This is a genomic window from Paenibacillus cellulosilyticus, from assembly GCF_003182255.1.
In the GTDB taxonomy this organism is placed as follows: domain Bacteria; phylum Bacillota; class Bacilli; order Paenibacillales; family Paenibacillaceae; genus Paenibacillus_T; species Paenibacillus_T cellulosilyticus.
The window spans coordinates 199,996-240,439 of record NZ_QGTQ01000006.1; the positions used below are offsets into that span (position 1 = coordinate 199,996).

Below are 40,444 nucleotides of genomic sequence, written 5' to 3' on the forward strand. Positions count from 1 at the left end.
CTGGTTTAGTCACATAGGAGATCGCAAGCTTCGAAGATACCGTCAGCTTCCAGCTCCACATTTGACCGTTCGCATTCACTGCATAGCCCGTATCCCAGATCGAGGATACTTGCTTCACATTCGACACTCCTGCCAGCTTCCAAGGCTTACTGAGCACAACATTTCGATTATCATCGAGCTTCGCATACCAAGCGTACACACTGCCGTCTTTTACAATCGCATAGTTAACCATGCCTTGGGTAGAAATAGCTGTTACATTCGTGAGACCGGCTATTGTCACGGGATTCACCGCAGAGGTATCTTCACCACCAAGACGAGCCCAAGCAACGACGGTTCCATTATTCAACATCGCACTAGCTATGCCGCCACTAGAAGAAACAGCTGCAACACCATTGATGCCCTGCACTTGTCTAGGCAGGATGGACTGTCGGTACACGAACGGATCGCGCCCCCACTCCCAGACGGTTCCGTCCGCCTTGACGCCTAGCTGATAACCCTCTTGACCATCTACCGATAAGGTCGTAATTCCGGTCAGCGAAGGCAGCCGGAGCGGATAAGGGAAGCTGGTGATCGTTGCTTTCTTCTCGATCCCCAGCTCGCCAAACAGATTGCGTCCCCATGTCCAGACCGTGCCGTCGCTCCGAAGCCCAACCGAGTAATAAGTGCCTGCTTTTACTTGTTTGTAGGTTTGATTCAACGCAGGTGATGAAACACCGCTTCCTGTTGCAGCAGCCGAGGCTGAGCCTTCCGAATAAACTACCGTAAACAGCATCGCGCACGCGATCATGACCAGCAGCATTGATCTGCGCCCTGTCCGTTCTACTAGATGAAAGAACATCTTCTACTCATTCCCCTCTCATTCTGCTGCCCATGTAGACGAGTCGCAATTGTAAAATGTTGCATTGCAATGCACAAAGAGACTGCCCGTTCACCTACGATGAACGAAGCAGCCTCCTCTATTCACTAACCCTTTTCAATTGTGACGCTTAACGCGTTCTCTCTAGTTGTTTCTAGTTGTTTATATTTTTTCTAGTTGTTCAATTGCTCTCGCCATCTGTATTTCGGCTCCCAGCCAAGCAGCTTCTTCGCTTTCTCATTGTTCAGAAGCGTTTCGAATCCTTCAAGTGGAGCACGGAAATCCTGAACATCCGGATACCGCGCAGCCATCAGCTCACGACTCTTCACGTCCATGCTTGTCTCATCTGACGCCAGATTGATTGCTACAGAGCCCAATCCATCCGTCTCGATCGCCAAGCGGCACGCCTCAGCCGCGTCACGCGTGTCGATGTAGCTCCACAGAATGCGGTCGCGCTCCTCCGGCTTATGGATGAACGAAGGGAATCGCTCATACCATTCCGGTGGAATGACGTTGCCTAGACGCAGCGATACGACTTGCATCCCCGTACGACGATGGAACATATCCGCTGTTGCTTCATTCACGACCTTCGACAAGCCATAGCTGTCTTCTGGCAGCTGTGGATGCGACTCATCCATCGGCACATACGTTGGTCCAAGTGGATTAACCGCGAAGCAGATGCCATACGAAGATTCGCTGGAAGCGATAACGGCTTTGCGAATGCCAAGACCTGCTGCTGCTTCGAGCACGTTGTACGTCGACATGACGTTATTGCGGAATGTTACTTCCGGCGGCACCATACCCGCTCGTGGAATAGCAGCCATATGAACAACCGCATCCGCACCTGCCAGTGCGCCGTAGGTTTGACCTAGATCCTCTAGATTAACGATAAGTGTTGGACAAAGTTCTTCGTCAGGCATACGCGTATCCACATTCAACACATCATATCCTTGTTCAACGAAATGCCGAACGATCCAGCGGCCAAGCATTCCGCTTCCGCCTGTGACGACTACCTTCTTCGCCATGCTGCTCTCTCCTTTGTTGTCTCACGCTGCCTTATATAACTTCGGTAATATTAAGCGAGAATCTGTTCAATCTGTACCAGCACATCTTCAGAGAGTTCGATGCCGGATGCTTTCGCATTCTCTGTCACTTGCTCTGGACGGCTTGCACCGATAAGTGCACTTGCAACATTCTTCTGGCGAAGAATCCACGCAAGTGCGAGATTGCCAACAGAAATTCCAAGCTCAGTTGCTACACCTTCCAGTTGACGAACCTTCGCGATCCGTTCCTCGGTAATGCCTTTACGCACCCATTCCAGTCTTGCAGCACGGCTGTCTGCTGGAATATCTGCTGCTGTGCTGTACTTGCCAGTCAGAAGCCCTTGCGCAAGCGGCGAGAAAACAACTTGTCCGATACCCGCACGTTCGCCGAGCGGAATAACTTCCTTCTCGATGTAGCGTTCGAACATATTGTAGATTGGCTGGTTGACGACGATGCGATCCATCAGCTTACGGTCTGCAATGCCAACAGCTTCTGCCATCTGTGATGCCTGCCATTCGCTTACGCCAACGTAGAGCACTTTGCCTTGGCGGACCAGATCATCGAGTGCACGGAGCGTTTCTTCCAATGGCGTATCGTTATCATAACGATGGCAGTAGTAAATATCAATGTAGTCAAGGCCGAGACGCTGCAAGCTCGCATTCGCCTGCTCTGTTATATGTTTGCGGGATAAGCCGCGGTCATTCGGGCCGTCGCCCATTTGACCGAATACTTTGGTCGCGAGTACGTACGATTCACGCGGATACTGGCGAAGCACTTCACCTACTACCTGTTCAGCAGCGCCCCGTTCATAAACATTCGCTGTATCAAAAAAGTTAATGCCGAGATCGTACGCTGTCTTGATCGCATTGACTGCATTCTCACGTTCTACATAACCGCCATATGTAAGCCAGCTGCCCAAGCTGATTTCACTAACCTTCAGTCCAGTGCCGCCTAATCTCCGATAGTTCATTCTCGTATTCCTCCCATAGAACGATAATGTGGATCGTCAAGCATTCTTATTCTAGAATAGAATGCTTGCGATTGTAAGAACTGAAATATTGTTCATTAGGGGACGTGAAGGGTAGCAGCTATACTCAAGTATAGCTTGTCCAACTGAGCGAAAATTTGCGATTGTGGACCATAGAAAAAGCTGCCGAGTTCACTCGGCAGCTTGTCTTTATAATTAAAATATGACTGAAACGTCTAACGCGATACGTCGACGAGACGCTTCTTATCCAGCATTACTTTAATATCTTTGACCATCTGAATCGATGCTTCGATCTCAACCTTACGTGTCGATACGCTCTCTACGCTGCAGCCAATCGGAATGCCTTTCTCCAGACCAAACTCGTACAATTCCTCGAAGATCTTCGAGGTCAATTGAATCGACTTGTCCAATACATCCGACGAATATTTCAACTCATTCTCAAGCCAACGAGGAATACTAATGCCGAGCCACTTCATGAAGTCCAACGTCTTCGTGGAGCCGCATGGCGCAAGATTGAACAAAATCGGCACCATCTCGATTTCGTTCTCGTTGCAGTAATGATAGTAGTCCGATAAGAAGTTTTTCGACGCCTCAACATTATAGGTCGCTTGCGATATAAAAAAGTCACAGCCCTGCTTGACCTTATTCACAACACGCAGATGCTCGTCATTTTTGACCATATGGCGCTCTGGTATAATAACGCCGCCGAACGACAATTTATCGTTGTTCATCTTGCTGATTCGGTAAGCATCCGCCAGCTCAAGCTTCACCGCTTGTTGGCTGGACGATGCGCCTACATAGACTGTATAACGCTGCTGCTCGATGTCCTTTTGCACCCACTGAGATAGTTCACTCTCTGAATATTTGCCGACACAGCGGTAAATAATTTTAGGTACTTCCAGTGTGTGCAGATACTGCTTGCTGTATAGCTCTGGATCAAGCATCGTCGTATAAGGGAACGGACGCTCTTGATCGATACGATCCGATTCCTCCTGCACGTCGTACAGAATCAACGCGTCTATATCAAGACCTTTCAGTCGTTCGATTTGCTTCTGTGCAATCTCCGTTATTTTCTCTTCTGTATTGTCTTCCTTCGGCGGTGTCATGCCGTACGTCAAAATGCCGGACTGCTTGTTCAGTATCAAATCCTTCAGCATCTCTTCACATCCTTAGCCTGTATTCGCACGTATATCAATCTATGATCCTATTATTAATTTAGTATATTATACACGATACGAATAGGATGAGCCCGTTTTTTCTAAAAGCAGGTTCAGATTGGCCTAAATTCGGATCTTTTTCATCATATTTCCACTGTTGTCTTCAACCTTAATAGAAAACGACCACCTATGACAGGCGGCCGTTAGATAGGAACGATTATTCCCAATTGACGTTGTGATAAACCTGCTGAACATCTTCGAGGTCTTCCAACGCATTGATAAGCTTCTCGAACGCTGCAACGGATTCCTCTGGCAGATCGACATCGTTTTGTGCCATCATCGTGATTTCGGCTACGACGAATTCTGTAATACCTGCTGCCTTGAGCGCTTCCTGAACAGCATTGAATTGATCCGGTTCAGCGTACACCATGATCGTTTCTTCTTCTTCAACGATATCGCGCACGTCCACGTCAGCTTCCAGCATGATCTCCATCACTTCATCAAGCGATTTGCCTTCAACGCCGATAACTGCCGTCTGATCAAACATATAAGCAACCGAACCGCTTACGCCCATATTGCCGCCGCTCTTGTTGAATGCCGAACGGACTGCAGGAGCAGTGCGGTTCACATTGTTCGTCAATGCGTCAACGATAATCATCGAACCAGACGGTCCGAAACCTTCATAACGAAGCTCTTCGTACATCTCATCCGAGCTGCCTTTAGCTTTCTCAATGGCACGGTCGATAATCGCACGTGGCACGTTGTACGTCTTCGCACGTTCTAGAACGACCTTCAGAGCACCGTTCGATTCCGGGTTTGGTTCACCCTTCTTCGCTGCTACATAAATTTCAAGACCGAATTTCGCATAAATGCGGCTTGTATTTGCGTCTGATTTTGCTTTCTTCTCTTTGATGTTATTCCACTTACGACCCATGCTGCTCCCACTTTCTTCATTGTTCTTTACTCTATTATAACGAAAGATGCTTATGCTGGACAAGCCATACCTACGTATGCGTTAGGCAAATCGTATCCGGAACGCCTATTCAGCCACCGACAATTCGGCTTCCGTGCTGTATTAGGTGATGTTTGACTACTCTTATTCGGCGATTTAGACCGCTTGCGGCGCATTAAGTGTAGTTGTGCTACGCTTAATCCCGCTTTCTAGGAGTTACAAGATTGGCTGCCCCGCCATCTGCTCGGCAATTCGCTGCGCCGTTTGCTCGCCATTCGCTACACAATCCGGTATGCCGACCCCATAATACGAGCAGCCAGCTAACAGAATACCAGGGTACAGCTGCTCCATATCTTGCTCAAGCGCAGCTACGAGCTGGGGATGGCGGATGTGGTAGTTCGGCATCGTATTATCCCACTTCGTAACCGTCCAGTGCAGAGGTTCGGCATCGATACCTGTAGAGCGCAATACGTCTTGACGAGCCACCTGCAGCAGCTCTTCCTCCGGTTGATTCACCATCTCAGCGTAAACCGAACCCGTGCTCTTATAGAACAATCGCATCAGCAGCTGGCTGGATGCAGACGTATGTGCCCATTTGCGACTTGTCCACGTGCAAGCATCGCAGTTTAGTTCGCGGTTATCTGCTGTGATGAATCCCGTTCCATCCTTCGGCAGTTGATCGTCCGATATGTCAAACGCAATATAAATGCTGATGAGCGAGCTGTTGCGAAGCTGATCGAAGCTCTTATCCAGCTCTGGATGATGCAGAAGGGATTGAGCGGCTTCACTAAGTGTGCTGAGCACAACATAGTCTGCCTCGATTGTCTCGCCGCTGCCATTTATCGTTAGTCGATATCGCCCCTTACCGGCAGCAGGATCAGACAGCTTATCAATATGCGTGACCTTCGTGCCCTTGCGGAACTCAACTGCTTCTCCAAGCTGTTCTTCCATCCGATCGATCAGCGACGATAGGCCGCTTCTAAACGAATAAAACTTCTTTCCACCACTTTGGAACTTGGCACGGTGTGCATCCAAGCCTTGGATGATGCTGCCATACTCATTCTTATAATCGAGCAAATAAGGCAGGGTTGATGCCAACGTCAACTCGTACAAATCACCGGAATAAACGCCAGACAGTACGGGTGCGATCTGTTTCTCGACCAATTCTTCGCCCAGGAACGCCTCAAGGAAATGTCCGATCGAATCCTGTTTCGTAAAATGTTCGTTAGGTGTGTAAAGGTCCTTCAGCGCTTCAACCTTACCTTCAGCCGAAACGAGCATACTCGTCGCCAGAGACTCGATCGACATCGGAATGCCGAATATGGCGTCCTGCGGTATGAGCTTTAGCTCTCCATCGGCAAATATGTACGATTTGCCGGTTTCGTTGTAGACGATATCGTCTTGGAGTCCGAGCTCTTCGAGGAGCGGAACCATATTCGTCTTACGAGCGACAACCGAGTCCGCCCCGCTCTCCATGATGTAATCTTCACGGTGTACCGTTCTTATTTTGCCACCCAGCTTCTCACTTGCTTCGACAAGTACGATCCGGGCAGCGGTTCCATCCTGCTTCAATTGTTTGTGCAAATAATAGGCTGTGGAAAGTCCTGTAATGCCCCCGCCAACGATGACGATTGTTTTCACTGCAACCACCTCGAATGCTAGTTCAATTAAAACTATCATAGCAGTATTCGCAGCCATTCGACAAATGAACCAATTGTTACAATTAACGAAGTGCCACCAAACTTGCATAGTGCCGTTTGGCGTAAGCACGCACTAGCTATTCATCGCCAACAAGATTACGCCAGTTGTTATGAGAATGGATGTACCGATCCTCTGCTTACCCTGTGGTTCTTTAAGGAGGAATATGCCCATTAAAGTGCCAAATACCGTGCCGATCTCTCGCATTGGAGCGAGCTGCGCTACAGGTGCAAGCGACAATGCGTACAAGAACAACATATAGCCGCCAGGTGCCAGAATGCCGCCTAGCAGAATCGTCTTCCGGTTGATCTTAAGCTCGGACTTCACGGCACGCGAGCGGATGGCCGCCAAGCCCAACAGCAGCGCATTCCCCACATTCGTTGCTTGATTAAGCATTACAGCCGGCACATAATCCAACGCGATTTTGTCGACCACGATGTAACTCGCTATGCATAACCCGACCGATAAAGCCAACAGCGGTGCCCTATAGGATTGCGGACTGGCCGAACCATCCCGCTTCCATCGTAAATTACTCGTAAATCCAATACTGACAACGATAAGTGAGACGCCTAGCCATCCTAGCGAGGACAAGTGTTCGCCAAGTAATGTCGTTCCGAGAATCGGCACAACAAGCGGGCTCGTGCCTCGCATGATCGGATACACCTGCGAGAAATCTCCTACTGTATAAGTACGAGCAAGCAGCAGGACATAGACACCATGAAGAAGCATGGAGAATAGCAGCATGAATCCGCCTAAGCCCGTCATCCTGCTTATATCCCACTCCACAATCGTAAGTGGTGTAAAGACTAGAATGGCTACTAGCTGGGTCAACCACAAGAAAACGACTTTATTCAAACTGCGCTTCGTGTAAAGGTTCCAGATCGAATGCAGCAGACCTGATAAAAGAACAAGTAGGATGGCGATCCCGTACATACGCTGGTTCCACCTTTCGCTGCTTTCCATGTCAGTATCAATCAAACTTTTATCGCTTGCATCAGTAAGTCGGAATGTATATCTCCGTAAGATTTGCTCGAACGTGTCGACGTCGCTTGAACAACGGTAATGAGATCATACTTTGGAATAATATGAAGCTCCTGTCCACCGTAGCCTCTGCCCCGGCAGCAACAGCCATAGAAACCCATAGTCAGGGTTCGATGGCATAAGCACCTGAAACAATTCTTTTTCCATCAAATATACCGTCAGCAAGCATCAATAAACCGAGCTTGGCTAAATCTCGTGCCGACAGATCCGAATGCTCTTCTCCTTTCATAACGGTGTACGAAACACCGCAGCTGCTCTTAGGCCATCACCGCTCTGAATCTGCAAGGGCTCATATAAGTTTCGCTTCGTGAGCTCATAAGCTGGCGCACCCGTTATATGGCTTCCATTCGAAGCTCATCCGATCGCCTTCCTTAAATAGCTGCCAATGATCGAGTGCTCGTGCCGGATAAGCTCACTAGGCGTACCAGTCGCAATGACTTCCCCACCCTCTCGACCACCTCCTGGTCCAAGCTCGATAAGGTAATCACAGTTCGACAACACCGATGGATCATGTTCCGTAACAATGACAGTACTGCCTGCGTCGACGAGCTGCTGCATCAATGAGATCAGGTGCTCGGTATCCGCGAAGCTTAGTCCCGTCGTAGGTTCATCTAGGATGTAGACCATGTCTCTGCCGCTTGGCTTGCACAGCTCCTTCGCCAGCTTAATCCGCTGCGCTTCTCCACCCGATATGGTTGTTGTTTTTTGCCCCAATGTCATATACCCCAGCCCAACACGTTCCAACGTTGTTAGAATGGTATGGATCGTTCGATCATAAGCCTCAGACTGTTGCCGACCAAAGAAAATCGCCGCCTCGGACACACTCATCTCGAGAATATCTATCATATTGCGGCCATCCAGTCGAATGCTTAACGCTTCTTCCGCGTAACCGGTGCCGCTGCACAGCTCGCACTCCACCTCTACGAAGTTACCAGCCCCACCATGATAATGGGTAACGCCTTCGCCTTTGCAAGCTTTGCAGCTACCTTCGCTATTAACGGTAAACAGCCCTGCTGCGTAGCCGTGCGCCATCGCTTCTTCCGTTCGAGCAAGCAGTGCCCGAATACGATCGGCGATTCCGGTGTATGTGGCTGGACAGGATGTTTTGCTCCTTCCGATCGGTCTCTGACCGACAACGATGCAGCGTTTGATAGGTTCGGTCCCACTTATCATCGCTTCATTAGCCTCTATGGCAAGATCATTATCATCATCTTCGTAAACAAACTTCCCGCGCAGCAGCTGCTTCAGCTTCGGCACGAGTGTATGGTGGATAAGGCTTGACTTGCCACTGCCAGAAACACCTGCAACACCGACCATTACGCCTAACGGAATGGATACCGTTATACCTTTTAAATTATGAAGCGTCGCATTCGTAATGGTGAGCATTTTGTACTCGTCGATAGGTTTATATTGCTGCTTGACCATTAACGACCTTTCACCTGATAGATAAGGTGCTATGCGGGATTCGCCACAGGACATGAACTGCCTCAGAGTTCCTTGGAAAATCCGATTGCCGCCGTTCACGCCTGCACCGGGACCAATATCGACAATATAATCAGCTGCTCGCATGAACTGCTCGTCGTGCTCCACAGCTACAACCGTATTGCCGCGTTTAACGAGACTACGAATGACACGGATCAGAAGTGCCTTCTCCGTCTCATGTAAACCAATCGTCGGCTCATCAAAGATGTAGATGATCGAGTCCATCTCCGCAATAATATAAGAAGCTAAGAAGAGACGCTGAATCTCGCCTCCCGATAAGGTAGGAACTTGACGTGACAACGACAAGTGATGCAAGCCCACTTCAGACATACAGCTCAGCTTCAGGGTCATTTCATCCAATAGCGCACGACTCGAAGGCAACTCATCCTTGAACGCTCTAAGCACTTGAAGCAATTCACCGATTTCCAGCTGCTCTAATTCGCTAATCGTTTTCCCTGCAACCGTCGTATGGATTGCATGTTCACTTAATCCGTGCCCGCTGCACTTCGAACATGCTATTCTTTCGGCCCTGACACCCCATAACACAACTTTATCTGCTCCGTTATGCCGATTGTTCTCGCTTGAACTGTGCTTGTATATATCATGGAAGACGACAATCGCGCCGATGAACCCGCTCCTTCTGCAGCCATATTTGAATAAGGTCAACACTTCCTCCGACAGCGTTCCGATCGTCTCGTTTACATCCACATCATACAGCTCGCAAAACTTCTTAAAGCTGCTCCTATAGAAGCGATGCTTCATGATGAATCCGTCGAACACATCCTTAATTGGCTTGTTCATCGGCACAATGGCTTCTTCATCCAAGTGATGATATTGTCCGGTGCCAAGACACTTCACGCACATCCCCTTGGGAGAGTTCCGTAGAAAATACTCCATAGATAACGGTTCTCCATCTTCGTAATCGGGATGTCTACTACCATAAGAGGCGAATAGTACCGCGAGGAGATTACCGATCTTCGTTCGCGTTCCGACCGTACTTCGCGGGTTCGATTGCCGAATAATACGCTGCTCGACAGCTGCCGTTGGAGACATGCCGGTTATCGAGTCAAAATGCGCGGTGGAGTCAACGATGAACTGTGTTCCCGAGAACATCAAATAACGCCTTTTGCCTTCTTCATACAACGTATCAAATGCAAGAGACGACTTACCGCTGCCGGACACGCCAGTAATAACCGTCAGCATACCGCGGGGAATGCGAACATTGATATTGTTCAAATTATGTATTCTAGCGCCTTGTATCTCGATAAAAGTCGCCATTGTTTCGTCTATCCTCCGTCCCAACTGTATGGTTCTACCAATATATCGTACATACGTTCTCATGTAAACCATAAATTAGCAACCGCGATAATGACGGATAGAAAACGCTTGTCATCCCATTTGCAGCTGTGTTATTGTAGTTGGAAATATTTTCTGGGAGGTAAGGAATATGAGCCGCCAACCATCAGCTCCAATCTTATTCACGATTCCTGAGCAATTCGAAAGCAATCGATTAGTTATTCGTGCTCCGCAATGGGGTGACGGTGCGGCAGTGAATGAAGCGGTTATCGAGAGTATCGATGAGCTGCGGTTGTGGATGCCTTTTGCCCAGAGTATCCCTACCGTTGACGAAACCGAGATCAACATCAGACAATCACGATTAAGATTTATTTCTTGATCGTTCAGATCTAAGGCTTCTGATCTTCCATAAAGAAACCGGCAAGCTGGTCGGCAGCAGCGGTCTGCATCGGATCGATTGGCGAGCACGCAAGTTCGAGATCGGCTACTGGCTTCATACCGCATACACCAATCAAGGCTATATGACAGAAGCCGTCCACGCGATCACCGACTTCGCGAATCGCGAGCTGGAGGCGAATCGGGTTGAAATCCGCTGCGACCGGAACAATGTGCGAAGTGCTGCCGTAGCGCAGCGAGCAGGCTTTACACTCGAAGCTATTCTGCGGAAAGAAACGGTCGGAATCGATGGTCAGCTAAGAGATACGATGGTTTTTGCGAAGATTCGTGGGGTCGAGTTTTAATCTCATTATAAAAGGTCCTACACATGTAAACGCTTCTCTATACCAAACGTTAACGTTCAAAATATGTTATAATTGCGCTACTACATCACGACATTATTGCATCGTTAAAGGAGAAGGTTCACTTGGATTTTCAGCAATGGATTGCACCTGAACAATATAACATAAGCTCGGAGATCGATCGGCACAAATCGGACAAAATCGCGCTGCGCTGGACGGATGGTCAGAGCAGCGTTGGAGAGATCTCGTACGACGAGCTGCTGAAGCGAGTGAATCAATTGGCTGGCGGCCTCGACCGTCTTGGTCTGGTCAAAGGCGACCGTGTACTCGTCATGGTCCCTCGTCAAGTCGAAGCTTATGTCATCTATATCGCATGCTTGAAGCTAGGACTTGTCATTATCCCCTCTTCCGAAATGCTGCGAGCAAAGGATCTGTCGTTCCGCTTGAACCACTCGGAAGCACGCGCCGTCATTGCATGGGCAGAAGGTACGCGTGAGGTCGACAGCATCACCGAGGAGCTTCCTTACCTCCGCTACCGGATCGACGCAAGCGGTCAGACGGTTGATGGCTGGCAATCGATGCAAGCGCTGACGGAAGGTCAACCTGTTGATCGTGAAGCGGTGCGGACGCATCGCGACGATATGGCAATTCTCGCATACACGTCCGGCACGACGGGCAACCCGAAGGGTGTTGTACATAGTCATGGCTGGGGTTACGCCCATCTCCGCATCACATCGTCTTGGCTCGACATACGCGAGACGGATCTCGTATGGGCGACTGCAGCTCCCGGCTGGCAGAAGTGGATCTGGACGCCATTCCTGTCCGTACTCGGCAGCGGCGCTACGGGGTTCATTTATCAAGGGGCGTTTCATGCAGAGAAGTACTTGGAGCTCATTCAATCGAATAAAATTGTCGTTATGTGCTGCACACCAACGGAATACCGAATCATGGCAAAATCGGACGCGCTCGGCAATTACGACCTTTCCTCTCTCAGAAGCACCGTCTCAGCTGGCGAACCGCTGAACCAAGCGGTCATCAATAAGTTCCAAGAGCTATTCGGATTTATTATTCGGGACGGCTATGGGCAAACCGAAAGCACGCTGCTTATCGGCAACTTGAAGGACGAGCCGGTGAAGCTTGGCGCGATGGGCAAGTCGATTGCTGATGGACTGGTTGAAATTATCGACGATGAAGGTCGCCCACTCCCGGCTGGAGAGGTTGGCAGCATTGCCGTTCACGGCGCGATGCCAGCTCTATTCCATGAATATTATCGGGATCCACAGCGCAAGCCGTACAATATGGTCGGTTCCTACTTCATTACAGGTGATCGTGCGAGCCGCGATGAGGATGGTTACTTCTGGTTCGAAGGGCGCGGAGACGACATTATCATCAGCTCCGGTTATACGATCGGACCATTCGAGGTCGAGGAAGCGCTGCTGCGCCACCCTGCCGTGAAGGAATGTGCCGCTGTCGCAAGCCCGGATGAAATTCGTGGGCACGTCGTAAAGGCATTCATCGTACTGAAGGACGAATCAGCCGCCTCCCCTGCTCTCGTGAAAGAGCTGCAAGATCACGTGAAGTCATGGACGGCTCCTTACAAATACCCTCGTAAGATCGAATTCATTAGCGATTTGCCGAAGACGAATTCGGGCAAAATTCGCCGGATCGAGCTGCGCGAACGAGAAGCGCGTAATCAATAGTAGTCTGAGTGCGTTACACGTATACAAACAAACCGCCGTTCGGCTGAGCATTTACTCAACGGACGGCGGTTCTATTTTTCAACAAAACAGTATTCAAGCCGGTTACAGATTAATTGTTCCAATGTAATATTGCTTCCGATCCTCCTCCAGCGTGAATAAGGCAAGAATCGATTGTCCATCTGGCGTCCAATGTATGTTAGAGATACGCACATAGTCGTTCGTCAGAAGCCTCGTCTCGCTTCCGTCATGGTTTGCAAGAGCAATTCGTGTTCCTTCCACCTTGTCGTCCGAGCTTTCCCCCATTGCGCCAAGGAGATATGCCAACTGTTTACCGTCTGGTGAATAACGCATAGATGAAGGTCCGAAACGTCCACCCTGCTCCCCACCTGTGTAATAATATTGTCTAACTGGCTCATCTGTTTGGGTCGGTGGATCAGATAAATGTTTATTCGTATACATGTCGAAGCCAGTTGGCCATGGTACGACTGATAAAGGCTCGCCGCTTGAGCCATAGATGGTGAACGATCCTTGATCACTAACAAGCAGTTGGTGCTCGACCGAATTGAGACTGCTCCATAAGTAATCAAAATCCGATGTATCCACGATCTGATACTCTTTGTCTGTATCCAGGTTTACGATTTTCATGCCCACACCATCATCGAAACCATTATAAGCGAGCACCGATTCACCAGGCACCAGCCATTCGATGTTACCCCAAAAACCGGATGCATATGGCAGAATCGTTACCTTATGCTTACCCAGATCGTACTTCGCCAACTCGTACCGAGGACCGGCCCCATCCCCAAGGTTATCGCCTGTATCATGTAGAAAAATAAAGCCAGAGGAATCGGGCAGCCATAATGGATCGTCATCATTTATTCCAGTTGTCCATTGCTTACGAACTCCGCTCGATCGCTCCGCACCCCATATCCCTTCATCTTTCTCTTCATTGTTCGGATCAGCCAGCCACTTGCCATCCGGACTTTCCTGCGTGTCATCAACTCGAACAGCTTGCTGATGACTGTCCAGCTTATAGGTATGATAGATGGATTGGTTAGCGCTATTGGTAATTGTACGCCATTCAACCACTCCACTATCATCTTGACCCAGACTATAGTAACTAATCTTCTCATCACCATTCGTATCCTGAAAAATGGCTTTCTCACCAGTTTTCAAATTAATACGAACCAGCTTCGTCTGTTCCGCCCCATCACTGCTGATCTCTGCAATAACCTCATTTGCATTAATTGCAGCGATATTCTCGCAATAGTAGCCGTCAAGATCCAGTTTCGATACGTCACTAAATCCAAGTCCTGCAATTTTTTCTTCTGCTGAGACTGCCTGTTCAGTCCCTGTACTCGTTGTATTCGTTGGATCAGCTTGATCTAGCTGGGATGATACTTGTTCCTGCTCTTGCCTAACCGTGACAGCCTCTTTACTCGAGTCTGCCGAGTCCTTACTACAAGCCGTTATAATACTTAATGTTACGAGTAAGAGAATGGCGCTTATTTTCTTGTGAACCATGATAGGGTCACCTCAACAATCAGCATTTTGTTCCATTCTATTAACGCAGATCAGAACAAAAGAGTTGCACCATTTCACAACTGAGAGATTGCATACGTGAGCAGCTCTTCTTTCACAACTTTCGGAAGCTCGAAGCCGTTGAAATGAAACGCATTCGGATTAACTATACGATCCAGAGGATTAGAAGGTTCTCTTAACAAAATAGTCTCGATTTCTTTCAGTAAATGTCGTTCATCAGCGATATGAAAGTGCAAGCGACCCTCCGTAAGCTGAGCGTGTGATTCATAGTCGCTTTCGAAATTGACGATTTCCCAACCAGGCCATCTCGACTGAATCCTCGTGTTGTTTCGTACTCTTACATATGAATCCCAATAAGCTAACCTTTTCTCCGTTCTATCAATATGAAGTCCTCCAGCTGGAAACCGCTTCGACCACTCCGCCGTATGAAGGGTGCGATATCCATATACTTTATCTATTCGACTGATCAGTCCCTCACCATTCAAGAGGCACGGTTCAACCTCTCCGCTCACAGGGAAAATAAGCATCTCTTCTGCTGAGAACTTCACACTCACGATCAGATCCGTCCAGCTCTTCTCTTCCGGTGGAGCAATTGAACAATCAACGCTATCTTCTTTCCTTGGAGCTACTACATTTTCTCTAGGGTAACCAACATAATCCGCCATAGTAGCAATACCCTCGAATGCCCATTTAATGACCCATCCCTTCCACATTGCGCTCATCAGGCGAAGGAACAAATTCCTCAGTGGAATGTCATATACAATATCTTCACCACCGTAGAGCAGCATCGTTTTCTGGTCCAAATCAACGACGACTCCACCTTCAGCCCACACATCATCTAACCAATCCGATTCATTGACTCTCGTCTGCATTCGAATATAAGGGATTGCATATTGCTCACCCCAGAACAAATCATGAGGGAGCGTGTTCGCGCACCAGTGACTGTAATACAACTCATAACGATTGTTTTGCAAAATGATCAAGTTCGCCCGTTGTCCCATTTTATAGCCTCCAAGTGAAGCATCGAAACCAACAAAAACCCACCTCGCAATATGCTTGGTGGATTATATAGGTAAACTTTATCACATATCCCATATGTCGTATATTACCTTATCCCGCTGTAAGCAGATACAGCAGCAGCGCCTTCTGCACATGCATTCTATTCTCTGCCTGCTGATAAATAACGGATCGTTCCGATTCAACTAGCTCCGCCTCGATTTCATAGCCAGGATGGATCGGCATATCGTGCATCATATAAGGTGTGTGCATTTGTAGGTTGTCCCTATTCAACCGATATGGCATCATGAGCTCCACTCTACGTTTCTTCTCCTCCTCATAATGACCGTCTTGGAAAAACTCCATATCTACCCACGTATCCGTATAAACAAAATCAGACCTCGATATCGCATCCGACAAGCTGGCCACGTTCCCGACATAGCCGCTGGCGCACGCTTCTTGCATTAGTTCTTCATCCCACGAAGGCGTGTTGATGATCGGCGTAACCAGCAGCAGCTGAATACCTAGCGTAACACAGCCAGCGATCAATGAATTGGCTACATTGTTATGAATACCGACATATGTAATTGTGATACCAGAGAATGTTCCCGCCACCTCATAAACGGTCATCAAATCCGCCAACGCCTGACAAGGATGATAGCGATCACAGCACCCATTGATGACGGGCACCTCAGCATACTTCGCTAACTCCAGCAAATCATCGTGCTTCTTCAGTCGCGCCATTATGATGTCGCAATTTCTCGATACATAACGAGCCTCGTATTGGATTGGCGATATGCTGAAATTGCTTTGGTTCCAATCAAGCGTGACAGCGTAACCTCCTAACTGATTCATACCTGACTGGAAGGATAAATTGGTACGAGTCGATGATTTTTGAAAAAGCAAAAGAAGCCCCTTGCGATAACAGGCGTTCTCATATAGATGTGAATTTCTCTTTATCTCGATCCCTTTCAGGATGATCGATTTCAACGTTTCTCGATTTAACTCTTTGAGTGTCAACAAATGGTTCACAAGCTCACCTCAACCAATTCGCATTTTTATACACTAATATGTATATTAATACAATCTTATGAGTTTATATACTTTGTGTCAACCACCTCAGAATTCTTGGGCGCCTGAAGATGAGATCGAAGCAAAGATTGCGGCTTGGGGCCAACCCCATGGCTAGAGAACATTGCCCTCTTAACGGCTCAGCGGATAGATGAGCTCTATCCCCTCCTCTCCCAACAATCCTTCATGGATCGCATGGTTATGGTCCGCACCTACGATGCACAAGATCCGTTTGCCTTCATGCTGCTTAATCGCATTCTTCATACGTTGAACCATTATAAGATGCCTGCATTCCCACCTGATCAGATGGGACTGTGGGTTAATCTGCTGTAACCATTCATACTTCTGTTGCGTAACCGCATCAAACTCAACTGTGTTAAAGGGAATCTCGCTGTTAGCACACGTTGCAAGCTGCTTCCGGAACCAACGTTCCCACTCCTCCGCCAGTTCCTGTCCTAGAATTTCATCTCCACATTGAAAGGGATCAAACTCTAACCACACATCCAGCTCCACCCAATCGATCGGAACGAACACGATCCCTCTTCGCTCACACAGCGGGAAAATTAATTCATAATACTCACTTGGCGGCTCACCCCAATACCCCTGATTCGACCGATTCTGCCGATACTTCTCCCAGCTTGCAGGAAGCACCTCCCCACAAATCACATCCGGATTATACGCCTCGATTAATGTCTGAATGACACGAAGCGACAGCCGATAATGTTCTCTTAACTCGTGATTATGAACGACACCAAGAATGCCTACAGTGGTCATTACAGCATATTCACCTCACAAAATTAGATATATATTTAATTAAATACCTACCTAATTTATATTAATGGAAAATAATTGAATGGTCAATCGCTGGCCTTCAATGAAAGCCTCCCTCTAATCCAAGCGATTTTTGAACGAAGGTCTACTACAGAGTCTTGACTCCACCATAAATTTTGAATATTATCTAATTAGTTATTTATCAAATCGTAAGGAGTGAGTATTATGTCGGAACAAGTCAACAACGATCTAACCAAAGACGAAAAACTAAAAACATCTGTGCTTCGTAACTTCATCACCGATCAAGGCAGCATTAAGCAGCTTCCCTCTCAGTTGAAAAAGCGGCTGATAGTTCTCGAACATATTGCAGCTCAGATAAAGCCCGACCAACATTACACGGAAAAAGAAATCAATGACTTCATCAAGCCCTTGCATGCGGATTATGCTACGATTCGTAGAGAGCTCTATATCCATCGATTCGTGAATCGAGATCACGAAATTTATCATGTGAATGACCCAAGTCAATGGCGTGATTGGCGAACGCTTAGCTAAGCCGTCTCCCCCTCAGTACATCTTCCCACTCTCATAATCATGCCCCTTCTCTCGAGTGGGCCTTCTTTCGACTGCCAATAAGTCTCCGAATACCATCTGCCAGTAATCGCAATCGGACAGAACCCGTGATATTACAGTGACAACAATACCCTTTCACCAGAAATAAATATTTATTTTATTTAACTATTGCTACATTACGTATCATGATATACAATACGAAATGTGGTCGTGCTCAAGCACTTTACTTCTAGGAAATGTAGGGGATAGCGTGAGTATAATAATAGGCTTGCACGCCTATAACGGACATACCATAGCCGACGAAACAATCGGGACTATGCTGAATAAGCTTCACCCATATCCCGCTGATGACGTTCAAGTATGGCATGGTCCTTCTTTAGCACTTGCCTGTCACGCACAGTGGATTACAGGTGAATCCGTTGGTGAGGCAATGCCTTATTACAACCCTCACCTCCGATTAGCGATTACAGCCGATGCGATCCTCGATAATCGAGATCAACTGTGCGATCATTTGCAGGTGGAGCGCTCACAGCGCCATGCCATTACCGATGCCGAGTTGATTCTGCTGGCCTATCGCAAATGGGGCACTAGATCCCCGAGGATGCTTATCGGCGATTACGCCTTCGTCATCTGGGACGAGCAAAACGATCTGCTGTTTGGCGCCAGAGACTTACTCGGAAATCGTACACTTTACTATCACCACACTTCACAGCGCTTTGCCTTCAGTACCGTTATCGAACCACTGTTCGCTGTTCCCGGCATCGCTCGAGAGCTCAACGAATCATGGTTAGCTGAGTTTCTTGCAATCCCGATTATTATGGATTCCATCGATGTACATGGATCAATCTATAATCACATCACGATGCTCCCTCCCGCGCATTCCTTCACACTTACTAACGGCAAGCTCCAGTTAACGCAATACGATAGCCTGGAGCCGTTTAACGGCCAACTCAAGCTGCCTTCCAACAACGAATACGAAGAGGCATTTCGTGACATATTCCAGAAGGCTGTACAATCCAAGGTTCGAACGCATCGTCAAGTAGGCGCCAGCTTAAGCGGCGGTTTGGATTCAGGAGCTGTTGTCAGCTTCGCCTCAAGTCCACTCCGAGACGAAGGCAAGACTTTAAAGGCTTACAGCTACGTACCCAATCAAGATTTCGTGGATTGGACCTCCAAACGATACATGCCAGACGAAACACCACTCATTCAATCTGTAGCGCAGCATGTCGGCAATATGGAAACCAACTATCTCGACTTCCCTCACCGCAACTCATTTGCGGATATTGATGAGATTATAGGGCTGATGGAAGCCCCATATAAATTCATCGAGAATTCTTTTTGGCTTACAGGAATACTGGAACAAGCGCAGCGTGATCAGGTAGGCGTTGTATTGAATGGTTCTCGCGGAAACTACTCCATTTCTTGGGGACCAGCCTATGATTACTATGCCCTTCTTTTGCGAAGATTTCGTTGGATGCGCTTTCATTCCGAGCTGAAGCAGTACGGTCAGCAAGCGCACATTGGACGATCCCGTATGCTGCCGACCATCGCGAAGATTGCATTCCCCCTTCTATCACGCACGCTGCTCCGATCCAATGAGCCAAGCAGACCACAGATCATCCATCCGGATCTTGCGAAACGAACGAACATTTTCGACAGACTGAAACATCATTACGTTGGACTTTCTGATTATGAAGTTGATGATATCAAAGCGAGAGATTATGAGTTCAAACAACTCGCCGTCTCCAACCATTATGGCGTTTCTTCAACAAAGATGGGACTTCGATATGGCGTCATTGAGCGAGACCCGACGAGCGATCCGAGAGTTGTTCGCTTTTGCCTCTCCCTCCCCATCGAACAGTATGTGCAGAATGGTATATCTCGTTCCCTCATCAGGCGAGCAACTGAAGGTTATTTGCCTGATGAAGTAAGGCTCAATCATCGAACGTATGGCCTACAAGGCGCGGACTGGGTTCATCGCATACGCCCCTATTGGCCATCCATTGTACAAGAAGTACAACGAGTATGCATAGACAAAAATGATCTAGCCGCCAGCCTGCTCCATACCGACCAAATTCAAGCATCGCTGAACCACATCGGTTCGGACCCTCAGCCTCAACAAGCCTACGATCCACATCTCAAGATCATTATGCAGAGCTTAATTGTATCCCGATTTCTGAGACGTATGGCGTAGCCAACATCGCATGAAAGGAGGTGATAACAATGAACAAAAAACCATGGGAAGTTCCTTCGCTCGACATGCTTGATGTAACCGAGACTGCTGGTGGACCAAACGGCTGCGTACCCGATCGTAATGGTCGAGGCGCTAACAACCGTGATTCATGCCAAGCTCCTCAACCACAAGCATCTTAATCATTAATCTCACAATCGAACGGTACGCAGGGCCCTTGGATTATTGTCCAGTTGAGGGCCCTAACCCTATCTTCTTGAAGGAGGAATCACTGTGCGCCATCTTCTCGTCTATATTCAGAAGCTTCATCGATTCGCTGGTATTCAGCTTTATCTGAATATGTGTGGGATGATGCTGAACAGTGTACTTGCAGGAATAAGTGTTGTACTTCTCATTCCACTCTTAAACCTATTGAACCTAACAGGTACACTTTCGAATAGCTCTGTAATCTCCTCCATTGCCAAACCGCTTCAACAACTCCCTTCTTCTGCTCAACTGCCTGCTGTTCTAGCTTTGTACGTAGTCTTGCTCATCACCCAAGCGACATTAGAGCGTTTCATTAGTCAGCGTAACATTCAGATGGAACAGCGTTTTATCCGCCATATTCGGACCGATATGTATGAAGCGATGCTGGAAGCGAATTGGCCATTTTTCTTACGCAAAAGAAAATCCGATCTCACGAACATCATGACGACGGAGCTCCCACGCGTCAGTTATGGCATCTTCACCTCCCTGCAATTAGTGATGAACCTGGTGTACACCGTAGTTCAGATCGGACTTGCCATTTGGCTGTCCTACCAATTAACAGCACTTGTTCTCATCTGCGGCTTGCTGCTCGTGTTCGTCACACGGAAGTTCGTCTTCGCTTCTCGCTCTCTAGGTGACGAGATGACCTCTCTTATGCAGACGTATATGGCAGGGATGACGGAACATTTTAACGGGATCAAAGACATTAAGAGCAATCGGACCGAGCAGCAGCATGCCCTCTGGTTCCGCAACCTCACGAAACAAATGGAGCGCAATGTCGTCCATTTCTCACGCGTGCAGTCCATCTCGCAGTATTATTACAAAGTCGCCGCAGGCGTCTTTATCGTTCTTTTCGTCTATATCGCAACTGCTTTTGTTCACGTGCAGCCTTCTATGCTGCTCCTGATCGTTGTCATCTTCTCTCGACTGTGGCCCAAATTCGCATCGCTTCAAGCAGGATGGGAAAATATCGCGCAAATACTCCCTGCCTGCAAAGCGCTGCTCGATCTACATACGGAATCCGAACAAGCCAGAGAGTTCAATCTAAAGCAGCTCTCTGTGGACATAGACTCCAAATGGCGGATGTGGCATGGCATCGAATGCCGCGATATCAGCTATCAATACGATACGAGATTTGCCACGTATGCACTGCGCCACATTCACTTGCATATTCAAGCGAACAGCATGGTCGCGATCGTAGGCAAATCCGGCGCTGGCAAAAGCACGCTCATCGATTTGCTTATCGGCTTAATCGAACCGCAGCAGGGTGAAATCCTAATAGACGGCGTACCGATTCAACATTGCGCGGCACAATTCCGCCGGATGGTCAGCTATGTTTCACAGGATCCATTCCTATTCCACCTAACCCTTCGGGAAAATTTACGTATGGGTGCACCCGATGCATCTGAAGAAAAGCTGTGGGAAGCACTTCGCTTCTCCGCTGCACACGAGTTCGTCAAGAAGCTCCCGCAAGGACTCGATACCGTGATTGGCGATCGAGGCGTTCGCCTATCTGGTGGTGAACGGCAGCGCATCGTACTGGCTCGCGCTATTCTTCGTAACCCGTCCGTTCTTATTCTCGATGAAGCGACGAGTGCGCTAGATAGCGAGAATGAGGTGCACATCCAACAAGCGCTCGAACGAATTCGCGGCACGATGACGATTATCGTCATCGCCCATCGACTGTCTACGATCCGCAATGCCGATCAAGTGATTGTTTTGGATCAAGGCACTATCGTTCAGCAAGGGAGCTACCAACAGCTCGCCCAAGCATCAGACGGTTTATTCAGCCACCTGTTGAAGCATCAGGAGCTGGAGGTTGTTCATCATTAACGCAAGGAAGGCTTACGGAACGCACTCGTCCGTAAGCCTTCTTTTGTTACAACATATTATTAGATCTGATAGTCCGCTTCCCACATATCCATAATGTCGCTCCAGAACCGGATAGGCTTTATGCTGTCATAATCGATTTCATCATACGATTTGAGACCAAATTCAACCATCAAGTAAGCGTACAAATTCTCGCCGTAATAAATAATGTCCGTCTGATACACCGATAGGATCGGGTTTCCCGCTTCCGCAGGCGTCTCAGGGATATAACGGTGGGCATAGATCGGAATGAGCTTTGGTGCTTTATGGTACTCTGCTTCGCACTTCGCTTTCGCTTCTTCTACATTCGATGGCTTAGAACCCCACTCATAGTACCAGAATTTGTTCTGCTCGACATCGAGAAGCAAACCTTCTAGACACCAATTCATCCTACTGTGAATTTGTGCGATGTTGTGCTCGCTGTTATCTCTCCAGTTAATAAACTTGTCAGAGATCGGCATCGCAATGGACAAGAACTCTTTGTAATCGGGTGGGAACTGAAAGCCATAACGGTGCTCGATCTGGTCAAACTCATTCGGAGACAAACCATGGGTGAATCGTGCTCCTGCTGCCTTCAAGCGATCGATCAGTTCGATATAATCCATGTGCATCCCTCCTTCATTTACTTATTTTCAAATAACATCTATTCATTTATTCTAATCGGCAACGCCATACACAGCAAGATGCCAGCCGTCTACTATCTACTAGACAGGCAGCAGCTCTTCCATTCGGAACAAGGAACGGAACAGTAGATTCGCATTCGCTAGATTCGTTCTTCCAATTGGTTCTCGCGCGATGACACTGACTACAGACTCTACCCGGGCATCATATTTCTTGAGATCTTCAGCGCTTAGAAGAATCTGCCCGCCTGTCGTTACGACATCTTCGATGATGCAGACCCGTTTTCCTGCAATATCTGTTCCTTCTGCGAGCTTACATGTTCCGTATTCCTTTGCCTTCTTCCTGACGAACACAGCCGGAATGCCTGTCTTAAGCGCTAGAGCCGTTGCGATCGGAATGCCGCCGACCTCGAGTCCAGCGAGGATTTCCGTTCCGGCAGGAATTAATGGCGCTAGCTGATCTGCGATTGCTGCCAATATAGTGGGATTCGATTCGAATAAGTATTTGTCAAAATAGTGGTCCGAGGTATTGCCCGATCTCAGTGTGAAATGGCCGGTCAAATGTGCGATGTTATAGATTTGTGCCGCTAGCTCTGTTCTATCCATCTCAAGGTCCCCCGTTCTCTTATTCCATTATTTGTGCCATTGAACAGGATACTCGCACGGATAAAGGATGTCTAACAAAAACATTTTTACCAACGAGATAGAAAATTTTATTACACTTGGTTTATCAGGACGTTCACCATTCATTCCTATTAAAAAAGCTGTCCGATTGGACAGCCGTGGATCATTCATTATTCAACTGTAATACGATTTGCTTCAATTCCAACAAGTCATTGATTACGACAACTACTAAATGTCTCCGAAATGACTGAGGTTATCGTCGATTGACGAGAGCCGCTCTTCTTAAACTTTCCTGCGTCCATGGCATCGTTTTCGGATGATTCATAATTTCCTCATAGGTTAACCAATGGACGTCTTCTACTTCGTCGGGACTCTTGCTGTGCGCTGTGCCACCTACATAGTCGCATAGGAACACCATATTAATGACATGACGACCGTCACCCGTAACGAAGGACGAGCTGTATACGAACGTCACGGTATCCGCGATCTCAACGCCAACCTCCTCAAAAACCTCCCGCTTCACAGTCCGCTCTACGATCTCGGGACCTTGATCCTCTAAGTCTACCTTTCCGCCTACAAGCGACAATGTCCCTCCAGCATGCTCCTCTTGAGCACTGCGTGTAATCACAAGCCATTGATCATCCCGGCATATTGCCGCTACAACGTTTACGATGAACATAGGGTTGTCTCCTCTCATGATGGCTCAGTCAATCAATAGGGCCAAATCTAGCATAGTCCTCTTCATAGGACGCTTTTGTTTCTTCGTAGGAGGGAATGTCTAAGAACACGATGTTTTCAACATCCCTCTGCAGAAACTCTCTTGCTAGTATTGTGACATGGTCAGAGATACTTTCCCTATCCCAAGCATCCACCTGCTTCGACCATACATAGATATAGGTTGGCTTGAGGCCCTTCTCATTCAGAGGTGCGGAATGATTCACTTGGTATGACTCATCCTCTTCATCTCTCGGATAAATGTAGCTATACCCGATTTCCTTATCTCCGTCGATGAATGATTGAATTTTCTCCATATACGCATTATCACTCGATCCATCGGTCTCATCGAGTTCGCTGTTCAGATGGTCTATTAGACAAGGAAGCGTCAATAGATCAAAATAAGCTAGACGATTGTTTTGTTCCTTATCGGAAAACAATGTGATTTCATCATTGCAACTTTTATTCGTGAAGCCGTACACGCCATACCAGAACAGCCAGTGTCGAACATGAATATATAATGTGTCTACGTTGATCACCTTCTACCATTATTTCAAAACAGATCGCATCGCATTGCGAATAACTGAACAAAAAGGTTATGATGAGACATCTCCATCGGCAATCTATAACCATTTGTTACCACATCATAAAGGAGTCTGAATCATGAAATATCGTCATTTAGGAAGAAGCGGACTTGAAGTATCGGCACTTGGACTTGGCACGAACGCGTTCGGCAAACGCGCCGATCAATCCACATCTATCCAAATTATACATCATGCTGTCGATCGTGGAATTAATTTCATTGATACAGCTAATATTTATGCAGGTACAGAGTCCGAGCGGATCATTGGTGAAGCACTGATTGGCAAACGGCATCAGGTTGTACTCGCTACCAAAGCCGGTCTTGTTAGAGGAACTGGACCTAATGAAAGCGGTTCGTCCCGCATTCACATCCAACAGGAATTGGAACAAAGTCTTCGCCGATTGAAAACCGACTATGTCGATCTGTACCAGATCCATACGTTTGATCCTTATACACCGCTTGATGAGACGTTGCGCGCATTGGACGATATGGTTCGCTCAGGCAAGGTTCGCTACATTGGCGCTTCCAATTATGCAGCCTGGGAATTCATGAAGGCACTTGGCATTAGTGAGTTCAATGGATTGGCTCGTTACACATCCACTCAGAACAGCTATTCGCTCGCCGATCGTACACCTGAGCTGGAGCTCGTTCCGTTGTGCGTCGATCAAGGCGTTGGCATTATTCCTTATTTCCCACTCGCCGGAGGCATCCTTAGCGGCAAGTATGGTGGTACTAATGCAATCCCTGTTGGCTCCAGGGCGAATACAGATCCGAACTTCAGCAAGTTTCTTGACGATCGAACAATCACGTTAGCACGCGAAGTTGAGACAATCGCGCAGCAGCACGGTTGCAGCTCAAGCAGCCTCTCCCTTGCATGGCTTATGGACAGGCCTGCTGTTTCCACGGTTATTGTTGGTGCGACGCGTGTGGAGCAGCTGGAGGATAATTTGAAATGCGTCGATCTGAAGCTTTCGGAGGCTACCGTCAAACAGCTGGATGACATTAGCAGCCCGTTTGTATATGGCAAGCCATTTGCCGTTTATCGACTGCCAGCCAAGTCCTAATTCAATGACTCAACTGCAGGTTGAATCATCGAAAAACTCAATTATCCGGTTATTGTTCGTTCCACACCGTTCCAATTAGAATGAGTGTACATAAGGAGCGTGAGGAATGTTGAAGGACAAATTGGCACGTAACATCAGCATCTATCGCAAAGAAAAAGGACTGACACAGGAGGAGCTCGCGCAGCTCCTTCGCATATCGTCTCAAGCGGTGTCCAAATGGGAAAATGCCCAGACAATGCCCGATATTTCGCTGCTGCCATCCCTTTCCCGCATTCTTGAGGTAAGCGTCGACAAGCTTCTTGGCTATGTCGCGCAGGATAAGCGGATTACGATTTACGAGGATGAATATCTGACCGAGGAATACTACTGGGGCACCGAGCCGAATACGGCGTGCTATCAAGTGCTGCAGCTCATGCCGCCAACGAAGCATTTGAAGCTGCTCGACGTCGGTTGCGGCGAAGGCAAAGACGCCGTATTTTTCGCACGAAATGGCTATGACGTAAGTGCATTTGATCTAACAGACGCTGGCATTGAGAAAACACGCCGGCTTGCCGACCAAACAGGCGTTCATGTGAATGTATTCAAGGCCGATCTACTAGAGTTTCGATTGGACACGCATTATGACATTATTTTCTCGAGCGGCGTGCTGCATTACATCAAGCCGGATTATCGCGAAGAGATTTTCGATAACTATAAACGATTTACGAATGACAACGGCATCCATGTGCTCAATGTGTTCGTGAATAAGCCGTTCATCGCGCCACCGCCAGAGAAGGAAACGAATGCTTACAAATGGCGCTCTGGCGAACTCCTTGCGCATTACCATGACTGGCTCATTCGCGACAGCGCAGAGATCGTCTTCGACTGCAATTCATCCGGGATTCCTCATAAACATGCCATGACCACAATGGCTGCGCAAAAGGTTACTTCGCTTGGTTCATGTCACGTCTGCGGTAACTGAGAACATCAAAAAGAGGGGCTCCGAGGAGCTCCTCTTTCGTTTTGTCGTCGCGATAGATGGATGTAAAGCTAATGGAAATTCGGTCTCATCACGACCTTATCTGCTATCTGCTGTCCAAGATCGCCTACTTGTTCGCTCAACACGCCAAGTGCTTTCTCTTTCTCAGCTGCGATGTCTCGCAGCGCATTTTCTTTAAATTGCTCGGCCTCTTCTCGAACTTGTTGAATCATTGCTTCCGCTTGTTTCAAGCTCTCCATTCTCGATTGCTCGATGAGCCCTTTAGCTTCCTTAACAGCGGACTGGATTAATTGCTGCTTCTCGAAGACTAACAGATTGGATTCGTTAAGCTGATCTTGAGCTGCTTGACTCTGACTCGCAAGCAACAGTTTGCGCTGCTCCATGATTGTTAACAACGGACCGAAAACATATTTACGTAGGATGACGTACAAAATGAGGAACACAACAAGCTGAATAATGAAGGTTGAAGCAAACGATGGGGAAATAAGCGCGTTCACTGTACCACTCCTATTATCGCGTTATAGGCTGCCTCAAATCTAACCTCACAACTAGTATACATAAATTTACACTATAGAAAGATTTGTACCTATGGCAATTTTATGAAAGCGCATTCTATAAATAAAAGCCCGCCATTAGGGCGAGCCTTATCGTCGAGATTTACTTTGTAATCCCGAGGGTACTCCACACCATCTCTCGGATCTCGGGCATTCTTTGCGCTTCGAACTGCGGATGCTCCTTAAACCATCTGACGTTAAGCGGTGAAGGATGCGGCATGACGACCGCTGGTTTGTTGTTGAGCGTATTGTTTTTGAAGACCAGATCAACGAAATTTTCACCCGGAAACAGATAATTGGCTGCTTTCGCCCCAACAATGGAAAACAGCTTATTATCGACCATCGACATATCCTGCGCCAGCCATTTCTTCGCACAAGATACCGGAGGAGGCTTGTCCCCTCCTTTACCGTTCTTGCCGGGGAAACATTTCGCGATTGACGTAATATAGAAATTGTCTTCATTGTAGAAGATCTCGTCTGTAATTTGATACCATTGATACTTCAATTTATCTCCAGATGGATCGTTGAATGGCCGCCTCGTCAGATGTACGTTACTCGAAGGCGCTTGACTGATTTGCATGATTTTGGAATGCGGTGTGCCATGAAAAATAGGGATAGGCTTATGCCCAAACCTGCCTGCACAGTCCTGACAGGCAAGCACGCTTTCTCTAAACTTCTCAAATTCCATCGTTAATTCCCTCTAGGCTTGTTTCTGTTAGTGTTCGTTGTTGAATTGATATTGCTTATAGCTCCCATTGTCCGAAGACAATCTCAAGATGTTCCCGTCTTCTGGTATGCCCTCAAAATAAGCCCCCATACATCCCGTCGTACATCTATGTCCAGCAATCAATATATTCACATTATCTGGGCCATATCGAGCTTCAAGCTCCTTCATGAAGTGAAAGATCCTAGCTACAAAAGTCCGAGTATCTTCAACACCTGGGTAGATTGTCGAATCAGGTGCAGCGCCAACCAGCTTCACTTCACTCCTCGCTAATCCATCGGCTTCCCCAAGATCAAATACATCGAGACGGTTATCAACCACTGTTCGCATACCTGTAGCAATCTCAGCCGTTTGGATGGCTCTTTCTTGCGGAGAGGAGAACACATAGTCAAACTTAACATCCTTAAGTGTATCCCTTAAGTGTTCCGCTTGCATAAGGCCTGTATCATTCAACGGCAGCCCACTTCTGCCCTGGAGTCTTCCCTCTCGGTTCCAATCCGTTTGACCATGTCTCACCACATAGATCATTCAACAACCTCCCCCACTCATTTGAACATCGCGTCTATACGTTCACGATCATAATTCAAAATCCAGTCGTTGCGTTTCACATATAATTCTCTAGTTGAAACTTCGAAGCAAACACTTCTTCCATTATCTTGTCAAACATCATAACCGTGTTTATTTTCTATCACCTCATCATTGTTCTCAATATTAACTCGAATGTAAATATTTATCATTATACCATATTAAAAATGCCCCTCAGCGAAATTTCGATCGCCGAAGAGCATCGTTTACCCTTTTGATTCTTATTTCCCCGTATACTCAAACCAATCAAAGTCTGCAACATTGCCACTCTCATGTCCATTGCTGCTCGCATACATGCCTAGACAAGCCCCTACAAACCCACCAGCAATGTCCGTACTGAGGATTCGGCCGTCAACGTTCTCTGCAAGCGGAACATATTCATTTGCCCGCACTCCGTAGTAGAAGGAATAGTCTTGTCCATGCGCATCGATCGTCAGATACAGCTTGCCCGCTTCAACCGCTTGCTCGGCCAGCACTTCGTCCTTACTATCTGAGCATTTGGTCAAACGCAGTACCTTCACCCCGTCAGCTAACAATACCTCATATCGAAAATGGAACCGGCTGCTCTGCAGCAAAACAACTCCCGCCGATTCATGGTCGTCCTGCGGTGAGAACTCCATCACCGTGCGTGCATTAAAGTGAATATGCTGCTGACGTCTGCCGACGAAGCTTGGCTGTGCATGGTCCTTGAGTGACTGCGGACGCAGCTTCAAGCGAAGATGCCCCGGACGCTCTTCGAGACTCATGAACGGCTCTCTCGGTGTACGAAGGAACAACCATTGCATACCTAGCTCCGGCATCTCGAAATTATCGCATGCCGGTGGCTGCACCCAACGCTTCTCCTGCAGGTTCGGCCGTGCCTCTTCCATCTCGACAATGGATTTACCAGGCTTGACGACTGGCCAGCCTTCCTCCCACGTGAAGGGAACAAGGAACGTCTCGCGGCCAAGGTTACGATAGTAGCCCCCGTATGGACGTGAAGCAAGCAGCACCATCCACCATTCTCCATTTTGCGTTTCTACAATATCCGAGTGTCCAACATTGACGATTGGATACTCGTTCCCCAAGTGACGATGCGTCAGAACGGGATTTTTCCTATACCCTTCATAAGGCCCTGTAATATGCTCGCTCCGTGCCACCGAGATTGCATGATCCGGTCCAGTGCCACCCTCAGATATTAACAAATAATAGTAGCCATTGATCTTATATGTATGAGGTCCTTCCGGCCATACTGCATCACGTAGAGCGCCGCGCCACAACGAATGCTGCTCACCAACCAGCTTCATTGTGCTTAGATCCAGCTCCTGCAGCCAAATCTCCCAATTTCCGAAGTACTTCGCTCCTTCGGGAGCAGGTCGCGTACCCGTATAGTAAGCTTTGCCATTATCATCGAAGAACAAGGAAGGGTCGATCCCTTCCGACTCCAGCCAATAGGGATCGGACCATGGACCAGCAGGATCGGTGGCGGTTACGATGAAATTACCCTTTTTCCCAACAATCGTATTGATCACATAGAATATGCCCTCATGATAACGAATCGTGGGCGCAAACACCCCTTCTGATGGTTTGACACCATCCAAATCCAGCTGCGATGGACGATCAAGCACATGGCCGATTTGATTCCAGTTCACTAGATCCTTACTGTGGAAAATGGGAATTCCAGGGAAATATTCAAATGTAGACGTAACCAAATAATAGTCATCGCCGACTCTGCACATCGACGGATCTGGATAAAAGCCAGGTAAAATCGGATTGCTGAATGTTGTCATACCAATCACTCTCTCTGCAATAGATTTATCCCTTCCATGATAGGCGCTGCCAATGGCAGCAACAACCTGTCAAACTCCAGTTGTTGCACCAGTAATTATAGATGATGTAGAAGGTATTAAGAGTACTTTCCCCTGCCGACCTTGTGATTCGGCTGCTTCGATCGCCCTAGCGAAATCCGATAAACAATAGCGCTCCCCAGCCTGCTGAATGATCAGATGTTTCTTCATTACCAGCTTGAACAGGGAATCGAACGTTCCGTGCCACTGGGAATGCGAAGCTCCTTCCAACCATTGTCTAAGCCAATAAGGCCTTACGCTAATACGCGGATACAGCTCATGGACCTTCAACCAATTGATCGGAGTACCGGACAATAGACCAATGCTTAGTACACTTCCTTGGGAGCGAATACAAGCAATAAGCTCTTCGCCATCCTGCCCGCCTATGCTGTCAATGCCCGCTGTTGCTCCCATTCCGTTCGTTAGTTCCATCACGCTATCCGTCACTGAGACCTGCGATGAATCAATGACAGCCGAAGCACCTAGTGAATACAAGTCTTCCGTATGCCTGCTGCTGCGCACAATTGCAATAAGCTTGTACCCGATGATGCGAGACAACTGAGCGAAAATACGGCCGATAGCCGACCCGCAAGCATTAACGATGAGCACATCTCCTGAACGAAGCTTTAGCTCATCTGTACAAATAAGCCAGGCCGTCATCGGATTAATGTACATTTGACTCGCAGTATCATCATCAATCTCATCAGGAACCGGAACAACATAATGCGCTTTTGTCGTCACATATGTCTGCCACCGACCTAATAGAGACAGGTACATCGATGAACCAACCTTTTCGACAATGCCAACACCTTCATAGCCAGGAATCGCAGGCAGTTGAATACGATGCTTATAAGCTCCACGTATCGGGATCAGATCAGAAGGATTGATTGGACTTGCAATCATGCGGACCAGCACGTCGTCCTGCTCAAGTGGTGGAGCAATGCGATCTACCATCTTAATGGCTTCTCGTGGATCGCCAAACTTGTCATAACGTAATGCAGCCAATGGATGAATAGGTTCCCTCTCCTTGCTATTGAGTCAATCCAGTACGATGCCGTTCTTTTTGAACTTATCTAAGCACACCTTGCAAATACACGATACATCAATCTGATCCGCCGGCACGAGCTTGAATATCTCTTGAGGGAAAAACTCATTCCCGCACCAGCAAGTCCCGTTCGCATTCCCACCTACATTCCCGCAACGATTATCATTGTTGCAGATGGGGCACTTCTTTGCCGTTTCATCGGTCATACAACACCAGCTCTCTCATTTCCATAAAATCTTGCAATTACTTCGCGTTTCCATCATAACTATTCCTACTATCAGTCTATCGGGCTGCATATGTTCTTTCAAGTTTTTCCCTTGTGCCAAGCCCTTCGAGAATGGTATTTACAGATTCGAGACGAACCAGTATGATAAGGTAACAACTTGTACACAAGTATACTTGTAGACTTAATAGAGGTGAAGATGATGAAACTAGGCATGATAGGTCTTGGCAAAATGGGTTATAATCTCGTCCAAAATATGCTTCAACACAATCATCAGGTTGTTGTTAACGATGTGAATCCTGAGCCCGGCATGAAATTGGTTGAGGAAGGCGCAGAGTTTGCTGCTTCGATTGAAGAAGTCGTTGCGAAGCTCTCTTCGCCTCGGATCGTGTGGATTATGGTTCCGGCAGGACAAATTGTGGATCAAGTCATTGATAAGCTCATTCCAATGCTGGAACAAGGCGATATCGTCATCGACGGCGGGAATTCACACTATAAACAATCACTGGCCCGTGCAGAGAAGCTTGATGGTCACGGTATCCATTTCTTCGACATCGGTACATCCGGCGGAACGAATGGTGCGGCTAATGGCGGCTGCTTCATGATTGGCGGCGACAAAGAAACGTTCGCGATCATCGAGCCTATTTTCCAAAACATTGCCGTCGATCGTGGTTATCTGTATGCAGGCAAGAACGGCAGCGGCCATTACCTGAAGATGGTTCACAACGGCATCGAGTATGGCATGATGCAATCGATCGCTGAAGGCTTCGAGCTTCTGTCGAAGAGTGAGTTTGACTTCAACTATGAGGAAGTTGCACGCGTATGGTCCAACGGTTCCGTTATTCGCAGCTGGCTGATGGAGCTTACAGAGAATGCATTCTCCAAGGACCCTAACCTGGACGGCATTCGCGGCGTAATGAAGAGCTCCGGCGAAGGCAAATGGACCGTCGAAACCGCACTGGATCTCGAAGTGAGCACACCGATTATTGCACTCTCACTGCTGATGAGATACCGTTCCCTCGAAACCGATACGTTCCACGGCAAAGTTGTAGCAGCGCTGCGCAACGAATTTGGTGGTCACGCGGTTGAACGCATTAACTAACAAACATCCGTACTCCGCATAGTATCAGTCAGCGAATTTATGTTAAAATCGATAAATACATATCGTTTTTAACCGTTCGAATATTGATTGATATAGGAGAGTTGACTTAATATGCATTATCCAACAGCTTGGCTGCAGGGCTCTTCCCTCGGGGAATCGATTGCTTGCGAATTAAGGCTGCAAATTATCAACGGTACGATCAAGCAAGGTGAGAAACTATCGGAGAACCGAATTGCTGCCGATTTCAATACAAGCCGATCTCCCGTTCGGGAAGCGCTCAAGACTTTGTCCAATGAAGGACTCATCCGTTTGGAACGTATGGGTGCTGTTGTTCTGGGTCTTAGCATTCAAGATTTACAGGAGCTGTACGATGTCCGCTACTTGATCGAGAGCTTCGCTCAGCAGCGCCTGGCTATTGGGGATCACGATGCGCTTCTCGCGAACCTGAAGCAAATCATTGATAAAATGGAGCTAGCACTTAAGTACAATGACGCCATCGAGTTCTCGCATCTGGATTTCCGCTTTCATGAATCAATGATTGTGGAGGCGAAACATTCACGTATTCTCCATCTATGGCGAAGCATCCGTCACATCGTGCTGACCGTTATGCTCATTACGACCGATGTTGTTTTCGCCAAAGGCGAGGAGAATATGAGCCGAGTGATTGATAAGCACCGTGGCATCATACAAGCATTAGAGTCTAAAGATGTTCATGTCATTCAGAAAGTTGTGCAAGATTACTTTGCAGATTCCAACATTACGCTGCACAGCAGCATATCGTAATCGTCTATTCGTATTTGACAATTGGTGCGAATGTTAAACGCTTGTGAAAGCGTTTCGTTCGTGTTGTCGACAAGTATACAATAAAGAAATGCTTGATTTTGTTGAAAGCGTTCTATGTTGGGAATGCTAACGAAAATGGATTTGGTTAACAACAGGAGGTCACTTCATGGACACGATTTTTGGTTTCAGTCACAATGTCACATTGTTGATATGGGCATTGGTTGCCATTGTTTTTCTAGTTGTATTGATCGCGAAGTTCAAATGGAATCCGTTTGTCACGCTGCTCATCTCCTCCCTGCTCTTAGGATTCCTTGCTGGCATGAAGCCTGACGACGTCATAAAGTCCATAACCGGTGGATTAGGCGGCACATTAGGAACGATAGCCATCGTTATCGGTCTTGGTACAATGCTTGGCAAAATGATGGCGGAATCCGGCGGTGCCGAACGAATTGCTACAACCTTGGTCGATCGATTCGGTGAAAAACGCGTTCACTGGGCAATGATGATCGTTGGTTTCATTGTTGGTATCCCGGTGTTTTTCGAAGTAGGCGTTATTCTGCTTATTCCGATTGTGTTTATCGTTGCTCGTAAAACAAAAATGTCGCTGCTGCAGATCGGTATCCCCGTTCTGGCCGGACTTTCGACGGTTCATGGACTTGTTCCTCCGCATCCGGCACCAATGATCGCAATCGATGCTTATCAAGCGGATCTTGGCAAGACGATTCTATATTCCATCATCATTGGTCTCCCTACTGCCATTATCGCGGGACCTTTGTTTGGCAAGTTCATCGGCCGCAGAATTCAGGTTGAACCACCTGCCAATTTGGCAGAACAGTTCACGACCAAGGAAAACAGCAATCTCCCAGGCTTCGGCATTACGTTGTTTACCATTTTGCTTCCTGTTATTTTGATGTTGATCGGCTCGATCGCCAACATTGCTGATCCAGATGCAACAAGCCAGTTTACGGTATTCTGTGAGTTTATCGGTAATGAGATCATCGCACTGCTTATTGCGGTTGTGTTCGCCTTCTTCTCCTTGGGCTTCTCAAGAGGTTTCTCTAAGGAAGATGTTTCGAAATTTACAAGCGAGTGCTTGGCGCCTACGGCTACAATCATCTTAATCATTGGTGCAGGCGGCGCGTTCAAGCAAGTCCTGATTAACAGCGGCGTAGGCGCTGCTATTGCTGATATTGCTACGCAGGCTAACGTTAATATTATTTTGTTCGCATGGTTTGTCGCGGCATTGATCCGTGTCGCTACAGGTTCGGCTACGGTTGCTATGACAACGGCAGCGGGCATCGTTGCACCGGTGCTTGGCCAAAACCCAGATACGAACGTAGAGCTCGTTGTACTGGCAACCGGTGCAGGCTCCCTCGTCCTTTCACACGTGAATGATGCAGGCTTCTGGATGGTGAAAGAATTCTTCAACATGACCGTCCCTCAGACGTTGAAATCGTGGACAGTGATGGAGACGCTGCTATCGGTTGTAGGATTGGTATTGATTCTTCTGCTTAGTACGGTAGTATAGGGAGAGGATTACGGCAACTTTTTCAAGAAAGAAGGTTCATCCATTGAGTCAGCCTTACTATATGATTGGCGTTGATATCGGAACAACTAGCACCAAAGCAGTTATGTTCGAAGAAAACGGGAAGGTTGTAACCAAGGCGGACGAGGGTTATCCCTTGTTCACACCTTCTTCGTCTGTAGCAGAGCAAGACCCTGACCAGATTTTCAGCGCAGTCGTTCATACGTTGAAAATGATCATGGCACAAAGCGGCGCGCAGCCTGAACAAGTGATGTTCGTCTCATTCAGTTCGGCCATGCACAGTGTCATTGTTGTCGATGAAGATGGCAAGCCGCTGACGCGCTGCATCACATGGGGAGACAATCGAAGCGCAGCTTGGACGGAGCGCTTGAAGAATGAATGCAATGGGCATGAGATCTATCGACGTACCGGTACACCGATTCACCCCATGTCTCCCCTGTCTAAGCTCATGTGGCTTCGCCAAGATCAAACGGACTTATTCGAGAAAGCATACAAATTCATTTCGATCAAGGAATATGTATTCGCCAAGCTGTTTGGCGAGTATGTCATCGACCATTCCATTGCTTCCGCGACCGGGATGATGAATCTCGAGAAGTTGGATTGGGATGAAGAAGCATTAGCACTTGCTGGTGTTTCGAGTGAGAAGTTGTCCAAGCTTGTACCTACAACACATACACTGAGTGGGATGTCTGCTGTATATGCGGAAGAAATGGGACTCGATCCATCCACCCCATTCGTTGTTGGCGCCAGCGATGGCGTGCTCTCCAACCTTGGAGTAAATGCGATCAAGCCGGGCGTTGTTGCGGCGACAATCGGGACGAGCGGTGCCATTCGTACGGTTGTTAACAAACCAGTTACCGATCCGAAGGGCAGATTTTTCTGCTACGCACTGACCGAGAATCTATGGGTCATCGGCGGGCCCGTCAACAATGGCGGCATGCTGCTGCGCTGGGCAAGAGATGAGTTCGCTGCATCGGAAGTAGAGACGGCTAAACGATTAGGCATGGATTCTTACGATCTTATCATGCAGATCGTTGAGAAAGTCGGACCTGGGGCAGACGGACTGCTCTTCCACCCTTACTTGACGGGTGAACGCGCACCACTATGGAATCCGAACGCAAGAGGATCGTTTTTCGGGTTGAACATGCATCACAAGAAGGAACATATGATTCGCGCGGTTCTAGAAGGCGTTATTTTCAATCTGTACACCGTATTGCTTGCAATGGAGGAGCAGATCGGACGACCGACAAGAATCCACGCAACTGGCGGCTTCGCTCGCTCGCATTTATGGCGGCAGATTATGTCCGATATTTTCGACCAAGAGGTCGTTGTACCGGAAAGCTTCGAAAGCTCGTGCCTCGGCGCTGTCGTCCTTGGCCTTAACGCCATCGGCAAAGCGGACTCGCTCGACATTGTAGCGGACATGGTCGGCTCCCAGCACCAGCATCAACCGATCAAGGAGCACGCTGATATTTATCACCAGCTGCTGCCGATCTATATTCAAATCCCTCGCAAGCTCGAGGCTGAACATGAGGCGATCGCGAAGTTTCAAGAGCGTGTAGTAAAATAGTGATAATTAGAAAGCAAAGAGCAGTCCATCCTATAAGGGTGGACTGCTCTTTGCTATTTATAACGTTTTGCCGTAGTTATTGAATTAATTCAGCAAGGATGACTGCCAATTCTTTTCTCGTTAAAGCATGATCCTCGCTATCATTCTCAGCGCTTGTATATTCGATTCCCGCCAGAGCTGCATAACGAGTCAGAATCAAATCCATTTGCTTAGACGTAATATTCGAGTTTGGCAGGAAATTACCAGATCCGTCACCCAATACAATTTCATTCGAAGATGCCCATCCAACATAGCCGCTGTACCAACTGCCCTGCTTCACATCTTGGAACGTCGTTGTTTCTGCTTGCTCAATACCGAGCAAGCGACCTAGTGCTGTAACAGCTGTTGCTCGTGTCACATTAGCATTTGGAGAAAATGTCGTGTCACTCGTACCAACCAAAATACCTTTCTCATAGAGGGTCTTCACAGCTGTATAAGCGCTATCTGATGGACTTAGATCCGTGAATGGCAATCCGCCGATCGTAAATTGATACTGTGCTGTGCCCGTATATTCCGCATTATCCGAAACGACGGCTACCGTAAGCTGGTACGTACCATCGTCTGTAGGGAGCGTCAACGCATCCAGCCCCTCAGATAAGAGGATCGAAGACGAGAAGCTCTCTGACGGTACATCTGTGATCGTAAGCTGTATATCTTCATCTGCAACATCTACACTAGAAGTAATACTATCGAGTACAAGCTTGCCACCTGAAACAACATTCTTTACTCCGCTTCCGTTATTTACACTGAAAGTGACACGGGTCTTGCCCGATGCTTCAGAAGATGCCGAAATCCCGGAGAAGCTGTGTACCGTACTCGTGATGGTAAATGCAGTAGAACCTTCTACGTTAGCTTGATCCTCTGTGGATGCCTGTGGATTGAAGCTGCCTGCATCACTTGGTGCGCCGCCTGTGAAATCACCTGTCGGAGGCGTTTGGCCTGTTGGTGCTGTTCCGTTGTCAGTGCGCTCAGGACGAGTAAAGTCACCACCTGCTCCCATGCCTGCGACTCCGCCGCCACCCATCATGCCGAAGCTGTTTCCTGTATATTGCTGCTCTACTCCATCAATATAAACATGGTATTCCTCATTCGTGGCCAGTTCAGAAGAAGAGAAAGTAACACTCTGGAAAGCTTTCTCTGCCGTATGGTTCAACAGCTCGTTGCCATCAGCATCCTTCAAGGTGATCACGCTGCCAGCCTTCTGTGTGGAAGCAAATGAAAGCTCCATGAAGGTCTGCTTCGAATTCGTTCCTGTCGCATCATTGCGTGTGCCAAGGGCGATGACAGTACCTCCATTGATCGCGATGTCACTATCAGCGTCAATACCCCCGTCTGGGCTGCGATCGTTAGCCATCGTAACAATCGTGCCGCCGTTAATCGTCAGGTAACCATTAGAATCAATACCATCACCTTCTGCACCAAGACCAGCATTTACATGCAGATAGCCGCCATTGATTGTCGTGACGGAGATCCCGTCTTCGTTTGTATTAATTCCATCGTCTTGTGATTCAATGTAGATTTGGCCGCCGTTGATCGACAAGTGAAGCTCGGAATCCAAACCTTCCTTTTCACCCGTAATGTGCAGTTCACCTGTACCCAGCGTCTCACCGCTAATATTCATCGACATACGGGAGTAGAATGCTCCATCATATTTGTGCAGCTTCTTCGTCGTACCTTCCTTATAGATGCGTGCGACATAAGAACCATCTACTTCATTCACGGAGCCATCAGCCAGAATAACTTGTGCACCCGTATCCGACAGATCCGTTACACCTTTCGTATCTTCATCCGCACTGTATGGTTCATAGACATTGTAGAAAATAACGGCAGGAGCAACAGTCGACGTAATATCAACGCCATCCATGATAAGCGTAACCTTCGCTGTAGGATCCGTCGCCGCATCCTCTCCTAGGTCGACAGCAACCTGTCCTGCTGACAGTCTACCAGATAAACGATATGTACCTGGCTCTGTAATCGTTACTACCGTATGCTCGTCCGCTTCACTGCTCTCGTGAGCGTCAGCTTCCGTTCCTTCCCCATAAGATGAGTCATGTCCATCTTCATAATAAATAATATCAGCACCGGTATAGACGGCGTCTGTAGAGGATGTCGATGCTGCTTGTCCATCTACAGTTACACCGCTGTCGGATAACGCAATGCTCGTAACGCTGCCTGTATCGTCGGCAGCAGCTGCTATATAAGCTGTGGATGAGAGCGAGAGTGCAAGCGCCAGTGTAGTTGAAGTTAGTTTCTTAATCATAAACTTGAAGCACTTCCTTTCAGATTAGTTGCTCCAAGTTTAATTGCCTTTACTTAAATGAAACTTAAATATTTGTAAAGGCTTGCTACATCTCGTGTTGAAAACAGACCCCATTTATATCAGTTTTCTAAATCAAGCACTTCACATTGTCGGAAAATCCGATCAAACTCCTCTTCCGCTATTAGATGCTCAACAACCTCTTCAATACGACTACGACTGCATTCATCAATAAGAAACATGTCACTGCCCCACACATATTTGCCATTCAAGCATTCACCGGTTTGTTGATTCTTCTTAGCTAGCGATAGAATGTTAGCGTATGTATAAAAGGATGCAATCCATTCCGTCCCATCTTCAAAATGTCACAATGACATCCGTATTGTCATCCTGGATGTTCCACTCTCCCGCAGCCCATTGTTCTGCTTCAATCCAAATCGTATAATTATTGATCTTCAACGAATATTTCCTCCCTCATAATTTAAAGGGCCTCAGAGTCTACCTGATGCTATTATCATATCTTAACATCACCAATCCAAACATCCCGTGCAATTCTGATGCCCTTAACAATATCCTCTTGAAGATCAAAAAGCCAGTAAGCAGCTGATTCTATTGCACGTTGAGGATTCGTCTAATTAGCCTATAAAAAGGATCAATCCATAGCTTTACATAATTTCTGTGATAGCAATTCAGATGCTCAACATCCAAATCAATGTAACGTACCTTGCATTGTTCAATCTGCTTCACTTTTTATTAGAGTATGGGTTCTTCCACTAAATAGCATGAAAACCCTTCTAATCAAAAGGATTTCAGACAGAACGTACGTCTCTCATTGTGATTTCCATGTTATTCGAAACAAAACAAAAAAACTCAATCATTTTAGATTGAGTTTGTGTTTTGAGCAATGGTGCCGGCGATAGGAGTCGAACCCACGACCTACTGATTACAAGTCAGTTGCTCTACCAACTGAGCTACACCGGCACGATGTTGTGAAAATGGCGGAGCCGACGGGATTCGAACCCGCGGTCTCCTGCGTGACAGGCAGGCATGTTAGGCCTCTACACCACGGCTCCGCATTAAAAAGATATGGTAGCGGCGAAGGGACTCGAACCCCCGACCCTCCGGGTATGAACCGAATGCTCTAGCCAGCTGAGCTACACCGCCACAATTACTATGTAAAGGTTGTTACACCTTCAAAACTGGATGCGAATGTTGAATCCTTAGCCTTAGCATTTGCTTCACCTTCCGAAGAAGGATTTTAGCTTATGCTTTCGAAGTTGCGATTTTGGCATTCGCCAAAACGCTTAGGATAAGCCCTCGACCTATTAGTACTCGTCAGCTGCACGCATTGCTGCGCTTCCACCCCGAGCCTATCAACCTGGTCGTCTTCCAGGGGTCT

35 protein-coding genes, 3 tRNA genes, 1 rRNA gene and 1 pseudogene (1 of these 40 cut by a window edge) are annotated in these 40,444 nt (G+C 47.6%); 12 read left to right on the top strand and 28 right to left on the bottom strand.

Annotated features, from left to right (window positions below):
- The 9 genes from DFQ01_RS11170 to DFQ01_RS11205 all read right to left on the bottom strand — a co-directional run.
- Positions 1-838, bottom strand: partial view of an RCC1 domain-containing protein gene (locus DFQ01_RS11170; RefSeq protein ID WP_110043978.1) — the 5' portion only. 614 nt of this gene lie to the left of the window's left edge; 838 of the gene's 1,452 nt are visible here — the first part of the coding sequence; the start codon lies at positions 836-838; its stop codon lies off the left edge, out of view.
- Between the two features lie 191 nt (positions 839-1,029).
- A complete protein-coding gene (locus tag DFQ01_RS11175; RefSeq protein ID WP_110043979.1) occupies positions 1,030-1,881 on the bottom strand; it encodes an NAD-dependent epimerase/dehydratase family protein in 852 nt (283 codons plus the stop codon).
- Positions 1,882-1,931: 50 nt separating this feature from the next.
- Positions 1,932-2,870: an aldo/keto reductase family protein gene (locus tag DFQ01_RS11180; protein WP_110043980.1), complete on the bottom strand. Its 939-nt coding sequence runs from the start codon at positions 2,868-2,870 to the stop codon at positions 1,932-1,934.
- A 233-nt stretch (positions 2,871-3,103) separates the two neighbouring features.
- On the bottom strand, positions 3,104-4,045 hold the full coding sequence (locus tag DFQ01_RS11185) for a methylenetetrahydrofolate reductase (protein ID WP_110043981.1): 942 nt from the start codon (positions 4,043-4,045) through the stop codon (positions 3,104-3,106).
- 217 nt (positions 4,046-4,262) lie between these two features.
- On the bottom strand, positions 4,263-4,979 hold the full coding sequence (locus DFQ01_RS11190) for a YebC/PmpR family DNA-binding transcriptional regulator (RefSeq protein WP_110043982.1): 717 nt from the start codon (positions 4,977-4,979) through the stop codon (positions 4,263-4,265).
- Positions 4,980-5,213: 234 nt separating this feature from the next.
- The gene (hemG, locus tag DFQ01_RS11195) at positions 5,214-6,638 is read right to left on the bottom strand and encodes a protoporphyrinogen oxidase (RefSeq protein WP_110043983.1); all 1,425 of its coding nucleotides are present in this window, start codon (positions 6,636-6,638) and stop codon (positions 5,214-5,216) included.
- Positions 6,639-6,770: 132 nt separating this feature from the next.
- A complete protein-coding gene (locus DFQ01_RS11200) occupies positions 6,771-7,628 on the bottom strand; it encodes a DMT family transporter (protein WP_174812696.1) in 858 nt (285 codons plus the stop codon).
- 211 nt (positions 7,629-7,839) lie between these two features.
- Positions 7,840-7,965: a hypothetical protein gene (locus DFQ01_RS31890; protein WP_281272001.1), complete on the bottom strand. Its 126-nt coding sequence runs from the start codon at positions 7,963-7,965 to the stop codon at positions 7,840-7,842.
- Between the two features lie 125 nt (positions 7,966-8,090).
- The gene (locus DFQ01_RS11205) at positions 8,091-10,496 is read right to left on the bottom strand and encodes an ATP-binding cassette domain-containing protein (RefSeq protein ID WP_110043985.1); all 2,406 of its coding nucleotides are present in this window, start codon (positions 10,494-10,496) and stop codon (positions 8,091-8,093) included.
- Between the two features lie 169 nt (positions 10,497-10,665).
- Here DFQ01_RS11205 and DFQ01_RS11210 point away from each other — a divergent pair.
- A pseudogene (locus tag DFQ01_RS11210) lies at positions 10,666-11,254 on the top strand (GNAT family N-acetyltransferase).
- Positions 11,255-11,376: 122 nt separating this feature from the next.
- Positions 11,377-12,951: an acetate--CoA ligase gene (locus DFQ01_RS11215; RefSeq protein WP_110043986.1), complete on the top strand. Its 1,575-nt coding sequence runs from the start codon at positions 11,377-11,379 to the stop codon at positions 12,949-12,951.
- A 102-nt stretch (positions 12,952-13,053) separates the two neighbouring features.
- Here DFQ01_RS11215 and DFQ01_RS11220 read toward each other — a convergent pair whose 3' ends face one another.
- From DFQ01_RS11220 to DFQ01_RS11235, 4 genes are all read right to left on the bottom strand, one after another.
- Positions 13,054-14,475: a TolB family protein gene (locus tag DFQ01_RS11220; RefSeq protein WP_110043987.1), complete on the bottom strand. Its 1,422-nt coding sequence runs from the start codon at positions 14,473-14,475 to the stop codon at positions 13,054-13,056.
- Between the two features lie 74 nt (positions 14,476-14,549).
- On the bottom strand, positions 14,550-15,494 hold the full coding sequence (locus tag DFQ01_RS11225) for a hypothetical protein (RefSeq protein ID WP_110043988.1): 945 nt from the start codon (positions 15,492-15,494) through the stop codon (positions 14,550-14,552).
- Between the two features lie 109 nt (positions 15,495-15,603).
- Positions 15,604-16,521: an ornithine carbamoyltransferase gene (locus tag DFQ01_RS11230; RefSeq protein ID WP_110043989.1), complete on the bottom strand. Its 918-nt coding sequence runs from the start codon at positions 16,519-16,521 to the stop codon at positions 15,604-15,606.
- Between the two features lie 171 nt (positions 16,522-16,692).
- Positions 16,693-17,334, bottom strand: a complete 642-nt coding sequence (locus DFQ01_RS11235) for a hypothetical protein (protein WP_110043990.1) — start codon at positions 17,332-17,334, stop codon at positions 16,693-16,695.
- 222 nt (positions 17,335-17,556) lie between these two features.
- Between DFQ01_RS11235 and DFQ01_RS11240 the strand changes: the two genes are divergently transcribed.
- From DFQ01_RS11240 to DFQ01_RS11255, 4 genes are all read left to right on the top strand, one after another.
- On the top strand, positions 17,557-17,883 hold the full coding sequence (locus DFQ01_RS11240; protein WP_110043991.1) for a DUF2087 domain-containing protein: 327 nt from the start codon (positions 17,557-17,559) through the stop codon (positions 17,881-17,883).
- 268 nt (positions 17,884-18,151) lie between these two features.
- Complete coding sequence (locus DFQ01_RS11245; RefSeq protein WP_174812697.1) at positions 18,152-20,095, top strand: asparagine synthase-related protein; 1,944 nt, start codon at positions 18,152-18,154, stop codon at positions 20,093-20,095.
- A 29-nt stretch (positions 20,096-20,124) separates the two neighbouring features.
- Positions 20,125-20,274 carry a paeninodin family lasso peptide gene (locus DFQ01_RS11250; protein WP_110043993.1) on the top strand — a complete coding sequence of 50 codons (150 nt, stop codon included), beginning with the start codon at positions 20,125-20,127 and terminating at the stop codon, positions 20,272-20,274.
- Positions 20,275-20,365: 91 nt separating this feature from the next.
- Positions 20,366-22,171, top strand: coding sequence for an ABC transporter ATP-binding protein (locus DFQ01_RS11255; RefSeq protein ID WP_245946626.1), 1,806 nt, complete (start codon positions 20,366-20,368; stop codon positions 22,169-22,171).
- A 59-nt stretch (positions 22,172-22,230) separates the two neighbouring features.
- On the opposite strand, the gene DFQ01_RS11260 is transcribed toward DFQ01_RS11255, so the two are convergent.
- From DFQ01_RS11260 to DFQ01_RS11275, 4 genes are all read right to left on the bottom strand, one after another.
- Positions 22,231-22,812: an SMI1/KNR4 family protein gene (locus DFQ01_RS11260; RefSeq protein ID WP_110043994.1), complete on the bottom strand. Its 582-nt coding sequence runs from the start codon at positions 22,810-22,812 to the stop codon at positions 22,231-22,233.
- Between the two features lie 99 nt (positions 22,813-22,911).
- Positions 22,912-23,433 (bottom strand): orotate phosphoribosyltransferase, encoded by a 522-nt coding sequence (gene pyrE / locus DFQ01_RS11265; protein ID WP_110043995.1) that lies wholly within the window; start codon positions 23,431-23,433, stop codon positions 22,912-22,914.
- Positions 23,434-23,704: 271 nt separating this feature from the next.
- Positions 23,705-24,130 carry an NUDIX hydrolase gene (locus DFQ01_RS11270; RefSeq protein WP_110043996.1) on the bottom strand — a complete coding sequence of 142 codons (426 nt, stop codon included), beginning with the start codon at positions 24,128-24,130 and terminating at the stop codon, positions 23,705-23,707.
- A 28-nt stretch (positions 24,131-24,158) separates the two neighbouring features.
- Positions 24,159-24,704: a hypothetical protein gene (locus DFQ01_RS11275; protein WP_146216861.1), complete on the bottom strand. Its 546-nt coding sequence runs from the start codon at positions 24,702-24,704 to the stop codon at positions 24,159-24,161.
- A gap of 124 nt (positions 24,705-24,828) precedes the next feature.
- Here DFQ01_RS11275 and DFQ01_RS11280 point away from each other — a divergent pair, with 124 nt between their 5' ends.
- Positions 24,829-25,812 (top strand): aldo/keto reductase, encoded by a 984-nt coding sequence (locus DFQ01_RS11280; RefSeq protein ID WP_110043998.1) that lies wholly within the window; start codon positions 24,829-24,831, stop codon positions 25,810-25,812.
- A gap of 109 nt (positions 25,813-25,921) precedes the next feature.
- Positions 25,922-26,773, top strand: a complete 852-nt coding sequence (locus DFQ01_RS11285) for a methyltransferase domain-containing protein (RefSeq protein WP_110044019.1) — start codon at positions 25,922-25,924, stop codon at positions 26,771-26,773.
- A gap of 68 nt (positions 26,774-26,841) precedes the next feature.
- On the opposite strand, the gene atpF is transcribed toward DFQ01_RS11285, so the two are convergent.
- From atpF to DFQ01_RS11320, 6 genes are all read right to left on the bottom strand, one after another.
- The gene (gene atpF / locus DFQ01_RS11290) at positions 26,842-27,288 is read right to left on the bottom strand and encodes a F0F1 ATP synthase subunit B (RefSeq protein WP_110043999.1); all 447 of its coding nucleotides are present in this window, start codon (positions 27,286-27,288) and stop codon (positions 26,842-26,844) included.
- Positions 27,289-27,448: 160 nt separating this feature from the next.
- Complete coding sequence (locus DFQ01_RS11295) at positions 27,449-28,033, bottom strand: uracil-DNA glycosylase family protein (protein WP_110044000.1); 585 nt, start codon at positions 28,031-28,033, stop codon at positions 27,449-27,451.
- A 27-nt stretch (positions 28,034-28,060) separates the two neighbouring features.
- Positions 28,061-28,597, bottom strand: coding sequence for a histidine phosphatase family protein (locus DFQ01_RS11300; RefSeq protein ID WP_110044001.1), 537 nt, complete (start codon positions 28,595-28,597; stop codon positions 28,061-28,063).
- Between the two features lie 278 nt (positions 28,598-28,875).
- Positions 28,876-30,423 (bottom strand): glycoside hydrolase family 43 protein, encoded by a 1,548-nt coding sequence (locus DFQ01_RS11310; protein WP_110044002.1) that lies wholly within the window; start codon positions 30,421-30,423, stop codon positions 28,876-28,878.
- Positions 30,424-30,492: 69 nt separating this feature from the next.
- Positions 30,493-31,434, bottom strand: a complete 942-nt coding sequence (locus DFQ01_RS11315; RefSeq protein ID WP_110044021.1) for a zinc-dependent alcohol dehydrogenase family protein — start codon at positions 31,432-31,434, stop codon at positions 30,493-30,495.
- Positions 31,435-31,518: 84 nt separating this feature from the next.
- Entirely contained in the window at positions 31,519-31,731 is a 213-nt protein-coding gene (locus tag DFQ01_RS11320; RefSeq protein ID WP_110044003.1) for a cysteine-rich CWC family protein, read from the bottom strand.
- 219 nt (positions 31,732-31,950) lie between these two features.
- Between DFQ01_RS11320 and gnd the strand changes: the two genes are divergently transcribed.
- The 4 genes from gnd to gntK all read left to right on the top strand — a co-directional run bounded on the left by gnd (position 31,951) and on the right by gntK (position 36,749).
- On the top strand, positions 31,951-32,850 hold the full coding sequence (gene gnd / locus DFQ01_RS11325; protein WP_110044004.1) for a phosphogluconate dehydrogenase (NAD(+)-dependent, decarboxylating): 900 nt from the start codon (positions 31,951-31,953) through the stop codon (positions 32,848-32,850).
- A 111-nt stretch (positions 32,851-32,961) separates the two neighbouring features.
- Positions 32,962-33,633, top strand: coding sequence for a GntR family transcriptional regulator (locus DFQ01_RS11330; protein ID WP_110044005.1), 672 nt, complete (start codon positions 32,962-32,964; stop codon positions 33,631-33,633).
- 166 nt (positions 33,634-33,799) lie between these two features.
- Positions 33,800-35,161 (top strand): GntP family permease, encoded by a 1,362-nt coding sequence (locus DFQ01_RS11335; RefSeq protein WP_110044006.1) that lies wholly within the window; start codon positions 33,800-33,802, stop codon positions 35,159-35,161.
- A gap of 43 nt (positions 35,162-35,204) precedes the next feature.
- The gene (gntK, locus tag DFQ01_RS11340) at positions 35,205-36,749 is read left to right on the top strand and encodes a gluconokinase (RefSeq protein ID WP_174812698.1); all 1,545 of its coding nucleotides are present in this window, start codon (positions 35,205-35,207) and stop codon (positions 36,747-36,749) included.
- Between the two features lie 76 nt (positions 36,750-36,825).
- On the opposite strand, the gene DFQ01_RS11345 is transcribed toward gntK, so the two are convergent.
- From DFQ01_RS11345 to DFQ01_RS11370, 5 genes are all read right to left on the bottom strand, one after another.
- The gene (locus DFQ01_RS11345; RefSeq protein WP_110044007.1) at positions 36,826-39,048 is read right to left on the bottom strand and encodes an S-layer homology domain-containing protein; all 2,223 of its coding nucleotides are present in this window, start codon (positions 39,046-39,048) and stop codon (positions 36,826-36,828) included.
- A 902-nt stretch (positions 39,049-39,950) separates the two neighbouring features.
- Positions 39,951-40,026, bottom strand: a tRNA-Thr gene (locus DFQ01_RS11355).
- Positions 40,027-40,041: 15 nt separating this feature from the next.
- Positions 40,042-40,118 (bottom strand) — tRNA-Asp (locus DFQ01_RS11360).
- Positions 40,119-40,132: 14 nt separating this feature from the next.
- A tRNA-Met gene (locus DFQ01_RS11365) sits at positions 40,133-40,209 on the bottom strand.
- A 141-nt stretch (positions 40,210-40,350) separates the two neighbouring features.
- Positions 40,351-40,444 (bottom strand): 23S ribosomal RNA (locus DFQ01_RS11370); the annotation flags it as partial.

Bases quoted from the DNA above. Each gene is read 5' to 3' on its own strand.
- DFQ01_RS11250 (WP_110043993.1), top strand. From the start codon at position 20,125: ATGAACAAAAAACCATGGGAAGTTCCTTCGCTCGACATGCTTGATGTA.
- DFQ01_RS11320 (WP_110044003.1), bottom strand. From the start codon at position 31,731: ATGACCGATGAAACGGCAAAGAAGTGCCCCATCTGCAACAATGATAAT.
- DFQ01_RS11270 (WP_110043996.1), bottom strand. From the start codon at position 24,130: ATGTTCATCGTAAACGTTGTAGCGGCAATATGCCGGGATGATCAATGG.
- DFQ01_RS11345 (WP_110044007.1), bottom strand. From the start codon at position 39,048: ATGATTAAGAAACTAACTTCAACTACACTGGCGCTTGCACTCTCGCTC.
- DFQ01_RS11190 (WP_110043982.1), bottom strand. From the start codon at position 4,979: ATGGGTCGTAAGTGGAATAACATCAAAGAGAAGAAAGCAAAATCAGAC.
- DFQ01_RS11200 (WP_174812696.1), bottom strand. From the start codon at position 7,628: ATGTACGGGATCGCCATCCTACTTGTTCTTTTATCAGGTCTGCTGCAT.
- DFQ01_RS11280 (WP_110043998.1), top strand. From the start codon at position 24,829: ATGAAATATCGTCATTTAGGAAGAAGCGGACTTGAAGTATCGGCACTT.
- DFQ01_RS11260 (WP_110043994.1), bottom strand. From the start codon at position 22,812: ATGGATTATATCGAACTGATCGATCGCTTGAAGGCAGCAGGAGCACGA.
- DFQ01_RS11185 (WP_110043981.1), bottom strand. From the start codon at position 4,045: ATGCTGAAGGATTTGATACTGAACAAGCAGTCCGGCATTTTGACGTAC.
- DFQ01_RS11240 (WP_110043991.1), top strand. From the start codon at position 17,557: ATGTCGGAACAAGTCAACAACGATCTAACCAAAGACGAAAAACTAAAA.
- DFQ01_RS11205 (WP_110043985.1), bottom strand. From the start codon at position 10,496: ATGGCGACTTTTATCGAGATACAAGGCGCTAGAATACATAATTTGAAC.
- gnd (WP_110044004.1), top strand. From the start codon at position 31,951: ATGAAACTAGGCATGATAGGTCTTGGCAAAATGGGTTATAATCTCGTC.
- DFQ01_RS11180 (WP_110043980.1), bottom strand. From the start codon at position 2,870: ATGAACTATCGGAGATTAGGCGGCACTGGACTGAAGGTTAGTGAAATC.
- DFQ01_RS11315 (WP_110044021.1), bottom strand. From the start codon at position 31,434: ATGGTAGATCGCATTGCTCCACCACTTGAGCAGGACGACGTGCTGGTC.
- DFQ01_RS11225 (WP_110043988.1), bottom strand. From the start codon at position 15,494: ATGGGACAACGGGCGAACTTGATCATTTTGCAAAACAATCGTTATGAG.
- DFQ01_RS11310 (WP_110044002.1), bottom strand. From the start codon at position 30,423: ATGACAACATTCAGCAATCCGATTTTACCTGGCTTTTATCCAGATCCG.
- DFQ01_RS11295 (WP_110044000.1), bottom strand. From the start codon at position 28,033: ATGGAATTTGAGAAGTTTAGAGAAAGCGTGCTTGCCTGTCAGGACTGT.
- DFQ01_RS11220 (WP_110043987.1), bottom strand. From the start codon at position 14,475: ATGGTTCACAAGAAAATAAGCGCCATTCTCTTACTCGTAACATTAAGT.
- DFQ01_RS11235 (WP_110043990.1), bottom strand. From the start codon at position 17,334: ATGACCACTGTAGGCATTCTTGGTGTCGTTCATAATCACGAGTTAAGA.
- DFQ01_RS31890 (WP_281272001.1), bottom strand. From the start codon at position 7,965: ATGAAAGGAGAAGAGCATTCGGATCTGTCGGCACGAGATTTAGCCAAG.
- DFQ01_RS11335 (WP_110044006.1), top strand. From the start codon at position 33,800: ATGGACACGATTTTTGGTTTCAGTCACAATGTCACATTGTTGATATGG.
- DFQ01_RS11330 (WP_110044005.1), top strand. From the start codon at position 32,962: ATGCATTATCCAACAGCTTGGCTGCAGGGCTCTTCCCTCGGGGAATCG.
- DFQ01_RS11300 (WP_110044001.1), bottom strand. From the start codon at position 28,597: ATGATCTATGTGGTGAGACATGGTCAAACGGATTGGAACCGAGAGGGA.
- DFQ01_RS11175 (WP_110043979.1), bottom strand. From the start codon at position 1,881: ATGGCGAAGAAGGTAGTCGTCACAGGCGGAAGCGGAATGCTTGGCCGC.
- pyrE (WP_110043995.1), bottom strand. From the start codon at position 23,433: ATGGATAGAACAGAGCTAGCGGCACAAATCTATAACATCGCACATTTG.